We start from the raw sequence: 45,707 nt of genomic DNA, 5'->3' as shown, positions 1-45,707 counted from the left end.
GTCGTCGCCGAGTGCGGCGAGCGCGGTGTGCAGGGGCTGATCGTCGTCTCCGCCGGCTACGCGGAGAGCGGCGCCGAGGGACGCGAGCGCCAGCGCGAACTGGTCCGCCAGGCCCGCACGTACGGCATGCGCCTCATCGGGCCGAACGCGTTCGGGGTCGTCAACACCTCGCCCGACGTCCGGCTCAACGCCTCGCTGGCGCCCGAGATGCCGCGCCCGGGGCGCATCGGCCTGTTCGCCCAGTCCGGCGCCATCGGCATCGCCCTCCTCGCGCGCCTGCACCGCAGGGGCGGCGGCGTCACCGGCGCCACCGGCATCTCCACGTTCGTCTCGGCGGGCAACCGCGCGGACGTCTCCGGCAACGACGTCCTGCAGTACTGGTACGACGACCCGGACACCGACGTCGCCCTCATGTACCTCGAATCCATCGGCAACCCGCGCAAGTTCACCCGCCTCGCGCGCCGCACCGCCGAGGCCAAGCCGCTGGTCGTCGTGCAGGGCGCCCGCCACAGCGGCATCGCCCCCACCGGGCACGCCGTACGCGCCACCCGCCTCCCGTACGCGACGGTCTCCGCGCTGCTGCGCCAGGCGGGCGTCATCCGCGTCGACACGATCACCGAACTCGTCGACACCGGCCTCCTCCTGGCCCGCCAGCCGCTGCCCGCGGGGCCGCGCGTCGCCATCCTCGGCAACTCCGAGTCGCTCGGTCTGCTCACCTACGACGTGTGCCTCTCCGAAGGACTGCGCCCCAAGCCGCCCCGCGACCTGACCACGGCGGCGACCCCGGCCGACTTCCGCGCCGCGCTCGACGAAGCGCTGGCCGACGACAAGACCGACGCCGTCGTCGTCACCGCGATGCCCGCCGTGGGGGAGGACCCGGCCGGGGACGCGGAGCTCGCGGCCGCCCTCAGCGCCGCCGCCGCGGCCGCCCCCGCCAAGCCCGTCCTCGTCGTCCACGTCGAACTGGGCGGCCTCGCCGAAGCACTCTCCGCAGCGACCAGCACAGGGCCCAACGCGCCGGACGCGCCCGACACGCGCGCGTGCACGCCGACGCCAGTGCCCGACGGCACGTCTCCGGCGCCCGACCGCACGTCTCCGATGTCCGACGGCACGTCTCCGGTGTCCGGCGGGCCGACTGCGCTGCCCGGCGGGTCGGCCCCCGCATCTGGCGGCGAGCCCGAGGACACGCCGCGCCTCATCCCCGCCTACCCCGCGGCCGAGCGAGCCGTCCGCGCCCTGGCCGAGGTCGTGCGCTATGCCCAGTGGCGGCGCGACGCGGCGGAGCCCGGCAAGGTGCCCGAGTACGACGACATCGACGAGGCGGGCGCCGCCGCCCTCATCGACGAACTGCTCACCAAGGAGGACGACCCGCGCGGCCTCGACCTCACCACCGAGCAGGCCCGCGAACTCCTCGCGCACTACGGCATCGCCATCCGGCAGACCCTGCCCGCGCCGGATGCCACCGGTGCCGCCGACGCCGCGCGCGCCCTCGGCTACCCCGTCGCCCTCAAGACGACCGCCCCGCACCTGCGCCACCGCGCGGACCTCGGCGGCGTACGCCTCGACCTCGCCGACGAGACGGACCTGCGGCGCGCCTACGAGGAGCTGACCGAGCGCCTGGGCAGCCCGGCCGAGCTGCGGCCCGTCGTGCAGTCCATGGCCCCGCGCGGCGTCGACACCGTCGTCCGGGCCGTGATCGACCAGGCCGCGGGCGCGGTGCTCTCCTTCGGCCTGGCTGGCGCCCCGTCCGAGCTGCTCGGCGACATCGTCCACCGCCTCGTCCCGGTGACCGACCGGGACGCGCAGTCGATGATCCGTTCCATCAAGACGGCACCGATGCTGTTCGGCTGGCGCGGCGCCGCCCCCGTCGACACCCCCGCCCTGGAGGAGCTGCTCCAGCGGGTCTCGCGCCTCGTCGACGACCACCCCGAGGTGGTCGGTGTCACGCTCGAACCGGTCGTCGTCGCCCAGGACGGCCTGACCGTGCTCGGCGCCACAGTGCGCCTCGCCCCGCCGCCCGTCCGGGGCGACCTCGGGCCGCGCACCCTGCCCGTCGCCTACTGACCGAAGGCCCCGGCGGTTATCCACAGGCGCAAACCGCAGTCCCCGACCGGCCTTAGGATGGACCCCATGGCCAAGACCAGTACGACGACCCAAGGGCTGCGAGCGGCGATCGAGCGCAGCGGCTACTACCCGGCCCTCGTGGCCGAGGCGGTGGAGGCCGCGGTCGGCGGCGAGCCCATCTCGTCGTACCTCGTGCACCAGGAGACCACGTTCGACGCGAACGAGGTCCGCCGGCATGTCACCGTCCTGGTCCTGACCGGTACCCGCTTCATCGTCAGCCACACCGACGAGCAGGCCGCCGACACCACGTCCCCGACGCCGTACGCGACCACGTCCACGGAGTCCGTGAAGCTCGACCGCATCTCCTCGGTCGTGCTCAGCCGGGTCGTCGCCAACCCCGAGAAGTACGTTCCGGGCACGCTCCCGCGCGAGGTCGTGCTCACCATCGGCTGGGGCGCCGTCTCCCGCATCGACCTGGAGCCCGCCGCCTGCGGCGACCCCAACTGCGAGGCGGACCACGGCTACACGGGCAGCTCCACCGCCGACGACCTGAGCCTGCGCGTCAGCGAGGCGGGCGACGGACCCGAGACCGTGCGCCAGGCCCTCGCCTTCGCGCAGGCGCTCTCCGAGGCCACCGTGGACGCGGGACGCCGATGACCCAGGCCGCCTGGGACGACGTAGAGCCGCTGCCCGTCCACACCGCTCCCGTCCCGGCGTACGGCACCGGATCGCTCGCCGACCTGCTGCCCACCCTCGGCTCCCACCTGGGCGTCCCCGGCTGCGAGGCCGCGATCCCCGAGCTGGCCCCGGTCGACCGCGCCTGCGTCTTCCTGATCGACGGCCTCGGCTGGGAGCAGCTCAAGGCGCACCCGGACGAGGCCCCGTTCCTCAGCTCGCTCATCGCCTCCTCGCGCGGCGGCACCGGCACCCCGATCACCGCGGGCTACCCCGCCACCACCGCGACCTCCCTCGCCTCGGTCGGCACGGGCCTGCCGCCCGGCGCCCACGGCCTGCCCGGCTACACGGTGCGCAACCCCGCCACCGGCGAGCTGATGAACCAGCTCCGCTGGACCCCGTGGACCAAGCCGCAGACCTGGCAGCCCTACCCGACGATCTTCCAGCGCGCCCACGAGGCCGGGGTCCACACGGCCCAGGTCTCCGCGCCCGCCTTCCAGTCCACGCCCCTCACCAAGATCGCGCTCAGCGGCGGCACCTTCCACGGCCGCCTCTCCGGCGAGGACCGGATGGACCTGGCCGCGGCCCAGCTCGCCGGGGGCGACCGCTCGCTGGTCTACACGTACTACAGCGAGGTCGACGGCAAGGGCCACCGCTTCGGCGTCGACTCCGACCCCTGGCGCGGCCAGCTCGGTTACGTCGACCGGCTCGCCCAGCGCCTCGCCGAGCAACTCCCGCCGCGCAGCGCCCTGTACGTCACCGCCGACCACGGCATGATCGACATCCCGTTCGACGAGCAGTCCCGTATCGACTTCGACGAGGACTGGGAACTGAGCGCGGGCGTCGCCCTGCTGGGCGGCGAGGGCCGCGCGCGCCATGTCTACGCGGTGCCCGGCGCGCAGGGCGACGTGCTCGCCGTGTGGCGCGAGGTCCTCGGCGAGCAGTTCTGGGTCGCGAGCCGCGAGGAGGCGATCGAGGCGGGCTGGTTCGGCCCGCGGGTCGACGCACGGGTCCGCGAGCGGCTCGGCGACGTCATCGCCGCCGCCCGCGACGACGTGCTGATCACCGCCTCGCGCACCGAGCCGAAGGAGTCCCTGATGGTCGGCAACCACGGCTCGATGACCCCGGCGGAGCAGCTCGTTCCGCTGCTCGAAGTACGTCCCTGAAGCCCGCGCCCCCTCTTTTTCTCCGTCCCACGTGAAAGGTGCTCGAACCCCCATGCCCGAGCTGGTGTTCTTCTCCGGAACCATGGACTGCGGAAAGAGCACACTGGCTCTGCAGATCGAGCACAACCGCTCGGCCCGCGGCCTCCAGGGCATGATCTTCACCCGCGACGACCGGGCCGGAGAGGGCAAGCTCTCCTCCCGTCTCGGCCTGGTCACCGACGCCGTCGAGGTCGCCGACGACCTGGACGTGTACGCGTACGTCGTGGACCGCCTCTCGCAGGGCGGCAAGGTGGACTACGTGATCGCGGACGAGGCGCAGTTCCTCGCGCCGGACCAGATCGACCAGCTCGCCCGCGTCGTCGACGACCTCGGCCTCGACGTCTTCGCGTTCGGCATCACCACCGACTTCCGCTCCAAGCTGTTCCCCGGCTCGCAGCGCCTGGTCGAACTCGCCGACCGCGTCGAGGTCTTGCAGGTCGAGGCGTTGTGCTGGTGCGGCGCCCGCGCCACGCACAACGCCCGCACCATAAACGGCGCGATGGTCGTCGAGGGCGCCCAGGTCGTCGTCGGCGACGTCAACCACGCGGAGGACGAGGTCGGCTACGAGGTGCTGTGCAGGCGCCACCACCGCAAGCTCACGACGAGCGCGACGGCGCGGGCGGCGGCCCTGTCGCCCGACGTGCTCCCCGTGGCCTGAGAGCCTGTCTGCCCGCCGACGGGGTCAGGACGGCGCCGACGTCAGCAGCGCGAACTCCGCCCCCTCCGGGTCCGCCACCCGTGCGACCCTGCCGAGGGATCCGTTCCGCGCGGGCGTCACGGTGTGGCCGCCCAGGTCGGCCACCTTCTCGACGGCCTCGTCCACGTCGCCGACCTCGAAGTACGTCATCCAGTGCGAGCCGCGATGGCGCGGCAGGGCATGCCCCACGCCCTGCACCGAGGCCACCGGACGCCCGTCCACGAGCAGCGTCAGACAGTCGAAGTCGGCGGAGACGACGGCCTCCTCGGTGTAGCCGAAGACCGACTGGTAGAACTTCGACACGCTCGACGTCTCCCGCGTCACCAGCTCGTTCCACGCCACCGCGCCGGGCACGCCCGTCACCGCCATGCCCAGGTGCTCCGCGGCCTGCCAGATGCCGAACACGGCCCCCGACGGGTCGGAGCCGATGGCCATACGGCCCGCCTCGCCCGCGTCCAGCGGGCCCACGCCGACGGTGCCGCCGCACTGCCGCACCGACGCGGCGGTCCCGTCCACGTCGTCCGAGGCCAGATAGGGCGTCCAGGCGATCGGCAGATGCCGGTCGGACGGCAGCGCGCCGATGCCGGCCACCTCCTTGCCGTCGAGGAGGGCCCGCGCGTACGGGCCGAGCTGCTGGGGGCCCGGCCGGAACTCCCAGCCGAACAGTGCCCCGTAGAACTCCTGGGTCGCGGCCATGTCGTGCACCATCAGACTCACCCAGCAGGGTGTCCCCGGCGCACGCCCGGCTGCTGCCTCGGTCATCGTCACTCTCTCCTCGGAAGGGAACCCTCGGAACGGAACCGTCGAAGGCCCGCGATCGGGAACCCGTGTGTCGTCGCGCCCGTGCTCGATGGTGGCACTCCGTGCCGCGTGGCGCTTCCTGACCGCGCCGAATCCGCTGGGCTCCGCACAGAGAATGCCCGAAACGTTGTTTCTGGGTCGTTTCCGCGCCACGACCCGGCCGTGTCCGACCGGATGACGCTCGGTAGTCGATCGAGCACGCTATCCGAAGGCGGGCGCTCGGGCCAGACCATGAGCAAGGATGGCCCCCATGAATGCCATCATCACCGCATCCGATCTCGCGAGCGAGCTGACGGGTGATCACCCGCCCGTGTTGCTGGACGTCCGCTGGCAGCTGAGCGCCGCCAAAGCCGCAGGCGAACCGGCGTTCGACGGCCGCGCGGAGTACGAGGCGGGCCACGTCCCCGGCGCCGTCTTCGTCGACCTGGACACGGAACTCGCCGGTCACGCCGGTGCGGGCGCCGGCCGGCACCCGCTGCCCGACCTCGCCGACTTCGGCGCGGCGATGCGCGCGGTGGGCGTATCGGCGGACCGGGACGTCGTGGTGTACGACGGCGGGCAGGGCTGGGCGGCGGCCCGCGCCTGGTGGCTGCTGCGCTGGACGGGCCACCCGTCCGTACGGGTCCTGGACGGCGGCCTCGCCGCCTGGGACGGCCCCCTGGAGGAAGGCGCCCGGACGCCGGACGAACCCGGCACCTTCGCACCTGCACCGGGTGCCACCGGTCTCTTGGACGCGGACGGCGCCGCCGCCCTCGCCCGCTCCGGCCTCCTCCTGGACGCCCGCGCCGCCGAGCGCTACCGGGGCGACGTGGAGCCCATCGACCGCGTCGGCGGCCACATCCCGGGCGCCGTCTCGGCACCGACCACCGAGAACGTCGGGGCGGACGGCCGGTTCCGCCCGGCCGCCGAACTCGCCGACCGCTTCAAGGCCCTGGGCGCGACCGGGGGAGCGGGCGAGGTCGGCGTCTACTGCGGCTCGGGCGTGTCCGGCGCCCACGAGGTCCTGGCGCTCGCGGTGGCGGGCATCGACGCCCAGCTCTACGTGGGTTCATGGTCGGAGTGGTCCGCGGACGAGTCCCGCCCGGTGGCGACGGGGCCGGACCCGCAGTAGCGGTTACGCGTACGCCGTGCAGTACGTGGAGGGGCCCGCGCCGACCGATCGGCGCGGGCCCCTCCACGTACACCGGTACGTACAGCCAGTACCGTACCGGTGCTTACTCCTGCTTCTTCCCGGCGCGTGCCGGGGCGGGCTTCCGGCTCTTCCTGCGGCGGCTCGGGGGGCCCCGGCGGGAGGAACCGGGCGCTCGGGCACCACGATGTCGCCACGGTAGCTGGGCACGGCCTCCAGGAGGCTGGTCAGCGAGTCGCGCTCCGAGGAGGAGGCGATCGCCGGCAGATTCTCCTCGGCGGGCGGCTCCGGCGGTGCGGGACGCTCCAACTGCCGGTCGAGGGCGCGGTCGAGCGGCCGGTCCCTGGGCAGCCGCGCGATCCGCGGTACGAACGGGAACGTGGGTTCGGGCGCGCCGATGTCGTCGGACTCGCCGATCAGCGAGCGCGCCTCGTCGTCCACGGCCTGGACGAGCCTGCGCGGCGGGTCGTACGTCCAGCTCGCCGAGTGCGGTTCGCCCGCGACCCGGTAGACGAGCAGGACCTCCCAGGTGCCGTCGTCGCGGCGCCAGGAGTCCCACTGCACGGTCTCCTTGTCGGCGCCGCGCAGCAGCAGCCGCTCCTGCACCGCCTCGCCGAGCTGCGGGCCGGTGTTCTCGCCGGGCCGGCGGACAGGGGTCTTCCTGGCCCGCTCGGCCATGAAGGCGCGCTCCGCGAGCACGGGGCCCTCGAAGCGGCGGACGCGGTCCACCGGGATGCCCGCGAACTGGGCGACCTCCTCGGCGGACGCGCCTGCCCGTATACGCGCCTGAATGTCGCGTGGGCGGAGGTGGCTCTCCACCTCGATCTCGATCTGGCCGAGGCGCGGACGATCGCCGCGCACGGCGGCCCGGAGGCGCTCATCGATCGGAAGCGTGTACTCCGTGCTGTCCGCAGCCTTCAGCACCAGCCGTGTGCCGTCGTTAGAGACGGCCACGACACGCAGTTCGGGCATGGGGACCTCCCGGGTGGTGCCTGCCGACGTCACGTGCGTCGCTGCTTCCGCTAGTCGAGTGTGGCCTGCCCGGGTGCAGCCTGCCACAACCTTGCCGAGTTGCCCGGCGTGTCGGGCATCGACCCGAGAGCGCCGTTATGGCACGGTTATCCGTTCGCAACGCTAAGTGACCGAAGTCGTCACCCTGTGCAACGAGCCCCCTCCCGGTGGTCCTGGAAGGCCCCGGACACCCTGGCGGGAGACCGGACCCAGGGCTCGCAACAGTACTCCATTCGGGCCACTCGCGTGGATCGGCGCGCCGCCGAACTTCTCGTGCCGTGCGGGAGTTGGCCGTGCGGTGCTTTGGGTGTGTGCCCGATTCGCGACGGATGCGCGTGGCGTGCTTCACGGAATCTCCAGAAACGGAACTGACCGCTTCGGCCATACGTCCCTTTCTCATGCGGCACAGGAAGTTCGCGTAGCCTCGGGAGCTTCAGTGCGAAAAGGGCGGTATGTCGAGAAAGGCTGGTCGGAACCGGAGATGGGTGCGAGGCCGGACAACTTCCGTGACGAGCAAGGCGGACAGGGGGAGCCCCAAGGGAAGAAGCGGCTTGATCTGAGCGTGCCTCAGGTGGCGGGCAGTGCCGTCGCCGCGGTGGTGGCCGCCAAGCTCGCCTCCAGTTTCGGCGTCTACGGGACGATCCTGGGCGCCGGCGTGGTCAGCGCCATCGCCACCTGCGGCGGCACCGTCTTCCAGCACTTCTTCCGCCGCACCGGCGAGCAGATACGCGACGTCGCGGTGCACACGAAGCCCAGGGGGCGGGAGATACCGCTGACGGCGCAGGGCCGTCCCGTACCGCGCACGTTCCGCTCGGACGCCTCGATGGACGCGACCGACGCCGCGGACGCCACGAGGGTCATGGGCCCGGGCGGCGCGCTGCCGACGACCACGACGTGGGGGACGGGGGCGGACGTGGCCGCCGCCGAGGGACCGGAGAGCGAGGCGACCCAGCTCCTCGGCGCGGTCGACCCGGAGCGGACCCGTCTGCTCGGCGCGGTCGACCCGGAGCGGACCCGTCTGCTCGGCACGGCGGCTCCGGACCTGGACCCGGACAAGACGCAGCTCCTCAAGGCAGGCGCGCTCGACCTCGACGACGCGCAGGGCATCGACGACGCCACGCGCGCGTTGCGGCCCGCCACGGATCTGCCGCCCGCCGACGAGGAGTTCACCGAGGGCACCGTCCACAGGACCCGCGTCAACACCTGGAAAAGCTGGAAGCGGCCGCTGATCGCCGCCGCCGTCGTCTTCGGCGTCACCATGGGCGGCATCACGACGTACGAGCTGGTGGCCGGGCACAGCTTCAGCGGGGACAGCGGCAGCACCACGTTCCGGGACGCCTTCAGCGGACACCGCTCGTCCGGCAGCGAGGACGGGGGCGGGAACGGCGACTCCACCCCCGGTACCACCCAGCCGTCCGACGGCAGCAGCAGTGGCTCCGACGGCGACTCGCAACAGGAGGACGACGGCTCGTCCTCGGACGGCAGCCAGACGCCCACCCCGACTCCCAGCGGCAGCGAAGGCACGGACGACGGCTCCGGAACGGGCTCGGACACCGGCTCCGGAACGGGGATGGACAACGGCTCCGACGGTTCGGACAGCGGTTCGGGCTCCGGTGACGGCAAGACGACCCCGACGCCCACGCCGACCCCGTCGCAGAGTGCGAGGTCGGGCACGGACACCGGGTCGGGCACGGGCTCCGGTCAGCAGAGCCCGGCCCAGTGAGCCGCCGCAGGGTCAGTCGCCGAGCACCCGGCGCAGGTAGGCGTTGCCGAAGAGCCGGTCGGGGTCGAGGCGGTCGCGCAGCTGCGTGAACTCCCCGAAACGCGGGTACGCCTCGGCGAAGTACGCCGCGTCGCGCGTGTGCATCTTGCCCCAGTGGGGTCGCCCCTCGTGCGCGGTGAAGATCCGCTCGGCGGCCGTGAAGTACCGCTGGTACGGGGTGCCCTTGTACATGTGGACCGCGATGTAGGCGCTGTCGCGGCCGGACGCCGTGGACAGCGCGATGTCGTCGGCGGGGGCGGTGCGGACCTCCACAGGGAAGCTGACCCGCAGGGTCGAGCGGTCCACCATGGACTTCAGCTCGCGCAGCGTCTCCACGAGCGCCTCGCGCGGAACGGCGTACTCCATCTCCACGAACCGCACCCGGCGCGGAGATGTGAAGACCTTGTAGGGAATGTCGGTGTACGTCCGGGCGGAGAGCGCCTTGCTGGAGAGCTTGGCGATCGCCGGGATCGTGGCGGGCACCGCGCGGCCGAGCGAGTTGACCACCTGGAAGAGGCTGTTGGAGAGCAGCTCGTCCTCGATGAAGCCGTTGATCCGCGAGACGGGGGCCTCGGGTCCGGCGCTGCGGTTGTTGCGCTTGGTGTTGCAGTTGCCGGTGTGCGGGAACCAGTAGAACTCGAAGTGCTCGTTCTCGGCGTGCAGCTCGTCGAAGTCGGCCATGACCCGGTCGAAGGCCATCGGCTCCTCCCGCGCGGTGAGCAGGAAGACCGGCTCCACGGCGAAGGTGATGGCCGTGATGATGCCGAGCGCGCCGAGGCCGATCCGGGCGGCCGCGAACACCTCCGGGTTCTCCTTCTCGGAGCAGGTGATCAGCTCCCCGCCGGCCGTCACCAGTTCGAGCCCCTTGATCTGCGCGGCGATGGACGCGGAGTCACGGCCCGTGCCGTGGGTGCCGGTGCTGGTGGCGCCGGAGACGGTCTGCTCCATGATGTCGCCCATGTTGGTGAGCGACAGGCCCTCACGGGCGAGGGCCACGTTGAGCCGCTTGAGCGGAGTGCCCGCCTCGACCGTGACCGTCATGTTGGTGCGGTCAATGGTGCGGATGCCGGTCAACAGTTGAGGGCGTATCAACACCCCGTCGGTGGCCGCGGCCGCCGTGAAGGAGTGGCCCGTCCCGACGGCCTTCACCTTCAGGCCGTCCTGTGCCGCCCGGCGGACCGCGGCGGACAGCTCCTCCACGGACGCGGGCACCACCTCGCGTACGGGACGCGCGGTGACGTTCCCCGCCCAGTTACGCCACGCTGCGCCGTTCTTCGCGCCGCTGCTCGTCTGCGCCGTGCTCATCGGTAGTTCCTCCCCGCCGCGGAACCGGCTGCTTCAGCCGGCGGTAGCCGAGGAACGCGACCAGGACCGCGACGGCGCCGGCGATCCCCGGTACCCCGTACCCGGCCTTCGCACCGGCGGCGTCGATCACCCAGCCGGCCGCGGAGGAGCCGAGCGCGACACCGACCGCGAGCCCGGTGCTCACCCACGTCATGCCCTCGGTCAGTTTCGCGCGTGGTACGTGCTGCTCGACGAGGGCCATCGTCGTGATCATCGTCGGCGCGATGGACAGGCCCGCAACGAAGAGCGCCACGGCCAGAAACGCCAGGTTCCCGACCAGTTGGAGGGGGATCATACTCACGGCCATCGCCACGACCCCAAGGAGCCACCTGCGCGCGGGCGCCCCCTTGAAGTGCAGCAGGCCGAACACGGCGCCCGCGACACAGGACCCGGCCGCGTACACGGCGAGCACCACACTGGCCAGGGACTTGTGCCCCTGGTCCTCCGCGAAGGCCACCGTCACCACGTCGACCGCGCCGAAGATCGCGCCCGTCGCCACGAACGTGGCCACCAGGACCTGCAGCCCACGCGCGCGGAGCGCCGACCCGCCGCCATGCTGCGCGCGCGGGTGGGGTGCGGGCTCCGTGGCGCGCTGCGAGGTCAGCCAGAAGACGCCCGCGGCGAGGAAACAGCCCGCAAGGAGCGGCCCCGCCTCCGGGAACCAGGCCGTGGACAGGCCGATCGAGATGATCGGCCCGAAGATGAAGCACACCTCGTCGATCACGGACTCGAAGGAGTACGCCGTGTGCAACTGGCGTGGGGTGTTCCCGTACAGGACCGCCCACCGCGCGCGGATCATGGAGCCGACGCTCGGGACGCAGCCGATGAACGCGGCCCACAGGAACAGCGTCCAGTCCGGCGCCTCGTACTTCGCGCACAGCAGCATCCCGGCGACCGCGACGAGCGAGACCAGCGTGGCCGGGCGCAGGACGCGCCGCTGGCCGTACTGGTCGACCAGGCGCGAGATCTGCGGCCCGATCACCGCGGCGGACAGCGCCACCGTCGCGGACAGGGCGCCCGCGAGGCCGTAGCGCCCGGTCAGCTGCGAGACCATGGTCACGATGCCGATGCCCATCATCGACAGGGGCATCCGGCCCAGGAACCCGGCTAGGGAGAAGCTCTTGGTGCCGGGCAGGGCGAAAATGGCGCGGTACGGGCTGGGCAACGGGACTCCGGCGGAAAGTGCGGGACGTAAGGGGTAAGTCGCTAATGCGGCCGATACAGCTTACGCGTGTCAGGGACCGGACGGCATGGCAGTTTTCCGCCTGTCAGTGGCGGGTGGCAGGATCGAAGACATGCCAGACGCGCTCGCTGCCAGCCTTGATGCCCGCCCCTACGACGCTTTGCTGCTGCTCTCGTTCGGAGGCCCCGAGGGCCCGGACGACGTGGTCCCGTTCCTGGAGAACGTGACACGCGGCCGCGGCATCCCGAAGGAGCGGCTCAAGGAGGTGGGTCAGCACTACTTCCTGTTCGGTGGGGTCAGCCCGATCAACGACCAGAACCGGGCGCTGCTCGACGCCCTGCGCAAGGACTTCGCCGAGAACGGCCTGGACCTGCCGGTCTACTGGGGCAACAGGAACTGGGCGCCGTACCTGACCGACACCCTGCGCGAGATGGTCACCGACGGCCACCGCCGCATCCTGGTGCTCGCCACGAGCGCGTACGCCTCCTACTCGGGGTGCCGTCAGTACCGCGAGAACCTCGCCGAGTCCCTCGCCGCACTGGAGGCCGAGGGCCTGGAGCTGCCGAGGATCGACAAGCTGCGGCACTACTTCAATCACCCCGGCTTCGTGCGCCCCATGGTCGACGGCGTCCTGAAGTCCCTCGCCGAGCTGCCCGACGAGGTCCGCGACGGCGCCCACATCGCGTTCAGCACGCACTCCATCCCGACCGCCGCCGCGGACACCTCCGGGCCCGTCGAGGCGCACGGTGAGGGCGGCGCGTACGTCCGGCAGCACCTGGACGTCGCGCGGCTGATCGCCGACGCCGTGCGCGAGGAGACCGGCGTCGACCACCCCTGGCAGCTCGTCTACCAGTCGCGCTCCGGCGCCCCGCACATCCCGTGGCTCGAGCCCGACATCTGCGACCACCTGGAGGAGCGCCACGGCGCGGGCGTCCCGGCCGTCGTCATGGCCCCCATCGGGTTCGTCTCGGACCACATGGAGGTCCTGTACGACCTCGACACCGAGGCCACCGCGAAGGCCGAGGAGCTGGGCCTGCCGGTGCGCCGCTCCGCGACCGTCGGCGCGGACCCGCGCTTCGCCGCCGCCGTACGGGAGCTGATCCTGGAGCGTGCCGAGGCGGAGAGCGGGAAAAACGTCACACCGTGCGCCCTGGGCGCGCTCGGCGCCAGCCACGATCTGTGCCCCGTGGGCTGCTGCCCGGCCCGCGCCCCCAAGCCCGCCGCCGCGGGTGCCGACAGCCCGTACGCGTAAGGAACCCGACGTGACCGACGACCTCCGGGCCGACTTGGCCGACCTGGCCGACCTCAAGGCCGAACTGCTCGACGTCGCCCTGGAGGCGGCCGCCCGCGCCGGGGCCTTCCTGCGGGACGGGCGCCCCGCCGACCTCGGCGTGGCCGCCACCAAGACCAGCTCCGTCGACGTGGTCACCGAGATGGACATCGCTTCCGAGAAGCTGATCACGGACTACCTGGTCGAGCGCCGCCCCGACGACGGCGTCCTCGGCGAGGAGGGCGCCTCCCGCGAGGGCACCAGCGGCGTCCAGTGGGTGATCGACCCCATCGACGGGACCGTCAACTACCTGTACGGGCGCCCCGACTGGTCCGTCTCCATCGCGGCCCGCAAGGACGGCGAGACCCTCGTCGGCGTCGTCGCGGCACCCATGCGCCGCGAGACCTACCGCGCCGTCCTGGGGGAGGGGACCTTCGTCAACGACCTGGCCGCCCACGCGCGCGTGGCACCGCCCTTCGCGCAGGCCCTGGTCGGCACCGGATTCGGCTACCTGGAGACACGCAGAGCCCATCAGGCCGACGTCGTACGGGAGTTGGTCCCCCGGGTCCGCGACATCCGGCGGGGCGGCTCGGCCGCGATCGACCTGTGCGACGTGGCGCTGGGCCGCCTGGACGCGTACTACGAGCGGGGCCTCAACCCCTGGGACTACGCCGCCGGCGACCTCATCGCGCGCGAGGCGGGCGTCCTGACCGGCGGCCGCCCCGGCGAGCCCGTCTCGCCCGAACTGACGATCGCGGCGCCGCCCGGCCTCTTCGAGCAGCTCCGGACCCTTCTCGACGAGCTCGGCGCCTGGCACGACTGACCCGAACGGCCCGACCGGCCGCGGACACGGCGAAGGGCCCCGGCGCCCGCCTGGATCGATATCAGGCGCCGGGGCCCTTCCCTGTACGGCCGTACGTGTCTGTGCGTGTCTGTGCGCGGAACGGGTGGTCAGGCGGTCGCGGCGTGGATCTCCACGCCGTGCTCGGCGGCGAGGCGGTGGAGGTCGTCCAGCTCGCCCTGCTCGACCTCGGCAAGGAAGTCGTCGCCGGTCTCGCGCGCCAGCGTGAGGTCGGACTCGGCCGCCTTTATGCGCTGCAGAAGTCCTGCGGTGAATGCGTCCATGGTTGCGCCCCCTCGTCCTGGGTCGTGGGTCGGTGGCACGGGGGTGTGCCCTGTGGAAGGGGCGATCACGTCTCCAGCCGCCCCGCGGCTGGCAGCTCGTGGCACGCCACATACAAAGCGTGATCGCGGGTGTAAACCCGTCCTCCCCCACGGCCCTTCCGGGGAAACCTCGATGCGCCAGAAAAACCGGGGCCGCTGCTGCGCCTGGTCGCCTTACAGCCGGTTTATGGCCGAAAGGGGCAGGATGGAGGCTCACACCCCAGGAAACAGATCCGTCCGCGCGCGTCCGAACCCGCCCGCGGGCGGCCAGAGGAAGGACAGCGACGTGCGCGTACTCGTCGTCGAGGACGAGCAACTGCTCGCCGATGCGGTGGCCACCGGACTGCGCCGGGAGGCCATGGCCGTCGACGTCGTGTACGACGGTGCGGCCGCCCTGGAGCGCATCGGCGTCAACGACTACGACGTGGTCGTCCTCGACCGCGACCTCCCGCTCGTGCACGGCGACGACGTCGCCCGCAAACTCGTCGAGCTGGGCATGCCCACCCGCATCCTGATGCTCACCGCCTCCGGCGACGTCAGCGACCGCGTGGAGGGCCTGGAGCTGGGCGCCGACGACTACCTGCCCAAGCCCTTCGCCTTCACCGAGCTGACGGCCCGCGTCCGGGCCCTCGGACGCCGTACGAGCGTGCCGCTGCCGCCCGTCCTGGAGCGCGCCGGGATCAAGCTCGACCCGAACCGGCGCGAGGTGTTCCGCGACGGCAAGGAGATCCAGCTCGCCCCCAAGGAGTTCGCCGTACTGGAAGTACTGCTGCGCAGCGAGGGCGCCGTCGTCTCCGCCGAGCAGCTCCTGGAGAAGGCCTGGGACGAGAACACGGATCCGTTCACCAACGTCGTGCGCGTCACCGTCATGACGCTGCGCCGCAAGCTCGGCGAGCCCGCGGTGATCGTCACGGTACCCGGCTCCGGCTACCGGATCTGATCCCTCCATGGCCGCCGCACCAGCGCCCCCCAGCGCGCCACCGAAGCCGACCTGGAAGCCCGGCGCGAAGGTCGAACCGCCCTTCCCCTGGCTCCGCCCCACGATCCGCATACGGCTCACGCTGCTCTACGGCGGCATGTTCCTCATCGCGGGCATCCTGCTGCTCTCGATCATCTACATGCTCGCGGCGCAGGCGCTCAACGTGGGCAGCGAACTGCCGTTCAAGATCATCAACCACAACCTCGTCAGCTCCGTCTGCACCTTCCCGAACGACCCGACGGACAACCAGCTCAACGACGCCCTGAACGACTGCGTCAACCAGCAGCGCCAGCACGCCCTGGACGTCCTCCTGAGCCGTTCCCTGATGGCGCTGCTCGGCCTCGCGATCATCGCGTTCGCCTTCGGGTACGCGATGGCGGGACGGGTCCTGTCCCCGCTCGGCCGCATCACGCGCACCGCGCGCCGCGTGGCCGGCTCGGACCTGACCCGCCGCATCGAGCTGGACGGCCCGGACGACGAGCTCAAGGAGCTGTCGGACACCTTCGACGAGATGCTCGACCGCCTGGAGCGGGCGTTCACCGCGCAGCAGCGCTTCGTCGGCAACGCCTCGCACGAGCTGCGCACCCCGCTCGCCATCAACCGCACCCTCCTGGAGGTCCACCTCTCGGACCCGGGCGCCCCGGTCGAGCTCCAGCAGCTCGGCAAGACGCTGCTCGCCACGAACGAGCGCAGCGAACAGCTCGTCGAGGGCCTGCTGCTGCTCGCCCGCAGCGACAACCAGATCGTCGAGCGCAAGCCCGTGGACCTCGCGGAGGTCGCCGCCCAGGCGATCGATCAGGCCAGGGCCGAGGCCGAGGAGAAGGGCGTGGAGATCCGCGGCGAGCGCAAGGAGGCGGTCGTCCAGGGCAACGGCGTGCTGCTTGAGCGCATCGCGATGAACCTCGTGCAGAACGCGATCCGGTACAACGTGGCGGAGGACGGCTGGGTCGAGGTCCACACGGACGCCCAGCACGGCCAGGCCGTCCTGCTCGTCACCAATACGGGTCCGGTCGTCCCCGCGTACGAGATCGACAACCTCTTCGAGCCGTTCCGGCGGCTGCGCACCGAGCGCACGGGCAGCGACAAGGGTGTGGGTCTCGGACTGTCCATCGCCCGCTCGGTCGCCCGCGCCCACGGTGGCCGGATCAGCGCGGTTCCCCGCGAGGGAGGTGGCCTGGTGATGCGTGTCACGCTGCCGATCTAGCCCGGTTCGGCGTGCGACGGACGTACGGATCTGACATGCTTCCGCCGACGCGCCGCAGGGGTTCGCTTATAGCGGAATTTTCGGGAGTTGCGCCCGGAAGGTTCGTGTGTGATCGATCACAAGGACGATATTCCCGTCCTCCACGCTCCGTGATCGCAAAAGCCGCCTGAAAGCCGGAAAATCCGAGTTTTCGGGCAGCTTGATCACGGGAAGTACACGGGGTGGCGCCCGTGCGGAGCCAAATCGGACGGTGTACGGTCCGGTTCGCCACCCAAGCTGATCACTACAAAGAGGTCCGGTTGGGTGTCGATTGAGTAACAGACCTTGATGTGAGGCAAAATCTCCGCCTCAGGTCGGGCACAAGTCCGGCCTCTCATGCGTTACGTGCGCTGAGACACCGCATACACCCAGAGGGGGAGAGCGCGACATGGCAACGGATTACGACACCCCACGCAAGACCGATGACGACCTCAACGAGGACAGCATCGAAGAACTGAAGTCCCGGCGGAACGACAAGTCGGCGTCCAATGTGGACGTGGACGAGTTCGAGGCGGCCGAGGGCCTGGAGCTCCCGGGCGCCGACCTCTCCAACGAGGAGCTGGCCGTCCGGGTCCTGCCCAAGCAGCAGGACGAGTTCACCTGCATGAGCTGCTTCCTGGTGCACCACCGCAGCCAGCTCGCGCGGGAGAAGAACGGCCAGCCGATCTGCCGCGACTGCGACTGAGGTGGGGTCGGGCATGAGTGGCTCGACCCCGCCCTGGAAGCGCCGCGTCCGGATCAGACGCTGGAACGCGGCACAAGGCCCGTCGGAGGCCGTGCGTGACGACGACGAGCGAGGCTCTTCCACCGTTGACAGCGGTGCGGGCGCCTCGCTCGAAGTGGCTCACGCGCGTGATGCGGCGGGCGAGCCGGCGGCGGCCGGCGTCGTGGACCAGCACGACGCCGACGCGGCCGACGCGACGGACACGGCCGGCCCCGACGTACGGCCGGCCCGCCGCCGGGCGAGCGCCGTGCGCGACGGCGTACGCAAGACCGGCAGTGTGGCCAGAACGGGGATGATCAAGGGCGGCAGCGCCGCCAGGACCGGAATGGCCAAGGGCGGCGCCGCCGCCAGAGCCGGCCTCGGCCACCTCGCCGACCGGATCATCGACATCGCGCCGCGCGTGCCCGTACGGGACCTCGCGACCCTGCGCAGACAGTTCCCGGGCCTCGGACCGGAGGACCTCGCCGACAAGCTCGTCGCCGGAGCGGCGGCCGCCACGTCGACGGTGGGCGCCGGGATCGGCGCGGCCGCGATGCTGCCCGTACCGCCCGCGATGCCGGCCGAGCTGGCCGCGGAGATCACGGGCGTCGCCGCGATCGAGCTGAAGCTGATCGCCGAACTGCACGAGGTCTACGGAGTCCGGCCCAAGGGCGGCCTCATGGACCGCAGCGGCGTCTATCTGTCCTCCTGGTCGCAGGAGCGCGGCATCGACATCGCGAAACCCACGACGTTCGACAGCGCGCTCGGCGGCCAGATGAAGCGCGAGCTCCGTCAGCAGATCATGAAGCGGATGCTGCGCGATCTGCCGATGCTCATGCCGTTCCTGGTCGGCGCCGCCGTCGGCGGTGCCATGAACCGCAGGGACACCAAGCGCCTCGCCGAGCGGGTGCGCAAGGACCTGCGGCGCTTCCAGGTGCCCTGGGACGCGCTGCCGGAGCTGCCGCCGCTGGCGACGCCCAAGAACGCTCTGGAGATCGAGGACTGAGCGAGGACCGAGCGCCCCCGCGCGGCCTCGGACGGCCAGAACCCTTCAGGCGCCCAGAGCCTTTGCCAAAGCTTCAGGCTCGCGCGTCGACAGGTAGACGTACGGCGTCGGGTCCGTCGGATCAGTGATCTTCGCGCGCACCGCCGTCGGAATGTAGCTGCGCAGCACCATGAACGCGCGCGGGTCCGCCTTGTACGTACGCCAGGCGCGGGCCTCCTCCGCGTCCAGGATCTCCACGTCGCCCAGGGCCGACAGCGGGATCTTCGCGTCGCCCGCGACCAGCGAACCGGCCACGACGCGGATACGGACCGAGCCGTACTGGCTGGTGAGGACCGCCGCCACGAGCAGGCCGCCGACGAAACCGCCGAGCAGCGGAAGCGTGCCGAACGGCAGCAGGGTCAGACCGCAGGCGACACCCACCAGGAAGCTCACCAGCCACCACGTACGGGGGGCGGTGAGGCGTTCTTCGTAAGGCGTCGTCGAGAGCTCCATAGGGCCAAGCTTGGCACGATGCGCGAGGGCACAGGGCGCGCGGGTAAGGTCTGCGCCTGTGAGTGGTACTTCAGCAGCTCTGACGCCCCCCGCCGACGCCATAGCGCCCGTGCGGCACCCCGACGCTCCCGCCCCGGGAGAGCTCCTCGGCGCGCACTACGGACACTGTTTCGGCTGCGGCGGCGAGCAGCCGCACGGGCTGCACCTGGAGGCCCGCGCCGGGGACGGCGTGAGCGTCACCGCCGAGTTCACCGTGCGCGCCGCCCACCAGGGCGCTCCGGGCCTCGCGCACGGCGGCATCCTCGCCACCGCGCTCGACGAGACGCTGGGTTCGCTGAACTGGCTGCTGCGCGTCATCGCCGTGACGGGCCGCCTGGAGACGGACTTCGTGCGCCCCGTGCCCGTGGACACCGTGCTGTACCTGTCCGCCGAGGTCACCGCGGTCGCCGGGCGCAAGATCTACTCGACCGCCACCGGCCGGATCGGCGGCCCCGACGGGCCCGTCGCGGTCCGGGCCGAGGCCCTCTTCATCGAGGTCAAGGTCGACCACTTCATCGACAACGGCCGCCCGGAGGAGATCCAGGCGGCCATGAGCGACCCGGACCAGGTCCGGCGCGCCCGCGCCTTCGAGGTGAACCCGTGACCCAGCCGTTGGACGTGCTCATCCGGCGTGTCGACGCCGATGTGCCGCTGCCCGCGTACGAGCATCCGGGCGACGCGGGCGCGGATCTGCGGACCACCGAGGCGTGCGAGCTCGCCCCCGGCGAGCGCGCGGTCCTGCCCACCGGGGTGTCTGTCGCGCTGCCCGAGGGGTACGCGGCCTTCGTGCACCCGCGGTCCGGCCTCGCGGCCCGCTGCGGTGTCGCTCTGGTGAATGCCCCAGGGACGGTGGATGCCGGGTACCGTGGGGAGATCAAGGTGATCGTGGTGAATCTCGACCCGCGCGACAGTGTGCGGTTCGAGCGTTTCGACCGGATTGCCCAACTGGTCGTCCAGCAGGTCGAGAGGGTGCGCTTCCACGAGGTGGCCCAGCTTCCCGACTCCGCTCGGGCCGAGGGGGGCTTCGGGTCCACGGGCGGACATGCCTCCGTGGGCACGGACGGTCAAAAGGGTGGGAATCGATACGCTTCGGTCGTATCCGACCGGGAAGGACAGTGACGTGTTCGGACGTCGCAAGAAGAACAGCTCCGCTGAAGACGCAGTGGACGCGGCGGGCGAGGCCGAGCAGGTCGACGGTGTCGACAGTGCCGACACGGACGCCGAGGGGGAGCCGGAGCGCGTCCGGCTCGAGCCCGAGCCGCGCCCCGACGGCCCCTGGGACTCGACCGAGGTCCGCGAGCCCGGCGAGGGCCGGGTCGACCTGGGCGGGCTCTTCGTCCCCGGTGTGGAGGGCATGGAGCTGCGCGTGGAGGTCGCGGGTGACGCGATCGTCGCCGCGACCGTCGTCCTGCAGGACAGCGCGGTGCAGCTGCAGGCCTTCGCCGCCCCCAAGAAGGAGGGCATCTGGGGCGAGGTCCGCGAGGAGATCGCCGGCGGCATCACGCAGCAGGGCGGTGTGATCGACGAGGTCGAGGGCCCGCTCGGCTGGGAGCTGCGGGCCCAGGTGCCGGTGCAGCTGCCGGACGGCACGGGCGGCTTCCAGGTGGTCCGGTTCATCGGTGTGGACGGGCCGCGCTGGTTCCTGCGCGGTGTGATCTCGGGCCAGGGCGCGGTGCAGCCGCAGGCGGCCGGCCTCCTCGAGCAGATCTTCCGGGACACGGTCGTGGTCCGCGGTGACGGCCCGATGGCCCCGCGCGACCCGATCGTCCTGAAGCTCCCCGAGGACGCCCAGATGGTCGCCGAGGGCGCCGGTCAGGACGCCGCCGAGGGCTCGCGCTTCTCCGGGGGCATGGGGCAGCTGGCCCGCGGCCCGGAGATCACCGAGGTTCGCTGACGCGTTGTACGTATGACGGCCGGGGCCGCGCATCCGACAGGGTGCGCGGCCCCGGCCGTTGTCGTGTGCCCGCGCGCTTCAACTGCGTTTCTTTTCTCACCCCTTGACGGAAGTCTGGTCCGTACCTAGGGTCACCGGCCAACGCCGTGGTTCATATCGGCGCCCAACGTTCACATACAAGAACGTTGGCCTCGTCCATACGAGAACGGATGGCCCCCACCATGCAGGCTCGTCCCACGCAGCACCGCCGCACGCGTCCCGCCCTGCTTGCCACGCTCGTCACCGCCGTCACCGCGCTGGTCGCCGGTGTCGTCACCGGCCCCGGCGCCGACCGCGCCGACGCCGCGCCCGCCACGTTCGCCCACCCCGGAGTCACCGTCTCCAAGGGGCAGCTCGACTTCGCCAAGGCCAAGGTCGACGCCGGGGCGCAGCCCTGGAAGAGCGCCTTCGACCAGATGATGGCGAGCAGGTACGCCGATCTGAACCGCACGCCCAAGCCGCGCGCCACCGTCGAGTGCGGCTCGTACTCCAACCCCAACTACGGCTGCACCGACGAGCGCGAGGACGCGATAGCCGCCTACACCGACGCGCTCGCCTGGTACTTCACGCGCGACGAGCGGTACGCGAAGAAGTCGATCGCGCTGATGGACGCCTGGTCCGGGTCGATCAAGGAGCACACCAACAGCAACGCGCCGCTGCAGACCGGCTGGGCGGGCTCCTCCTGGCCCAAGGCCGCGGAGATCATCAAGTACACGTACACGGGCGGCTGGGCCAACGAGGGCCGTTTCCGGACGATGCTGCGCGACGTCTACCTGCCCAAGGTGATCAACGGCTCCAACTCGAACGGGAACTGGGAGCTGTCGATGATGGAGGCCGCCGTCGGCATCTCCGTCTTCCTGGAGGACAAGGCGTCGTACGACAAGGCGATGGCGAAGTTCCGGACGCGGACCGCCGCCTACGTCTATCTGGAGTCGGACGGCGCGCTGCCCAAGACCGTGCCGAGCCAGAACCTCGATACCAAGGCGAAGATCGTCAACTATTGGCAAGGTCAGTCAACCTTCATGACCGGGTTGACGCAGGAGACCTGTCGCGACTTCACCCACACCGGATACGGCATCTCCGCCATCTCGCACATCGCCGAGACCAGCCGCATCCAAGGGCAGGACCTGTACGGCACCGACGTCGGGGAGCGGCTGCGGCAGGCGCTCGGCTTCCAGGCCAAGTACGAACTCGGCACGGCGGTGCCCGGCACCCTGTGCGGCGGCAGCGTCAACCGCGGCCTCGGCCCCGTCACCGAGGTCGGCTACAACGCCCTGCACACCCGCCTCGGCACGGCCATGACCAACACCCAGAAGCTGACCGAGCAGCAGCGGCCCGCGGGCTCCAACAATCTGTTCGTCGCCTGGGAGACCCTGACCCACGCCGAGAACCCGAGCTAGGCGGGACTTTCCGCGACCGGCTCCGGCCATTGCCCGGGCGGGCGCCACGTGACCATACTGGCGCCCGGCCGGGAACACATGTACGGGGGGCAAGGCGGATGACCGAGAGCACCGGGGCGGGGACCGCCGTCCTCGACCAGGACGGCCGCGGGCCGATGGTCGTCGTGCGGGACCTGCACCGCTCCTACGGGAGCGGCGCCGCCGCGGTGTACGCCCTGCGCGGCGTCTCCTTCGAGGTGCCGCGCGGCGAACTCGTCGCCCTCAAGGGCCGATCAGGGTCCGGCAAGACCACGCTGCTCAACCTCGTGGGCGGCCTCGACGAGCCCGACGGCGGGCACATCGAGGTCGACGGGCGCCGCCTCGCCGACCTCGGCGAGAACGGGCTCCTGGAGCTGCGCCGGGACCGGATCGGCTTCATCTTCCAGTCCTTCGGGCTCATCCCGATCCTCACCGCCGCCGAGAACGTCGGCGTCCCCATGCGGCTGCGCAAGGCGCCCGTGCGCGCGCGCGAGGAGCGCGTCGAGCTGCTGCTCGGTCTCGTCGGGCTCGCGGACCACGCCAGGCAGCGGCCCGGCGAACTCTCCGGCGGCCAGCAGCAGCGCGTCGCCATCGCCCGCGCCCTCGCCAACGAGCCGGCCCTGCTCATCGCCGACGAACCGACCGGGCAGCTCGACGCCGAGACCGGCCTCGCCGTCATGGAGCTGCTGCGCGCCGTCGTGCGCAGCGAGGGCGTCACCGCGCTCGTCGCCACCCACGACACGACCCTGCTCGGCCTCGCCGACCGCGTCCTGGAGCTGAGCGACGGCGAGATCGTCGAGCACTGAACCCGCCGCCGCGCGGCCCGCGCGGCATCAGAGTTGCGTCAAAGACACCCGCCCACCAGGCATCCTGTCCTCTTCGTGGGTCCCCCTGACCGTATGGTCGACGTCATGGGACGCGGCAAGCTCCGGATCTATCTCGGTTCCGCACCGGGCGTCGGCAAGACGTACGCGATGTTGGCCGAGGCGCACCGCCGTATCGAGCGCGGCACCGACTGCGTGGTGGCGTTCGTCGAGCACCACCGGCGGCCACGGACCGAGGTCATGCTGCACGGCCTCGAACAGGTGGCGCGCAAGGAGATCGAGTACCGCGGCGCGGCCTTCCAGGAGATGGACGTCGACGCGGTCCTCACCCGCGCCCCGGCCGTCGCCCTCGTCGACGAACTGGCGCACACCAATGTGCCGGGCTCCCGCAACGCCAAGCGCTGGCAGGACGTACGTGTACTGCTTGACGCGGGTATTGACGTCGTCTCCACCGTCAACATCCAGCACCTCGAATCACTGGGTGACGTGGTCGAGGCGATCACCGGCGTGCGCCAGCGCGAGACCGTCCCCGACGAGATAGTGCGCCGCGCCGACCAGATCGAACTGGTCGACATGTCGCCCCAGGCGCTGCGCCGCCGCATGGCCCACGGGAACATCTACAAACCCGACAAGGTCGACGCGGCCCTCTCCAACTACTTCCGCCCCGGCAACCTCACCGCCTTGCGCGAGCTCGCCCTCCTGTGGGTCGCCGACCGCGCGGACGAGTACCTCCAGCAGTACCGCGGCGAGCACGACATCCGCTCCACCTGGCAGGCCCGCGAACGCATCGTCGTCGGCCTGACCGGCGGTCCCGAGGGCCGTACGTTGATCAGGCGCGCGGCGCGGCTCGCGGAGAAGGGCGCGGGCGGCGAGGTCCTCGCCGTCTACATCGCCCGGAGCGACGGCCTGACCGCCGCCTCGCCCAAGGAGCTGGCCGTCCAGCGCACCCTGGTCGAGGACCTCGGCGGCACCTTCCACCACGTCATCGGCGACGACATCCCCGCGGCGCTCCTGGCGTTCGCCCGCGGCGTCAACGCCACCCAGATCGTCCTCGGCTCCTCGCGCCGCAAGGCGTGGCAGTACATCTTCGGGCCGGGCGTCGGGGCAACGGTCGCCCGCGAGTCCGGGCCCGACCTCGACGTCCACATCGTCACGCACGAGGAGGCGGCCAAGGGGCGCGGCCTGCCCGTCGCGCGCGGCGCCCGGCTCGGCCGCTCCCGCATCATCGGCGGCTGGCTCATCGGCGTCGGCGGCCCCGCGCTGCTCGCCCTCCTGCTCACCCACGTCGACTCCGACCTGGGCCTCGCCAACGACATGCTGCTGTTCCTGTCCCTCACGGTGGCGGCGGCACTGATCGGCGGGCTCCTGCCGGCCCTGGCCTCCGCGGCGTTCGGCTCGCTGCTGCTCAACTACTTCTTCACGCCGCCGCTGCACCTGTTCACGGTCGCCGACCCCAAGAACATCGTCGCCATCGTGATCTTCTTCAGCGTCGCCGTCTCGGTCGCCTCCGTCGTCGACCTGGCCGCCCGCCGCACCCACCAGGCCGCCAGGCTGCGCGCCGAGTCCGAGATCCTCTCCTTCCTCGCCGGCAGCGTGCTGCGCGGCGACACCAGCCTGGAGGCGCTGCTCGAACGCGTACGGGAGACGTTCGCCATGGAGTCCGTGGCCCTCCTGGAGCGGGAGAGCGACGACGCGCCGTGGACCTGCGCGGGCAGCGCCGGACCGCGCCCGGACGGCCGCCCCGAGGACGCCGACGTGGACGTGCCCGTGGGCGACCACATGGCGCTCGCCCTGTCAGGGCGCGTCCTGCCCGCCGAGGACCGCCGGGTGCTTGCCGCGTTCGCCGCGCAGGCCGCCGTCGTCGTGGACCGGCGCAGGCTCCAGTCCGAGGCCGAGCAGGCCCGCACCCTCGCCGAGGGCAACCGCATCCGCACTGCCCTGCTCGCCGCCGTCAGCCACGACCTGCGCACCCCGCTCGCCGGGATCAAGGCCGCCGTCTCCTCTCTGCGCTCCGAGGACGTCGACTGGTCGCCCGAGGACCAGGCGGAGCTGCTCGAGGGGATCGAGGCGGGCGCCGACCGCCTGGACCACCTCGTCGGCAACCTGCTCGACATGTCCCGCCTCCAGACCGGCACGGTCGCTCCGCTCCTGCGCGAGATCGACCTCGACGAGGTGGTGCCGATGGCGCTGGTCGGCGTACCGGACCCGGAGCGCAGTGTTGATCTGGACATCCCGGAGTCGCTGCCCATGGTCAATGTGGACAAGGGGCTGCTGGAGCGGGCCGTCGCCAACATCGTCGAGAACGCCGTCAAGTACAGTCCACCCGATCAACCCGTCCTCGTCTCCGCCAGCACCCTCGGCGAACGGCTCGAACTGCGCGTGGTCGACCGCGGCCCCGGCGTCCCGGACGAGGCCAAAGAGCGCATCTTCGCCCCGTTCCAGCGCTACGGGGACGCCCCGCGCGGCGCGGGCGTCGGGCTCGGGCTCGCCGTGGCGCGCGGCTTCGCCGAAGCCATGGGCGGCACGCTCGGCGCGGAGGACACTCCAGGGGGCGGCCTCACCATGGTGCTCACCTTGCGGGCCGCGGGCCGCGCATCCGAACCACAGGACGACACGTTGATCAGTACAAAAGCGCCGGTCACGTCGGCGGCACCGGCTGCCGACACCGAAGGACCGCAGAGAGGCAGGCACGCATGACCCGGGTGCTCGTGGTCGACGACGAACCGCAGATCGTGCGCGCCCTCGTCATCAACCTGAAAGCGCGCAAGTACGAGGTGGACGCCGCGTCCGACGGCGCGGGCGCGCTCCAGCTCGCCGCCGCCCGCCATCCCGACGTGGTCGTCCTCGACCTCGGACTGCCCGACATGGACGGCGTAGAGGTGATCAAGGGGCTGCGCGGCTGGACCCGCGTACCGATCCTGGTGCTCTCCGCACGCCACTCCTCCGACGAGAAGGTCGAGGCGCTCGACGCGGGCGCCGACGACTACGTCACGAAACCGTTCGGCATGGACGAGCTGCTCGCACGGCTGCGGGCCGCCGTGCGGCGCGCGGAGCCCACCGGGGGCCCCGAGGACGGCGGCATCGTCGAGACGGAGGACTTCACCGTCGACATGGCCGCGAAGAAGGTCCACCGGGGCGGCCGCGACGTACGGCTCACGCCCACCGAGTGGCACCTTCTCGAAGTGCTCGTGCGCAACACGGGACGCCTGGTCAGCCAGAAGCAGCTGCTCCAGGAGGTGTGGGGCCCGTCCTACGGCACGGAGACCAACTACCTGCGCGTGTACATGGCACAACTGCGCCGCAAGCTGGAGACCGACCCCTCGCACCCGCGCCACTTCATCACCGAGCCCGGGATGGGCTACCGGTTCGAGAAGTAGGTGACGCGGCGTGGAGGGGGCGCGAAAACCGGGTACACCAGCGAGTACGACCGTGTCAGCGGCCCCGGGTACGCTTCCTGTATGAGTGCTGTTCCTCGTTCCGACAGGGCGTCCGAGAAGCCGGCGGGCCGTTTCCGGCGCATGCTCGACCGACTGTCCACCTCCCAGGAGGATCTGGAGTCGGAGGAGCTGCGCGAGGACTCGGAGACCACGGGCTGCACGCGCATCGGTGACTGCCATGACCGTCAAGTCGTGTCGGTAACTGGTACGTTGCGCACGGTCACCCTGCGACCACGCGCCGGAGTTCCGGCCCTGGAAGCGGAGTTGTTCGACGGCTCGGCCGCGCTCGACGTGGTCTGGCTGGGACGACGCTCGATCGTGGGCATCGAACCCGGCCGCAAGCTGATCGCTTCGGGACGGATCTCGATGAGCCGGGGCCGTAGGGTGCTGTTCAACCCGAAGTACGAACTCAGACCGCTCGGACGGGAGTAGCCGGTGACGTCCCTCGACAAGCCGACCGACCGCGAAGAAGAAGCCGATCGAACTGCTGACGGCTCCACCGCCTCCAAGGCGGTGACCGAAGCCGCGCTCTTCGAGGCGTTCGGCGGCGTGCGGGGCATGGTGGAGACGGTCGTTCCCGGCCTCCTCTTCGTGACCATCTTCACGATCAACAAGGACCTGCACATGTCGGCCATCGCGGCCCTCGCGGTGTCCCTGGTCCTGGTCGTGGTCCGCCTGGTCATGAAGGACACCGTCAAGCACGCCTTCAGCGGCGTCTTCGGTGTGGCGTTCGGCGTCGTCTTCGCGATGATGACCGGCAACGCCAAGGACTTCTACCTGCCCGGCATGCTCTACACGCTGGGGCTCGCGCTCGCCTACATCATCACCACGCTGTGCGGGGTCCCTCTGATCGGGCTCATCCTCGGGCCGGTGTTCAAGGAGAACCTGTCCTGGCGTACGCGGAACCCTGGGCGCAAGAAGGCCTACGCGAAGGCCAGTTACGCGTGGGGGCTCATCCTGCTCGCCAAGTGCGCGGTGCTCTTCCCCCTGTACTGGTGGGGGGACACGACGCAGTTCGGCTGGGTGCTCATCGCGCTGAAGATTCCGCCGTTCCTGCTGGCGGTGTGGCTGACCTGGGTGTTCCTGGCGAAGGCGCCCGCGCCGATCGATGTGTTCGCCGAGATGGAAGCCGCCGAGAAGGCGGAGGCGGCCCGCGCGGAAGGTGGAGCCCCGCGGCATCGCCGTGAGGCCTGAGGCGGTCCAGCGGGTGCGCGTCGTGCGTGGTTGCTCGCGCCGTTCCCCGCGCCCCTGAAAAGCAAAAGGTTGGCCCGGCGAGCTTCCGCTCGCCGGGCCAACCTTTTGCTTTTCTTTACGCGTCCTCGCGGCGGACCGACAGCAGGTCCTCCAGTTGCTCCTCGCGGGCCTGGGCCGCTACGAAGAGCAGCTCGTCGCCCGCTTCCAGGGAGTCCTCCTGGCTGGGGGCCAGGACGCGGGTGCCGCGGATGATCGTGACCAGGGACGTGTCCTGGGGCCACTGGACGTCACCCACACGCGTGCCGGCCAGGGCCGACTCCGGCGGGAGCGTCAGTTCGACCAGGTTGGCGTCGCCGTGGCTGAAGCGGAGCAGGCGGACCAGGTCGCCGACGCTCACCGCCTCCTCGACCAGGGCCGACATCAGGCGCGGGGTGGAGACGGCGACGTCGACGCCCCACGACTCGTTGAACAGCCACTCGTTCTTCGGGTTGTTCACGCGGGCGACGACCCGCGGAACCCCGTACTCGGTCTTCGCGAGCAGGGAGACGACGAGGTTGACCTTGTCGTCGCCGGTGGCCGCGATGACCACGTTGCAGCGCTGGAGCGCCGCCTCGTCCAGGGACGTGATCTCGCAGGCGTCGGCGAGCAGCCACTCCGCCTGCGGGACGCGCTCGACCGAGATGGCCGTCGGCGCCTTGTCGACGAGGAGGACCTCGTGACCGTTCTCCAGGAGCTCGCCCGCGATCGAACGGCCGACCGCTCCGGCTCCGGCAATGGCGACCCTCATCAGTGACCGCCTTCCTCGGGGCCTTCGGCGAACGCCGCCTCGACCTTCTCGACCTCGTCCGTGCGCATCATCACGTGCACGAGGTCGCCCTCCTGCAGCACCGTCTGCGACGTGGGCAGGATCGCCTCGCCGAGCCGGGTGAGAAACGCCACGCGCACGCCCGTCTCCTCCTGGAGGCGGCTGATCTTGTGCCCGACCCAGGCGTCGGAGGCGTGCACCTCGGCGAGCTGCACACCGCCGGTCGGGTCGCGCCACAGCGGCTCCGCGCCGGACGGCAGCAGGCGGCGCAGCATCTGGTCGGCGGTCCAGCGGACCGTGGCGACCGTGGGGATGCCCAGGCGCTGGTAGACCTCGGCGCGGCGGGGGTCGTAGATCCGCGCCGCCACGTTCTCGATGCCGAACATCTCGCGGGCCACGCGGGCGGCGATGATGTTCGAGTTGTCACCGCTGGAGACGGCGGCGAAGGCGCCCGCCTCCTCGATGCCGGCCTCGCGCAGGGTGTCCTGGTCGAAGCCGACCCCGGTGACGCGGCGCCCGCCGAAGCCGGAGCCCAGACGGCGGAAGGCCGTCGGGTCCTGGTCGACCACGGCCACCGTGTGGCCCTGCTGTTCCAGGGTCTGGGCGAGCTGGGACCCCACTCGGCCACAGCCCATGATCACGATATGCACGGACCTACCCCGCACTCCTCATAGGCCTACTGACCTGCGTAAACACCCTGCTCATGACTCTCTCTCGCGGCTCGGTCCGACCGGTGCGGCTCGATCTCGGGCGTGGCGCCGGATTTATTCCCGGCCGCACGCTCGGGACCACCGTAGCGGCAATGGGCGGGAAGTCCTCCTTCGCGTCCAGGGCTAGATCGTCGGCGCCGCGCGGGCCGGTGGCGGGGCCGGTACGAGGGGGCACGGTGCCGATTCGGGGTGGTGGGTGGGCGGCCCCCCTTTCGAACGCTTACGATCCTCTGCGTGTCCAAACTGACCGACGTGCCCAAACGGATCTTGATCGGGCGCGCACTGCGCAGTGATCGGCTCGGAGAAACGCTCCTGCCGAAGCGCATCGCTCTCCCCGTCTTCGCTTCCGACCCGCTGTCCTCCGTGGCGTACGCGCCGGGCGAGGTCCTGCTGGTCCTCTCCATCGCGGGCGTGTCGGCCTATCACTTCAGCCCCTGGATCGCCGTCGCGGTCGTCGTGCTGATGTTCACGGTCGTCGCCTCGTACCGCCAGAACGTGCACGCCTACCCGAGCGGCGGCGGCGACTACGAGGTGGCCAACACCAACCTCGGCCCGAAAGCCGGGCTCACAGTCGCCAGCGCCCTGCTCGTCGACTACGTCCTCACCGTGGCCGTCTCCATCGCCTCCGGCATCGAGAACCTCGGCTCGGCGATCCCGTTCGTGGTGGAGCACAAGGTGCTGTGCGCCTGCGCCGTCATCGTGTTGCTGACGTTGATGAACCTGCGCGGCGTCAAGGAGTCCGGGAAGCTCTTCGCCATCCCGACGTACGTGTTTGTCGCCGGCGTCTTCATCATGATCGCCTGGGGCGCCTTCCGCGGCATCGTCCTCGACGACTCCATGCGGGCACCCACCGCCGACTACCACATCAAGGCCGAGCACCAGGGGCTCGCGGGCTTCGCGCTCGTCTTCCTGCTCCTGCGCGCCTTCTCGTCCGGCTGTGCGGCGCTCACCGGCGTCGAGGCGATCTCCAACGGCGTGCCCGCGTTCCGCAAGCCCAAGTCGAAGAACGCGGCGTCCACGCTGGCCCTCATGGGCGCGCTCGCGGTCACCATGTTCTGCGGCATCATCGGGCTCGCCATGGCGACCAACGTCCGGATGGCCGAGCACCCGGCGACCGATCTGATCCACAACGGCATCGCGGTCGGCTCCGACTACGTGCAGAACCCGGTCATCTCCCAGGTCGCCGAGGCCGTCTTCGGCAAGGGCAGCTTCCTCTTCATCGTCCTCGCGGCGGCCACGGCCCTCGTCCTCTTCCTTGCCGCCAACACGGCGTACAACGGCTTCCCGCTGCTCGGCTCGATCCTCGCGCAGGACCGCTACCTGCCGCGCCAGCTGCACACCCGCGGCGACCGCCTCGCGTTCTCCAACGGCATCGTGCTGCTCGCGGGCGCGGCCATGCTGCTCGTCGTCATCTACGGCGCGGACTCCACCCGGCTGATCCAGCTCTACATCGTCGGCGTGTTCGTCTCCTTCACGCTCAGCCAGACGGGCATGGTCCGGCACTGGAACCGCCACCTGCGCTCCGAACGCGACGCCGACAAGCGCCGCCACATGATCCGCTCCCGCGCGATCAACGCGTTCGGCGCCTTCTTCACCGGCCTCGTCCTCGTCGTCGTCCTGGTCACGAAGTTCACGCACGGCGCCTGGGTCGCGCTCCTCGGCATGTGCATCTTCTACGCGACGATGACCGCGATCCGTAAGCACTACGACCGGGTCGCCGAGGAGATCGCCGCGCCGGAGACGCCGTCCGACGACAGCGTCCGCCCGTCCCGCGTCCACTCCATCGTCCTCGTGTCGAAGATCCACCGGCCGACGCTGCGTGCGCTCGCCTACGCGAGGTTGATGCGTACGGACACTCTTGAGGCATTGAGCGTCAATGTTGATCCGGCCGAGACGAAGGCATTGAGGGACGAGTGGGAGCGTCGAGGTATTGATGTCCCGCTCAAGGTGCTCGATTCGCCCTACCGGGAGATCACCCGGCCGATCATCGAGTACGTGAAGAGCCTGCGCCGGGAGTCGCCGCGCGACGCCGTCAGCGTGATCATCCCCGAGTACGTGGTCGGCCACTGGTACGAGCACCTGCTGCACAACCAGAGCGCGCTCCGCCTCAAGGGGCGCCTGCTGTTCACCCCGGGGATCATGGTGACGTCCGTCCCCTACCAGCTGGAGTCCTCCGAAGCGGCCAAGAAGCGGGCGCGCAGGCGCTCCGAGTGGAACGCGCCGGGCGCCGTGCGCCGCGGGCCGGTGGAGAAGCGGCCGAAGGAGCCGAGCGGCAAGTAGCCCCGCGCGGATGCGCGGATCGGCCGTGGTGAGCGGCCGGGTGACAGCCACGTAGACTGGACGGCTGTTGTCCGGCCGCTTCCCTGTGGTCACGTTCCCCCTTACGTACTGGAGCCCCCGCCATGCAGGCAGAACCGAAGCAGTCCCTGGTGGGGGAGGAGTACGAGGTCGAGATCGGGCCCGTCGCGCACGGCGGGCACTGCATCGCGCGCACCGCCGAGGGCCAGGTCCTCTTCGTCCGGCACACGCTGCCCGGCGAGCGGGTGGTGGCCCGGGTGACGTCCGGCGACGAGGGCGACCGCTTCCTGCGCGCCGACGCCGTGACGGTGCTCAAGGCGTCCAAGGACCGCATCGAGGCGCCGTGCCCGTACGCGGGCCCCGGCCGGTGCGGCGGCTGCGACTGGCAGCACGCGAAGCCGGGCGCGCAGCGCCGCCTGAAGGGCGAGGTCGTCGCCGAGCAGCTGCAGCGGCTCGCGGGGCTCACCCCCGAGGAGGCCGGCTGGGACGGCACCGTGATGCCCGCCGAGGGCGACAAGGTTCCGGCGGGGCAGGTGCCCTCCTGGCGTACGCGCGTGCAATACGCGGTGACGGAGGACGGCCGCGCGGGGCTGCGCCGCCACCGTTCGCACGAGGTCGAGCCGATCGAGCACTGCATGATCGCGGCCGAGGGCGTCTCCGAGCTGGGCATCGAGCAGCGGGACTGGACGGGTATGGAATCCGTCGACGCCATCGCCGCCACCGGGTCCCAGGACCGCATGGTCATCCTGGAGCCGAAGCCGGGCGCCCGGCTGCCCCTCGTCGAGCTGGACAAGCCCGTCTCCGTGATGCGCGTCGGTGAGAAGGACGGCGGGGTGCACCGCGTGCACGGCCGCGCCTTCGTCCGTGAGCGCGCGGACGACCGTACGTACCGGGTCGGCAGCGGCGGCTTCTGGCAGGTCCACCCGCAGGCGGCGGACACGCTGATGCGTGCGGTGATGCAGGGCCTTCTGCCCCGCAAGGGCGACACGGCGCTGGACCTCTACTGCGGCGTCGGCCTCTTCGCGGGCGCCCTCGCGGACCGCGTCGGCGAGAAGGGCGCGGTGCTCGGCATCGAGTCCGGGAAGCGCGCCGTCGAGGACGCCCGCCACAACCTGGCCTCCTTCGACCGCGTCCGCATCGAACAGGGCAAGGTCGACGTGGCCCTGCCCCGCACCGGCATCACCGAGGCCGACCTCATCGTCCTCGACCCGCCGCGCGCGGGCGCCGGCAAGAAGACGGTCGCCCACCTCACGACGCTGGGCGCCCGCCGGATCGCGTACGTGGCCTGCGACCCGGCGGCGCTCGCTCGTGACATCGGGTACTTCCGGGAGGGCGGGTACAAGGTGCGGACGCTGCGGGTGTTCGATCTGTTCCCGATGACGCATCACGTGGAGTGCGTGGCGATTCTGGAGCCTGTTGCGAAGTAGTCGCTGTCGCGGCCGGCTGGCGTCATCTGGGCTGTCTGCTGCGGGCGTTCGTCGCGGCGAGGAGGGCGCTCAGTATTTCGGCCTGGGTGAGGACGCGGACACGGTCGGGGGTGGCGTTCCAGGTGCGGCCGCCGGTGAGTGGGCGGAGTTGGATGTACGGGCCCTCGTGGGCCGTGACGCGTCCGATGCGGTCGCGGGCTGTGTCGTGGACGACCTTGCCCGTGGTGAGGGCGGCGGGGGCATCGTCGTCGGCTGCGTCCGTCACCCGGTGATCCCCTTGGTGATCACGTCCGCGATCAGCAGGGCCACGGAGGCCGAGCACACGCCCAAGTGGACCAGTGCGTAACGGGGTTCGTCCTTCTGGTCGTCCGCCCAAGGGGTGCGGATGTCCATCGCCGGGAGCTGGATGCCCGCCCGCGAGAGCGCGGTGGCGAGGGCGTCGCGGGCCGCGATGGCCTCCTCGATCTTCGGTTCCGTGGTGGCGTTGCGAGGCGTGGCGGGCATGTGGGTCCTCGTCCGTGCGTTGAGTGTGCGGGTTTCTCTGACTGCGTGACCCGGCTGTCCTGCGTGGATTACGCTGCGTAGCCCGGCCGTTACGAGCATGCGTCCGGAGGCGAGTGACCGTGTTGTGGGCGGGGCGATGGTGCCCCTGCCCGTACAGGTGGTTCCACTCGTTCCACATCGTTCACGCGCACGCCCCGGAGGGAGCGGTATGTCGCAACGGCGCGTCATCACCGGCCGCAGTCAGGAGCCACGTCAGCGGTTCGCCGAGGAGCTGCGGCGGTTGCGGGCCGCGAGCGGGACGAGTCTGCGCGCCCTCGGTGAACGGCTGGGCTGGGACTACTCGCTCTTCGGCAAGATGGAGAAGGGCGAGACCATCGGCAGCCCTGAGGTCGTCCAAGCGCTGGACACGCACTACGGGACGCCGGGGCTTCTGCTGGCCCTCTGGGAGCTGGCCGCCGGGGACCATACGCAGTTCCGCGAACGGTACCGGCGCTACATGGCGCTTGAGGCGCAGGCGGGGAGCCTGTGGCACTTCGCGGTGAGTGTGCTGCCGGGGCTGTTGCAGACGCCGGGGTATGCGCGGGAGGTTCTTGCCGCGGGCGGGCTCAGGGGCAAGGAGCTTGAGCAGCAGGTTGAAGCTCGGATGGGGCGCCGCGAGTTGTTGGCCGGGGAGGATGCGCCCCCGTTCCGGACCATCCTGTCGGAGGCGGTCCTGCGGACGCCCTTGCGGGATGCGGGCGAGTGGCAGGGACAATTGGAGTACCTCGGGGAAGTCGCGGAGCGCCCCAACGTGACGGTCCATGTGCTTCTGCAGAGGGCAGGGTTGCACGGTCTCATGAGCGCCGACATGTGGTACCTGCTCCTGCCGGAGGGGCGAACTGTCGCCTACACCGAGAACGGATACCGGGGCGAACTCATCGAGGACGCGGGCCCGGTCGTGCGTTTGCAGAAGACGTACGATGCGGTGCGCGACATGGCGCTCACCCCGGCCGAGTCGCGCACATTCATTCTGCGGATGCTGGAGGAAGCACAGTGCGATCCATCGATCTGACCGCCGCCTCCTGGCGCAGGAGCAGCTACAGCAACCAGGACGGTGGGGCTTGCGTCGAGGTGTCCGACGACTTCGCCGCTGTTGTCCCGGTGCGGGACAGCAAGATTGCAAGCGGGCCGGTGCTCGTGTTCGCCGCCACTGACTGGGCCCGCTTCGTCTCGGCGCTCAGGAGCGGGCAGTTGGGCGGTTGATCGTTGATCGGCGCGCGGGCCCGCGTGTACGGTGCCGTCCAGGTTGCTGTCCTGAGCAACGGGTGGATCAGGTCGGGGGCATGATGACGTTCGATCAGGAGTGGGCAGGGCTGCGCGCGGCGGCGGCCGAGCGGAGTGCCATGCGGCTCAATGGCATTCCGGCCGAGGGCGGCGGAGGCGGTGGCGGGGGTGATCTCGTCGTTCACCGGGACGACCTCGGGGCCATCGGTGGCGACGCCTACGAGTTGCTGGGGCGGGTGCAGAAGGACGGGGACATCGCCCGTGCCTCCACCTTCGACGCGGCCACGGCGCTCACCAACGGGAATTTCGCCAGCGGGGCGGCCGTGCTCAAGGTGCACGATTTCTGGCAGACCCATCTGAAGACGCTGACGGAGTCCTGCGCGCAGATCTCGAACCACCTCGATTACAGCAAGGCCCAGCACGCCAAGGACGAGGCGAAGATCCAGGGCGATCTGACGCGCATATCCGTCCTCTCGGAATACATGAAGTAGGGCTCGGGGGAGCGCAACACCATGCTGAAGTACGAGGACATCATCGACGCCCCGGTGGGCAAGCTGAAGGCCGCCGCCGACGACTGGTCGGAAATGGCCGGGAAGCTGGAGAAACTCGCCACCGATGCCGGTGACGGAATGAAGGCCAAGGCGGACAAGGCGGCCTGGGAAGGCGTCAACGCCGGGGTCAGCAAGGCGTTCATCGGCAAGACGGTCAAGGAGTTCGCGGACGCCGCCGCCGAGGCCAAGGGCGTGAAACTGATCCTGGAGGACGGTCACGCGGCCATCAAGAAGGCCAAGGACGACCTGGTCAACATCCGGGACCATGAAGGGCCCGACGCCGGGATCCACGTGGACGGCAAGGGCAAGGTCACCGCGCGGCACCCGCTGTCCGAGCAGCCCGGGGCGCGGCACGACCCCGACTACAGCGACCTCCTTCAGCAGGAGCGGAAGAACATCGAGTCGTGGCAGAAGCGGATCGATCAGATCGTCGACGACTGCAACGACACCGATGTCGCCCTCAAGAACAGCCTTGAGGCCAACGTCACCGACCGCAAGGACTTCAGCGCCCCGACGTACACCAAGCTCGACCAGGAGGAGGCGGCCCGCGCCGCCGCTCTCGCGTCCAAGGGCCGGGACATCACCCACGCCGAACTCCAGCAGCTCAATGAGCTGTTGGCGGACAACAGCAAGTCGCCGGAGTTCTCCAAGGGGTTCTACGAGAAGCTCGGTCCCGAGAAGTCCCTCGCCTTCTTCGGCCAGCTCTCCACGGACACGTACGAATACGGCAAGGTCGACGCCGAGCGCCTCAAGGACGTCCAGGAGCTGCAGAGGAACCTCGGCCTCAACCTGGCCACCGCCTCCCACGACAAGGAATTCAGCGACAAGTGGGGGCCCGAACTTCGCAAACTGGGTACGGAGCGCATTCCGCTCGCCAAGAACGACTACGGCGGGCCCTTCGGATATCAGCTGCTCGGCGGAATCATGCGGTACGGGAACTACGACGCGAAGTTCCTCAATCCGATCGCGGAGCATGTGGCACAGCTGCACGCGAAGGACCCGTACATGTTCGCCGACAACAAGGTGGTGAACAGTCCGTTCAAGAACCCGTTCAACCCCTCCGGTGTGAACGGGGCCGGTTACGACCCGGCCACCGCCATGCTCGAAGCGCTCGGCAACAGCCCGGAAGCGGCGAAGAAGTTCTTCACCGACCCGCCGACCGCGTACAACGAGGACGGCACGGTCGACCAGGGGGCCACGGCCAACCTCGGGAAGGACAAGGACGGCAAGGCCTTCGACAACTACCTCGACTTCTTCAGCAATGAGAAGTGGGAGTCCTTCGGCGACGTCAATTCGCTCGACGAGAAGGAGCTGAAGGCGTCGCTCGATCAGATGCCCGACGCCCTCGGCCATGCCCTGGAGGCCGCGACCCTCGGCTACCCGGCCGGGCACCCGGACGCCCATGTGGTGCGGGACGACGACAACGCCGCGGTCATGCAGAAGGTCATCGAGAAGTACGGGGCCGACCCGGGGCTGCTCAAGGAGCACCACGAGGCGATGGCCGACAGCCTGGGCACCATGGGCGCCGGCTACATCGACGACATCAACTGGGCGCTGGACAAGAACGACCCGAAGAGCGTGTTCGCGCCGAAGGACGGGGAGGGGCACCTCGACTTCTCGGACACCGCGGCCGGGGACGGACGGAGCGCCGTCCGCGGCTTCCTCAGCACCATGGGTCAGCACCCGGACGCCTACGCGACGCTCTCGACCGCGGAGCAGGTCTACACCCGCAGCGCCCTTGAGGGGACCATCGGCGCCGACGGACAGCCGAACGAGGGTGCCGCCCGGGCGACCATGCGCGTGGGCGCCGAGGTGCAGGGGATGCTCGACCAGTCCCGGGCCGACCAGGTGGAGGCCACGAACCTCAAAACCCACGAGGACTACGAGAAGGCGGTCGCCAAGCGGGCGGGCTGGGTCGAGTTCGGCGCCACGGCGGGCATCGCGGCGGGCGTCGCCTTCCTGCCCGCCACCGCGGCCGTCGGCACGGCGGCGGTGCTCATCCCGCTGGCGACCGACACCGCCAGCGGCGCCGCCGAGCAGCTCATCGGCCAGATGGTCGGCGACGGCGCCGACAACTCCGTCGACGAGCACAAGGAGAAGGTGGAGGAGCTCACCAGGGAGGAGAAGACCAAGATCTACTCCTCCGGTGAGGGCATGGCCGAGGCCCCCATGGAGGCCTACCTTCTGAACAACGGCATCGACCCCAACAGCGAGTTCGGACAGGACCTGAAGGAATCGATGCTGCTCGGCTACGCGACCGGCAACGACCGGGAGAACCAACAGGGTAACGACCCGGAGACCGGCTGAGGACAGGTGAGGATGCGGACCGTGATCAGTCGTGGGTCGGTGCGCGGGGGGCTGCTCTCCGTGGCCGTGGCCGGATCGTTGTTGCTCGGGGTCACGGGGTGTGGAGGGGACAGCGCCGAGGGCGACGCCCCGAAGGACGACAAGGCCGTCGCGGGCACACAGCTCTGCGGTGGTCACGCCATGTCCGCCGACGCGTCCCGGGCGCTGAAGACGATCACCGGGTCGTCGCGGTTCGAGGCGTCGGGCGAGGAGTACACCGTCCGGACCGCCGCGACGGACCTCGCCAACGCGTACCTGGATCCCGATGTGTACCGCGGGGACGCCTGCCGCGTGTACACGGCCACCGGCACGCCGGACTTCGAGCTGAGGATCACCTGGCGTTGGTTCGAGGAAGCCCCGACGGGCGACCCCGACCCGGAGTTCACCGTGCTGAAGATGGGGGAGCGGGCGCTCGCGAAGCCGGATCAGGCGTACGTCTACCTCGGGTGCAAGAGCGAGAAACTGGCCGGCACGTCCGAAGCGGCCCACATCATGATCGGCGTGGAGCGCGGCGGTAAGCCCGAGGACCCCGACGGTGACGTCAAAGCCCTGAAGAACGCCTACGCCACCGTCGCCCATTCCTTCTCCCTCGCCATGGCCAAGGAGTTGGGCTGCGCGGAGAACGGTGGGCTGCCCGCGCGGCCCGTGCTGAAACCCGCGTAACCCTCACCCTCCGTCACTCACTCCAATGCACCGCGTCGCCGGGCCCCCGGCCCCCGCCTGGCAGACGCTGGGCGAGCGACACGCCGTCGCGGTGTACCGGAGGAGATCAGCATGATCACGGAACGGATACCGAGCTGGGGGCATGACTGGGAGCACGCCGTCGTCACCGGCGGTGGGGGCTTCGTGGGGTCGCACCTGTGCACCGCGTTGCTGGCCGCGGGGACGGCGGTGACCTGCGTCGACGACTTCAGCACGGGGCGGCCGGAGAACGTCGCGGCGTTGGTCGGGCAGCCCGGGTTCACGCTCGTGCGGCAGAACGTCGCGGAGGGGATCACCGTCCAGCGGGACCCCGATCTGGTGCTGCACTTCGCCTCGCCCGCGTCCCCCGCCGACTATCTGCGGCTGCCGCTGCACACCCTGGAGACCGGCAGCCTGGGGACGCGCAACGCGCTGCGGCTCGCGCATCGCAGTGGCGCCCGGTTCGTCCTCGCCTCGACCTCCGAGGTCTACGGCGACCCCGAGCAGAACCCGCAGGACGAGCGGTACTGGGGGCACGTGAACCCCGTCGGGCCCCGGAGCGTCTACGACGAGGCGAAGCGGTTCGGTGAGGCGTTCACCACCGCGCACGCCGAGTCCGAGGGCACCGACACCGGCATCGTGCGGCTGTTCAACACGTACGGGCCCCGGATGCGCGGCCACGACGGTCGTGCCGTGCCCACCTTCATCCGGCAGGCGCTCGCGGGGGAGCCGCTCACCGTCACGGGTGACGGGCGGCAGACCCGTTCGCTGTGCTACGTCGACGACACCGTGGCCGGCATCCTCGCCGCAGCCGCCCACGGGATGCGCGGGCCCGTCAACCTGGGCAACCCCTCCGAGCTGACCATGCTCGAACTGGCGCGCCTCATCATCGACTTGACCGGGTCGTCGTCCGACATCCGGTTCATCGACCGGCCCACCGACGACCCCGCCGTCCGCTGCCCGGACATCACCCTGGCCGTCGGCAAGCTCGGCTGGCAGCCGGAGATCGGCGCCGAAGAGGGGCTGCGGCGCACCATCGACTGGTTCCGCGCCACGGAGAGCGGCTCCACCCGCTGACCTCTGCCGCAGCGGCGATGACGCCCCTGACCCCGCGCGTCGTCCTTCCCGTGAGGCTCCACCCGCCTCCCCGACGACGTGTCCCGTACGTACTGCCAGCCACTGCCAAGTGCTGCCAAGTACCGCCGAGAGACTACGGACACAGCCCATGCGCATCCTCGGAATCAACGCACTGTTCCACGACCCCGCCGCCGCCCTCGTCATCGACGGGCACACCGTCGCCGCCGCGGAGGAGGAGCGGTTCTCGCGGCGCAAGCACGGCAAGCGGCCGCTGCCGTTCTCCGCCTGGGAACTGCCCGAGAAGGCCGCCGCCTGGTGTCTGAGCCGGGCCGGACTGCGGCCCGGGGACCTGGACGCTGTCGCCTACTCCTATGATCCGCAACTGGCGCTGCCTGCCGAGGCGTTGGGGCTCGACGATCCCTGGGACCATCTCCGGCAGACGTACGCGCGTGAGGCGCCGAACTTCCTCAAGGCGGCGCTGCCCGGACTCGACCCCGGCATCGTCCGCTTCGTACCGCACCACATGGCGCACGCCGCCTCCAGCGCCTTCGCCGCGCCCGACGCCGAGGACTCCTCCGTGCTCGTGCTCGACGGCCGGGGCGAGCGCGCCTCGCACCTCGCCGCGCGCCGCGTCCGCGACAAGCTGGAGCCGCTGTACGCGCAGGACCTCCCGCACTCCCTCGGCCTCGTCTACGAGGAGCTGACCGAGCACCTCGGATTCCTGCGCTCCTCCGACGAGTTCAAGGTGATGGCGCTCGCCTCCCACGGCCGCCCGCGGATGCTGGACGAGCTGCGCCGCCACGTGTACCCGACGGGCGACGGCGGGTTCCGGGCCAGCGCGGTGCCGTGGCACGAGCTGTGCCCGCCGCGCGGTGCCGACGAGCCCTGGACACAGGACCATGCCGATGTGGCCGCGAGCGCGCAGGCCGTTCTTGAGGAGACGCTGCTCGACCTCGCGCGGTGGCTGCACGGCAAGACCCACCACAGCGTGCTCACCCTTGCCGGGGGCGTCGCGCTGAACTGCGTCGCCAACTCGCGGATCGCCCGCGAGGGTCCGTTCTCCCGGGTGTGGGTGCAGCCCGCCGCCGGTGACGCGGGCACCGCCCTCGGCGGCGCGCTGCTCCTGACGGCGGGACAGGGGGTCAAGACGGAGCCCATGACCGGCGCCGACCTGGGCCGCGACTGGTCCGACGCCGAACTCGGCGCCTGGCTGAAGACCGCCGCCGTCTCCTTCGAGCGGCCGCCGGACATCGCCGAGACCGTCGCCCAGGCCCTCGCGGACAACCGCATCGTCGCCTGGTTCCAGGGCCGCTCCGAGTACGGGCCCCGGGCGCTCGGGCACCGCTCGCTCATGGCCCACCCCGGCCACGCGGGCAACCTGGAACGGCTCAACGACGTGAAGGGGCGCGAGCAGTTCAGGCCCGTCGCCCCGATGGTGCTCGCCGAGCGTGCCGCCGACATCTTCGACGGGCCGCTGCCGAGCCCGTACATGCTCTTCGTGCACGACGTGGCCGAGGCCTGGCGGGAGCGGATCCCGGCCGTCGTCCATGTCGACGGCACCGCGCGGATCCAGACCGTCGACCGGGAGTACGAGCCGCTCGTCGCGCGCATGCTGGAGCGGTTCGAGCGGCTCACCGGGCTGCCCGTCGTCGTCAACACCAGCCTCAACACGGCCGGCCGGCCCATGGTCGACGACCCGCGTGACGCGCTGGAGTGCTTCGGCTCCTCGCCGGTCGACCTGCTCGCCATCGGGCCGTACGCGATCCGGCGCCAGGACCTCTTCGAGGGCGCCGGGGCGGAGGTGCTGTGATGGCCGGGTACGACGCCGATGACGGCCTGAGCACGTACGCGGTCGTGATCCCCACGCTCGGGCGGCCCAGTCTCGAAGTCACCCTGCGCGCGCTCGCCGAGGCCGCCGGGCCGAAGCCGGGGCGGCTCGTCCTCGTCGACGACCGGCGGCACCCGCAGGCCGCGACGCCGCTGCCGGTCGAGGTGCCGGAGCCATTGCGGTCCCGGACCACCGTGGTCGGCGGGGGCGGGCGCGGGCCCGCCGCCGCGCGCAACACCGGATGGCGGGCGGCCGGGGACGTGCCCTGGATCGTCTTCCTCGACGACGACGTGGTGCCGGGGCCCACCTGGTGCGACGACCTCGCGCTCGACCTCGCCGCGGCGACCGCCGGCGAAGGCGCCGTCACCGCCCGCATCGACGTGCCGCTCCCCGCCGACCGGCGCCCCACCGACTGGGAGCGCAACACGGCCGGGCTCGCCACCGCCCGCTGGATCACCGCCGACATGGCGTACCGACGGGCGGCCCTCGCGGACGTCGGAGGGTTCGACGAACGGTTCCGGCGCGCGTTCCGCGAGGACGCCGATCTCGCGCTGCGGGTGATCGGCGCGGGCTGGACCGTTGCCGAGGGGACCCGCTCGACCACGCATCCGGTGCGGCCCGCGAGCCGGTGGATCTCCGTGCGGCTCCAGGCGGGCAACGCGGACGACGTGCTCATGACGCGGCTGCACGGCCGCGACTGGTGGGGCCGCGCCGAGGCGCCGCGCGGCCGGCTGCCCCGCCACGCGGGGCTCACGGCGGCGGCCACCGGAGCCCTGCTGTGCGCGGCGGCCCGCAAGCCGCTCGCCGCCGCGGCCTGTGCCGCGCTGTGGCTCGCCGGCACCGCCGAGTTCGCCGTGGCCCGGATCGCGCCGGGGCCCCGGGACCGCCGCGAGGTGACGGCCATGGCCGTGACCAGCGTGCTCATCCCGCCCGCGGCCACCTGGCACTGGCTACGGGGGCAGCTGCTGCACCGCGATGTGACGCCCATGGACCGGTACGGGCCCGCACCCGGGTCCGAGGCCGCGCCGTCCGCGCTGCCCGTGCCCGGCGAGGAACGGGTGCGACCGTGACCATCCAGCCGATCAGCCCCGGACCCTGGCTGTTCGACGGCCCGGCCGCCGTCCGGCCCACCGTGCCAGCCGTGCCCGGCGCGCCCTCCGCGTCCGGCTCTCCCTCCCCGTCCGGCTCTCCCTCCGCCGTCCTCTTCGACCGGGACGGGACGCTCGTCGAGGACGTCCCCTACAACGGGGACCCGGCGCGCGTAAGTCTCATGCCGACCGCGCGCGACGCCGTCGAGGCGGTCCGGGCGGCCGGCGTCCCCGTCGGCGTCGTCAGCAACCAATCGGGTGTCGCACGCCGGTTGCTGACGCGTAGTCAGGTGAGCGCGGTGCGGCGGCGCGTGGACGAACTGCTCGGCCCGTTCGCCGTCTGGGCCGTGTGCCCGCACGGACCGGACGACGGCTGCGCCTGCCGCAAACCGCGCCCCGGCCTGGTGCTCGCCGCGTGCGAACGGCTCGGCGTCCCCGCCGGACGCGCCGTCGTCATCGGCGACATCGGCGCGGACGTGGCGGCGGCCCGCGCGGCGGGCGCCACCGGCGTCCTGGTCCCCACGGCTGTCACCCGCGCCGAGGAGATCGACGCGGCCGACACGGTCGCCCCGGACCTGCTGAGCGCGGTGCGGCTCGCCCTGGCGGGCCTCCGGGCCCCGGCCGAGGGGGCGGGGCGGCGATGACGAAGCCCCGTACTCTCGTCGTCCGGCTCGACAGCGCCGGTGACGTGCTGCTCGCCGGGCCCGCCGTGCGGGCCGTCGCCGCCGGGTCCTCGTACACCGCGCTGCTCTGCGGGCCGCAAGGGGCCGACGCGGGGCGGCTGCTGCCCGGGGTCGACGACGTGATCGTGCACGACGCGCCCTGGGTCGGGCTCGCACCGGCGCCCGTGTCGCGGACATCGACACGCGAGGTCGTCGACGCCGTCGCGGCGGGGCGGTTCGACCGGGCGCTCGTCCTGGTCTCCTTCCACCAGAGCCCGTTGCCGATCGCCCTCCTCCTGAAGCTCGCCGGGGTCGGATGGACCGGCGCCGACTGCGTCGACTACCCCGGCGCCCTCCTCGACCTGCGCCACCACCGCCGGGCCCACCGCCACGAGGCGACAGCCGCGCTCGACCTCGCCCGCGCCGCCGGATTCGCGCTCCCCGACGGGGACGACGGCGCGCTGCGGGTGACACCGCCCCCCGACACCACCGCGCTCACCGGACCGGAGCCGTACGTCGTCCTGCACCCCGGCGCCGCCGTCCCCGCGCGCGCCTGGAGCCCCGGACGGGCCGCCCGCGCCGCCGCCGCGCTCGCCGAGCAGGGGCACCGGGTCGTGGTCACCGGCGGGCCCGGGGAACGGGAGCTGACCGCGCGGGTCGCCGGGCGCCACGCCCTCGACCTCGGCGGCGCCACCGACCTGCTCCACCTGGCGGGCGTCCTCGCCGGGGCGCGGGTCGCCGTGGTCGGCAACACCGGGCCCGGCCATCTCGCCGCCGCCGTCGGCACACCCGTCGCGTGCCTCTTCGCGCCGGTGGTGCCCGCCGAGCGCTGGGGCCCGTACGGCGTCCCGCACGTCCTGCTCGGCGACCAGCGCGCACCGTGCGCGGACAGCCGGGCGCGGCACTGCCCCCTGCCGGGCCACCCCTGCCTCGACGGGGTCGGCGACGCGGAAGTCCTGAAGGCCGTGGCGGCGCTCGCCGACGGCGTCCCCTCCCGGACAACGGAACGAGGAGCGACCGTATGAACATCCTGTTGTGGCACGTGCACGGGTCCTGGACGACCGCGTTCGTCCAAGGGCCGCACACCTACCTCGTCCCCGTCACACCGGGCCGCGACCCGGACGGGCTCGGACGCGCCGAGACGTTCTCCTGGCCGGCCTCGGTGCGCGAGGTCACGCCCGAGGAGCTGCGGGACGCGGAGGTGGACCTGGTCCTTCTCCAGCGGCCCCACGAACTGGAGCTGGCCGAGCGCTGGCTCGGCGGGCGCCGCCCCGGGCGCGACCTCCCCGCCGTGTACCTGGAGCACAACGCGCCCGACGGCGACGTGCCGGACACCCGGCACCCGTGCGCCGACCGCGCCGACCTCACCCTCGTCCACGTCACCCACTTCAACCGGCTGTTCTGGGAGTGCGGCTCCACCCGTACGGAGGTGATCGAGCACGGCATCGTCGACCCCGGGCACCTGTACACCGGGCGGATCGCCCGCGCCGCGGTCGTCGTCAACGAGCCCGTGCGGCGCGGCCGTCACACCGGTACGGATCTGCTGCCCGCGCTGAGCGAGGCGGCGCCGCTCGACGTCTTCGGCATGCGGACGGAGGGGCTCGCCGCGCACCTGGGACTGACCGAGGAGCGGTGCCGCACCGCCGACCTGCCGCAGAGCGAGCTGCACGCGGCCCTCGCCGAACGCCGCCTCTACCTGCACCCGGTGCGCTGGACCTCGCTCGGGCTCTCGCTCCTCGAAGCGATGCACCTGGGCATGCCGGTCGTGGCGCTCGCCACCACGGAGGCGGTGGAGGCGATTCCGGCCGGTACGGGCACGCTGTCGACCCGCCCCGAGGCCCTCGCCCGCGCCGCCCGCCGCTACCTGGCGGAGCCGGAGGCGGCGGCCGAGGACGGGGCGCGGGCGCGGCAGGCCGCGCTGGAGCGGTACGGACTCAAGCGCTTCCTCGCCGACTGGGAGCGCGTGCTGACGGAGGCGTGCTCATGACCCCGTTCCCCGGCCCCTTCCCCTTCGACGGATCCACGTTCGGTACGGCGCCCGTCGCGTCCGGGGCGCTGTCCATCACGCTCGTCTCGGAGCACGCGAGTCCGCTCGCCGCGCTCGGGGGTGTCGACGCCGGTGGCCAGAACGTGCACGTCGCCGCCCTCGCGGGCGCGCTCGCCGACCGCGGGCACCGGGTCACCGTCTACACCCGCCGGGACGCCCGCGACCTCCCCGAGGAGACGTCGCTGCGCGCCGGGGTGCGGGTCCACCACGTGCCCGCCGGGCCGCCCGAGCAGATACCCAAGGACGAACTCCTGCCCCACATGGACGAGTTCGGCCGCTACCTGACCAGGGTCTGGCGCGACCGGCCGCCCGACGTCGTCCACTCGCACTTCTGGATGTCCGGGCTCGCCTCGCTGCGGGCGACCCGGCGGCTCGGGCTCCCGCTGCTGCACACGTACCACGCGCTCGGCACGGTCAAGCGGCGCCACCAGCGGCTCGCCGACCCCAGCCCGCCCCAGCGGGTCGCCCTGGAGACGGAGGTCGGGCTCGGCTGCGAACGCATCATCGCCACCTGCCGCGACGAGGTCGCCGAGCTGGGCCGCATGGGCATCCCGGCGAGCAAGGTCGGCGTCGTGCCCTGCGGGGTCGACACCGAACTGTTCACGCCGCGCGGGCCGGTCGCCGCGCGCGGTGCGCACCACCACCAGCTGCTCCAGCTGGGGCGGCTCGTGCCGCGCAAGGGCGCGGCGGTGTCCGTCGCCGCGCTCGCCCGGCTGCCCGAGACGGAGCTGGTGGTCGTCGGCGGGCCCCCCGTCGAGCTGCTCGGCCACGACCCGGAGGTCCGCCGCCTCCGCGCCCTCGCCCGCCGTACGGGCGTCGCCGACCGGGTCCGCTTCACGGGCGGCGT

The 45,707-nt window shown here is 71.5% G+C and carries 45 protein-coding genes; 35 read left to right on the top strand and 10 right to left on the bottom strand.

Translation table 11 applies throughout. From position 1 onward, the window contains the following. The 4 genes from N5I75_RS22710 to N5I75_RS22695 all read left to right on the top strand — a co-directional run. Window positions 1–2,064 (top strand): acetate--CoA ligase family protein (locus N5I75_RS22710; protein ID WP_476679980.1); only part of this gene is annotated, 2,064 nt, incomplete at its 5' end. A 66-nt stretch (window positions 2,065–2,130) separates the two neighbouring features. Then, a complete protein-coding gene (locus tag N5I75_RS22705) occupies window positions 2,131–2,721 on the top strand; it encodes a DUF5998 family protein (protein WP_361077160.1) in 591 nt (196 codons plus the stop codon). After that, entirely contained in the window at window positions 2,718–3,905 is a 1,188-nt protein-coding gene (locus N5I75_RS22700; protein WP_476679978.1) for an alkaline phosphatase family protein, read from the top strand. The genes N5I75_RS22705 and N5I75_RS22700 overlap by 4 nt, the downstream gene beginning before the upstream one ends. Window positions 3,906–3,957: 52 nt before the next feature. After that, window positions 3,958–4,602, top strand: coding sequence for a thymidine kinase (locus N5I75_RS22695; RefSeq protein WP_476679976.1), 645 nt, complete (start codon window positions 3,958–3,960; stop codon window positions 4,600–4,602). Between the two features lie 24 nt (window positions 4,603–4,626). Here N5I75_RS22695 and N5I75_RS22690 read toward each other — a convergent pair whose 3' ends face one another. Then, window positions 4,627–5,403, bottom strand: coding sequence for a VOC family protein (locus N5I75_RS22690; RefSeq protein ID WP_476679974.1), 777 nt, complete (start codon window positions 5,401–5,403; stop codon window positions 4,627–4,629). Between the two features lie 289 nt (window positions 5,404–5,692). On the opposite strand from N5I75_RS22690, the gene N5I75_RS22685 reads away from it, so the two are divergent. Further along, window positions 5,693–6,553, top strand: a complete 861-nt coding sequence (locus N5I75_RS22685; protein ID WP_476679972.1) for a sulfurtransferase — start codon at window positions 5,693–5,695, stop codon at window positions 6,551–6,553. 3 nt (window positions 6,554–6,556) lie between these two features. Here the strand turns inward: N5I75_RS22685 and sepH are convergent, their stop codons facing one another. Continuing rightward, window positions 6,557–7,543, bottom strand: coding sequence for a septation protein SepH (gene sepH, locus N5I75_RS22680; RefSeq protein WP_476679970.1), 987 nt, complete (start codon window positions 7,541–7,543; stop codon window positions 6,557–6,559). 610 nt (window positions 7,544–8,153) lie between these two features. Here sepH and N5I75_RS22675 point away from each other — a divergent pair. Next, window positions 8,154–9,305: a hypothetical protein gene (locus tag N5I75_RS22675; RefSeq protein ID WP_476679968.1), complete on the top strand. Its 1,152-nt coding sequence runs from the start codon at window positions 8,154–8,156 to the stop codon at window positions 9,303–9,305. Window positions 9,306–9,317: 12 nt separating this feature from the next. Here the strand turns inward: N5I75_RS22675 and N5I75_RS22670 are convergent, their stop codons facing one another. Further along, window positions 9,318–10,649 (bottom strand): D-arabinono-1,4-lactone oxidase, encoded by a 1,332-nt coding sequence (locus N5I75_RS22670; RefSeq protein ID WP_476679966.1) that lies wholly within the window; start codon window positions 10,647–10,649, stop codon window positions 9,318–9,320. Further along, complete coding sequence (locus tag N5I75_RS22665) at window positions 10,597–11,853, bottom strand: MFS transporter (RefSeq protein ID WP_476679964.1); 1,257 nt, start codon at window positions 11,851–11,853, stop codon at window positions 10,597–10,599. The genes N5I75_RS22670 and N5I75_RS22665 overlap by 53 nt, the downstream gene beginning before the upstream one ends. 130 nt (window positions 11,854–11,983) lie before the next feature. Between N5I75_RS22665 and N5I75_RS22660 the strand changes: the two genes are divergently transcribed. Together N5I75_RS22660 and N5I75_RS22655 are read left to right on the top strand one after the other, a co-directional pair. Continuing rightward, on the top strand, window positions 11,984–13,123 hold the full coding sequence (locus N5I75_RS22660; RefSeq protein WP_476679962.1) for a ferrochelatase: 1,140 nt from the start codon (window positions 11,984–11,986) through the stop codon (window positions 13,121–13,123). 43 nt (window positions 13,124–13,166) lie between these two features. Continuing rightward, on the top strand, window positions 13,167–13,964 hold the full coding sequence (locus N5I75_RS22655) for an inositol monophosphatase family protein (protein WP_476680124.1): 798 nt from the start codon (window positions 13,167–13,169) through the stop codon (window positions 13,962–13,964). Window positions 13,965–14,092: 128 nt separating this feature from the next. Here the strand turns inward: N5I75_RS22655 and N5I75_RS22650 are convergent, their stop codons facing one another. Then, window positions 14,093–14,266 carry a hypothetical protein gene (locus N5I75_RS22650; RefSeq protein ID WP_476679960.1) on the bottom strand — a complete coding sequence of 58 codons (174 nt, stop codon included), beginning with the start codon at window positions 14,264–14,266 and terminating at the stop codon, window positions 14,093–14,095. A 325-nt stretch (window positions 14,267–14,591) separates the two neighbouring features. Between N5I75_RS22650 and N5I75_RS22645 the strand changes: the two genes are divergently transcribed. The 4 genes from N5I75_RS22645 to N5I75_RS22630 all read left to right on the top strand — a co-directional run bounded on the left by N5I75_RS22645 (window position 14,592) and on the right by N5I75_RS22630 (window position 18,236). Further along, the gene (locus tag N5I75_RS22645) at window positions 14,592–15,245 is read left to right on the top strand and encodes a response regulator transcription factor (RefSeq protein ID WP_398193288.1); all 654 of its coding nucleotides are present in this window, start codon (window positions 14,592–14,594) and stop codon (window positions 15,243–15,245) included. A gap of 7 nt (window positions 15,246–15,252) precedes the next feature. Then, on the top strand, window positions 15,253–16,488 hold the full coding sequence (locus N5I75_RS22640) for a sensor histidine kinase (protein ID WP_476679958.1): 1,236 nt from the start codon (window positions 15,253–15,255) through the stop codon (window positions 16,486–16,488). Window positions 16,489–16,915: 427 nt separating this feature from the next. Next, on the top strand, window positions 16,916–17,212 hold the full coding sequence (locus N5I75_RS22635) for a DUF4193 domain-containing protein (RefSeq protein WP_018535993.1): 297 nt from the start codon (window positions 16,916–16,918) through the stop codon (window positions 17,210–17,212). Window positions 17,213–17,225: 13 nt separating this feature from the next. Then, window positions 17,226–18,236 (top strand): hypothetical protein, encoded by a 1,011-nt coding sequence (locus tag N5I75_RS22630; RefSeq protein WP_476679955.1) that lies wholly within the window; start codon window positions 17,226–17,228, stop codon window positions 18,234–18,236. A gap of 45 nt (window positions 18,237–18,281) precedes the next feature. Here N5I75_RS22630 and N5I75_RS22625 read toward each other — a convergent pair whose 3' ends face one another. Then, window positions 18,282–18,728 (bottom strand): DUF3093 domain-containing protein, encoded by a 447-nt coding sequence (locus N5I75_RS22625; protein WP_476679953.1) that lies wholly within the window; start codon window positions 18,726–18,728, stop codon window positions 18,282–18,284. Window positions 18,729–18,786: 58 nt separating this feature from the next. On the opposite strand from N5I75_RS22625, the gene N5I75_RS22620 reads away from it, so the two are divergent. From N5I75_RS22620 to N5I75_RS22580, 9 genes are all read left to right on the top strand, one after another. Further along, entirely contained in the window at window positions 18,787–19,371 is a 585-nt protein-coding gene (locus tag N5I75_RS22620; protein ID WP_476679951.1) for a PaaI family thioesterase, read from the top strand. Then, window positions 19,368–19,886, top strand: a complete 519-nt coding sequence (gene dut / locus N5I75_RS22615) for a dUTP diphosphatase (RefSeq protein ID WP_476679949.1) — start codon at window positions 19,368–19,370, stop codon at window positions 19,884–19,886. Before N5I75_RS22620 ends, dut begins: the two co-directional genes overlap by 4 nt. A gap of 1 nt (window position 19,887) precedes the next feature. Continuing rightward, a complete protein-coding gene (locus N5I75_RS22610; RefSeq protein ID WP_476679947.1) occupies window positions 19,888–20,661 on the top strand; it encodes a DUF3710 domain-containing protein in 774 nt (257 codons plus the stop codon). 221 nt (window positions 20,662–20,882) lie between these two features. Next, on the top strand, window positions 20,883–22,100 hold the full coding sequence (locus tag N5I75_RS22605) for an alginate lyase family protein (protein ID WP_476679945.1): 1,218 nt from the start codon (window positions 20,883–20,885) through the stop codon (window positions 22,098–22,100). A 98-nt stretch (window positions 22,101–22,198) separates the two neighbouring features. Continuing rightward, window positions 22,199–22,924: an ABC transporter ATP-binding protein gene (locus N5I75_RS22600; protein WP_476679943.1), complete on the top strand. Its 726-nt coding sequence runs from the start codon at window positions 22,199–22,201 to the stop codon at window positions 22,922–22,924. A 105-nt stretch (window positions 22,925–23,029) separates the two neighbouring features. Then, window positions 23,030–25,639 (top strand): DUF4118 domain-containing protein, encoded by a 2,610-nt coding sequence (locus tag N5I75_RS22595; protein ID WP_476679941.1) that lies wholly within the window; start codon window positions 23,030–23,032, stop codon window positions 25,637–25,639. Then, a complete protein-coding gene (locus tag N5I75_RS22590; protein WP_476679939.1) occupies window positions 25,636–26,319 on the top strand; it encodes a response regulator in 684 nt (227 codons plus the stop codon). Before N5I75_RS22595 ends, N5I75_RS22590 begins: the two co-directional genes overlap by 4 nt. 81 nt (window positions 26,320–26,400) lie before the next feature. Further along, complete coding sequence (locus N5I75_RS22585; protein ID WP_361076334.1) at window positions 26,401–26,811, top strand: OB-fold nucleic acid binding domain-containing protein; 411 nt, start codon at window positions 26,401–26,403, stop codon at window positions 26,809–26,811. Between the two features lie 3 nt (window positions 26,812–26,814). Beyond that, window positions 26,815–27,573: a DUF3159 domain-containing protein gene (locus N5I75_RS22580; protein ID WP_476679937.1), complete on the top strand. Its 759-nt coding sequence runs from the start codon at window positions 26,815–26,817 to the stop codon at window positions 27,571–27,573. 115 nt (window positions 27,574–27,688) lie between these two features. Here the strand turns inward: N5I75_RS22580 and N5I75_RS22575 are convergent, their stop codons facing one another. Both N5I75_RS22575 and N5I75_RS22570 read right to left on the bottom strand, forming a co-directional pair. Further along, the gene (locus N5I75_RS22575; RefSeq protein WP_164558793.1) at window positions 27,689–28,360 is read right to left on the bottom strand and encodes a potassium channel family protein; all 672 of its coding nucleotides are present in this window, start codon (window positions 28,358–28,360) and stop codon (window positions 27,689–27,691) included. After that, window positions 28,360–29,028, bottom strand: a complete 669-nt coding sequence (locus N5I75_RS22570; RefSeq protein WP_361076340.1) for a potassium channel family protein — start codon at window positions 29,026–29,028, stop codon at window positions 28,360–28,362. The genes N5I75_RS22575 and N5I75_RS22570 overlap by 1 nt, the downstream gene beginning before the upstream one ends. A gap of 294 nt (window positions 29,029–29,322) precedes the next feature. Here N5I75_RS22570 and N5I75_RS22565 point away from each other — a divergent pair, with 294 nt between their 5' ends. Together N5I75_RS22565 and N5I75_RS22560 are read left to right on the top strand one after the other, a co-directional pair. Further along, the gene (locus N5I75_RS22565) at window positions 29,323–31,368 is read left to right on the top strand and encodes an APC family permease (RefSeq protein ID WP_476679934.1); all 2,046 of its coding nucleotides are present in this window, start codon (window positions 29,323–29,325) and stop codon (window positions 31,366–31,368) included. A 122-nt stretch (window positions 31,369–31,490) separates the two neighbouring features. After that, window positions 31,491–32,813: a class I SAM-dependent RNA methyltransferase gene (locus N5I75_RS22560; RefSeq protein ID WP_476679932.1), complete on the top strand. Its 1,323-nt coding sequence runs from the start codon at window positions 31,491–31,493 to the stop codon at window positions 32,811–32,813. A gap of 22 nt (window positions 32,814–32,835) precedes the next feature. On the opposite strand, the gene N5I75_RS22555 is transcribed toward N5I75_RS22560, so the two are convergent. Together N5I75_RS22555 and N5I75_RS22550 are read right to left on the bottom strand one after the other, a co-directional pair. Further along, window positions 32,836–33,078 carry a hypothetical protein gene (locus N5I75_RS22555; RefSeq protein ID WP_476679930.1) on the bottom strand — a complete coding sequence of 81 codons (243 nt, stop codon included), beginning with the start codon at window positions 33,076–33,078 and terminating at the stop codon, window positions 32,836–32,838. Beyond that, window positions 33,075–33,317, bottom strand: coding sequence for a hypothetical protein (locus N5I75_RS22550; RefSeq protein ID WP_476679928.1), 243 nt, complete (start codon window positions 33,315–33,317; stop codon window positions 33,075–33,077). Before N5I75_RS22550 ends, N5I75_RS22555 begins: the two co-directional genes overlap by 4 nt. Before the next feature lie 208 nt (window positions 33,318–33,525). Between N5I75_RS22550 and N5I75_RS22545 the strand changes: the two genes are divergently transcribed. The 12 genes from N5I75_RS22545 to N5I75_RS22490 all read left to right on the top strand — a co-directional run. Continuing rightward, on the top strand, window positions 33,526–34,368 hold the full coding sequence (locus N5I75_RS22545; RefSeq protein WP_476679926.1) for a helix-turn-helix domain-containing protein: 843 nt from the start codon (window positions 33,526–33,528) through the stop codon (window positions 34,366–34,368). Beyond that, the gene (locus N5I75_RS22540) at window positions 34,350–34,559 is read left to right on the top strand and encodes a DUF397 domain-containing protein (RefSeq protein WP_476679924.1); all 210 of its coding nucleotides are present in this window, start codon (window positions 34,350–34,352) and stop codon (window positions 34,557–34,559) included. Before N5I75_RS22545 ends, N5I75_RS22540 begins: the two co-directional genes overlap by 19 nt. Window positions 34,560–34,642: 83 nt before the next feature. Further along, window positions 34,643–35,071, top strand: coding sequence for a hypothetical protein (locus N5I75_RS22535; protein ID WP_476680122.1), 429 nt, complete (start codon window positions 34,643–34,645; stop codon window positions 35,069–35,071). A 21-nt stretch (window positions 35,072–35,092) separates the two neighbouring features. After that, window positions 35,093–37,438 carry a hypothetical protein gene (locus N5I75_RS22530; RefSeq protein WP_476679922.1) on the top strand — a complete coding sequence of 782 codons (2,346 nt, stop codon included), beginning with the start codon at window positions 35,093–35,095 and terminating at the stop codon, window positions 37,436–37,438. A 12-nt stretch (window positions 37,439–37,450) separates the two neighbouring features. Further along, window positions 37,451–38,140, top strand: a complete 690-nt coding sequence (locus tag N5I75_RS22525; protein ID WP_476679920.1) for a hypothetical protein — start codon at window positions 37,451–37,453, stop codon at window positions 38,138–38,140. Between the two features lie 111 nt (window positions 38,141–38,251). Further along, on the top strand, window positions 38,252–39,235 hold the full coding sequence (locus N5I75_RS22520) for an NAD-dependent epimerase/dehydratase family protein (RefSeq protein WP_476679918.1): 984 nt from the start codon (window positions 38,252–38,254) through the stop codon (window positions 39,233–39,235). Between the two features lie 148 nt (window positions 39,236–39,383). Then, entirely contained in the window at window positions 39,384–41,045 is a 1,662-nt protein-coding gene (locus tag N5I75_RS22515; RefSeq protein ID WP_476679916.1) for a carbamoyltransferase family protein, read from the top strand. Beyond that, entirely contained in the window at window positions 41,045–42,133 is a 1,089-nt protein-coding gene (locus tag N5I75_RS22510; RefSeq protein WP_476679914.1) for a glycosyltransferase family 2 protein, read from the top strand. The genes N5I75_RS22515 and N5I75_RS22510 overlap by 1 nt, the downstream gene beginning before the upstream one ends. Beyond that, window positions 42,130–42,795 (top strand): D-glycero-alpha-D-manno-heptose-1,7-bisphosphate 7-phosphatase, encoded by a 666-nt coding sequence (locus tag N5I75_RS22505; RefSeq protein WP_476679912.1) that lies wholly within the window; start codon window positions 42,130–42,132, stop codon window positions 42,793–42,795. The genes N5I75_RS22510 and N5I75_RS22505 overlap by 4 nt, the downstream gene beginning before the upstream one ends. Next, window positions 42,792–43,838, top strand: coding sequence for a glycosyltransferase family 9 protein (locus N5I75_RS22500; RefSeq protein WP_476679911.1), 1,047 nt, complete (start codon window positions 42,792–42,794; stop codon window positions 43,836–43,838). The genes N5I75_RS22505 and N5I75_RS22500 overlap by 4 nt, the downstream gene beginning before the upstream one ends. Further along, the gene (locus tag N5I75_RS22495; protein WP_476679909.1) at window positions 43,835–44,800 is read left to right on the top strand and encodes a glycosyltransferase; all 966 of its coding nucleotides are present in this window, start codon (window positions 43,835–43,837) and stop codon (window positions 44,798–44,800) included. The genes N5I75_RS22500 and N5I75_RS22495 overlap by 4 nt, the downstream gene beginning before the upstream one ends. Then, window positions 44,797–45,707: glycosyltransferase (locus N5I75_RS22490; protein ID WP_476679907.1), on the top strand; the 911-nt coding region annotated here is incomplete at its 3' end. The genes N5I75_RS22495 and N5I75_RS22490, both read left to right, overlap by 4 nt.

The organism is Streptomyces sp. R818 (genome assembly GCF_056172735.1).
This window is presented reverse-complemented; position numbering and strand designations above follow the sequence as displayed.

What these genes read in the sequence shown, in the direction of transcription:
- N5I75_RS22705 (WP_361077160.1), top strand. Translation starts at nt 2,131, where the DNA reads ATGGCCAAGACCAGTACGACGACCCAAGGGCTGCGAGCGGCGATCGAG.
- N5I75_RS22700 (WP_476679978.1), top strand. Translation starts at nt 2,718, where the DNA reads ATGACCCAGGCCGCCTGGGACGACGTAGAGCCGCTGCCCGTCCACACC.
- N5I75_RS22695 (WP_476679976.1), top strand. Translation starts at nt 3,958, where the DNA reads ATGCCCGAGCTGGTGTTCTTCTCCGGAACCATGGACTGCGGAAAGAGC.
- N5I75_RS22690 (WP_476679974.1), bottom strand. Translation starts at nt 5,403, where the DNA reads ATGACCGAGGCAGCAGCCGGGCGTGCGCCGGGGACACCCTGCTGGGTG.
- N5I75_RS22685 (WP_476679972.1), top strand. Translation starts at nt 5,693, where the DNA reads ATGAATGCCATCATCACCGCATCCGATCTCGCGAGCGAGCTGACGGGT.
- sepH (WP_476679970.1), bottom strand. Translation starts at nt 7,543, where the DNA reads ATGCCCGAACTGCGTGTCGTGGCCGTCTCTAACGACGGCACACGGCTG.
- N5I75_RS22670 (WP_476679966.1), bottom strand. Translation starts at nt 10,649, where the DNA reads ATGAGCACGGCGCAGACGAGCAGCGGCGCGAAGAACGGCGCAGCGTGG.
- N5I75_RS22660 (WP_476679962.1), top strand. Translation starts at nt 11,984, where the DNA reads ATGCCAGACGCGCTCGCTGCCAGCCTTGATGCCCGCCCCTACGACGCT.
- N5I75_RS22650 (WP_476679960.1), bottom strand. Translation starts at nt 14,266, where the DNA reads ATGGACGCATTCACCGCAGGACTTCTGCAGCGCATAAAGGCGGCCGAG.
- N5I75_RS22640 (WP_476679958.1), top strand. Translation starts at nt 15,253, where the DNA reads ATGGCCGCCGCACCAGCGCCCCCCAGCGCGCCACCGAAGCCGACCTGG.
- N5I75_RS22635 (WP_018535993.1), top strand. Translation starts at nt 16,916, where the DNA reads ATGGCAACGGATTACGACACCCCACGCAAGACCGATGACGACCTCAAC.
- N5I75_RS22630 (WP_476679955.1), top strand. Translation starts at nt 17,226, where the DNA reads ATGAGTGGCTCGACCCCGCCCTGGAAGCGCCGCGTCCGGATCAGACGC.
- N5I75_RS22625 (WP_476679953.1), bottom strand. Translation starts at nt 18,728, where the DNA reads ATGGAGCTCTCGACGACGCCTTACGAAGAACGCCTCACCGCCCCCCGT.
- N5I75_RS22605 (WP_476679945.1), top strand. Translation starts at nt 20,883, where the DNA reads ATGCAGGCTCGTCCCACGCAGCACCGCCGCACGCGTCCCGCCCTGCTT.
- N5I75_RS22600 (WP_476679943.1), top strand. Translation starts at nt 22,199, where the DNA reads ATGACCGAGAGCACCGGGGCGGGGACCGCCGTCCTCGACCAGGACGGC.
- N5I75_RS22595 (WP_476679941.1), top strand. Translation starts at nt 23,030, where the DNA reads ATGGGACGCGGCAAGCTCCGGATCTATCTCGGTTCCGCACCGGGCGTC.
- N5I75_RS22590 (WP_476679939.1), top strand. Translation starts at nt 25,636, where the DNA reads ATGACCCGGGTGCTCGTGGTCGACGACGAACCGCAGATCGTGCGCGCC.
- N5I75_RS22585 (WP_361076334.1), top strand. Translation starts at nt 26,401, where the DNA reads ATGAGTGCTGTTCCTCGTTCCGACAGGGCGTCCGAGAAGCCGGCGGGC.
- N5I75_RS22575 (WP_164558793.1), bottom strand. Translation starts at nt 28,360, where the DNA reads ATGAGGGTCGCCATTGCCGGAGCCGGAGCGGTCGGCCGTTCGATCGCG.
- N5I75_RS22560 (WP_476679932.1), top strand. Translation starts at nt 31,491, where the DNA reads ATGCAGGCAGAACCGAAGCAGTCCCTGGTGGGGGAGGAGTACGAGGTC.
- N5I75_RS22550 (WP_476679928.1), bottom strand. Translation starts at nt 33,317, where the DNA reads ATGCCCGCCACGCCTCGCAACGCCACCACGGAACCGAAGATCGAGGAG.
- N5I75_RS22545 (WP_476679926.1), top strand. Translation starts at nt 33,526, where the DNA reads ATGTCGCAACGGCGCGTCATCACCGGCCGCAGTCAGGAGCCACGTCAG.
- N5I75_RS22535 (WP_476680122.1), top strand. Translation starts at nt 34,643, where the DNA reads ATGACGTTCGATCAGGAGTGGGCAGGGCTGCGCGCGGCGGCGGCCGAG.
- N5I75_RS22530 (WP_476679922.1), top strand. Translation starts at nt 35,093, where the DNA reads ATGCTGAAGTACGAGGACATCATCGACGCCCCGGTGGGCAAGCTGAAG.
- N5I75_RS22525 (WP_476679920.1), top strand. Translation starts at nt 37,451, where the DNA reads ATGCGGACCGTGATCAGTCGTGGGTCGGTGCGCGGGGGGCTGCTCTCC.
- N5I75_RS22520 (WP_476679918.1), top strand. Translation starts at nt 38,252, where the DNA reads ATGATCACGGAACGGATACCGAGCTGGGGGCATGACTGGGAGCACGCC.
- N5I75_RS22515 (WP_476679916.1), top strand. Translation starts at nt 39,384, where the DNA reads ATGCGCATCCTCGGAATCAACGCACTGTTCCACGACCCCGCCGCCGCC.
- N5I75_RS22510 (WP_476679914.1), top strand. Translation starts at nt 41,045, where the DNA reads ATGGCCGGGTACGACGCCGATGACGGCCTGAGCACGTACGCGGTCGTG.
- N5I75_RS22500 (WP_476679911.1), top strand. Translation starts at nt 42,792, where the DNA reads ATGACGAAGCCCCGTACTCTCGTCGTCCGGCTCGACAGCGCCGGTGAC.
- N5I75_RS22495 (WP_476679909.1), top strand. Translation starts at nt 43,835, where the DNA reads ATGAACATCCTGTTGTGGCACGTGCACGGGTCCTGGACGACCGCGTTC.